This is a genomic window from Bacillus sp. FSL E2-8868, from assembly GCF_038005505.1.
Taxonomy (GTDB): Bacteria; Bacillota; Bacilli; order Bacillales; family Bacillaceae_G; genus Bacillus_A; species Bacillus_A mycoides.
Window position 1 is genome coordinate 1,614,064 of record NZ_JBBOTI010000002.1, and the last position, 57,671, is coordinate 1,671,734.

The 57,671-nt window shown below is 35.6% G+C and carries 49 protein-coding genes, 1 pseudogene and 1 riboswitch (1 of these 51 running past the window's edge); of the genes and pseudogenes, 18 read left to right on the forward strand and 32 right to left on the reverse strand.

The window, feature by feature from the left end; translation table 11 throughout:
- The 4 genes from NSS74_RS19250 to NSS74_RS19265 all read right to left on the reverse strand — a co-directional run.
- A protein-coding gene (locus tag NSS74_RS19250; protein WP_340814106.1) for an S-layer homology domain-containing protein crosses the window boundary here: on the reverse strand, positions 1-756 show its 5' portion. The gene continues 1,833 nt to the left of window position 1, outside the view; only the first 756 of its 2,589 coding nucleotides appear in the window; the start codon lies at positions 754-756; its stop codon lies beyond the left edge, outside the window.
- A 710-nt stretch (positions 757-1,466) separates the two neighbouring features.
- Positions 1,467-3,923, reverse strand: coding sequence for an S-layer homology domain-containing protein (locus NSS74_RS19255; RefSeq protein WP_002140545.1), 2,457 nt, complete (start codon positions 3,921-3,923; stop codon positions 1,467-1,469).
- A gap of 737 nt (positions 3,924-4,660) precedes the next feature.
- Positions 4,661-5,761: a polysaccharide pyruvyl transferase CsaB gene (csaB, locus tag NSS74_RS19260; RefSeq protein ID WP_002125544.1), complete on the reverse strand. Its 1,101-nt coding sequence runs from the start codon at positions 5,759-5,761 to the stop codon at positions 4,661-4,663.
- A 165-nt stretch (positions 5,762-5,926) separates the two neighbouring features.
- The gene (locus NSS74_RS19265) at positions 5,927-7,447 is read right to left on the reverse strand and encodes a putative polysaccharide biosynthesis protein (RefSeq protein WP_340814107.1); all 1,521 of its coding nucleotides are present in this window, start codon (positions 7,445-7,447) and stop codon (positions 5,927-5,929) included.
- Between the two features lie 269 nt (positions 7,448-7,716).
- Here NSS74_RS19265 and secA2 point away from each other — a divergent pair, with 269 nt between their 5' ends.
- Both secA2 and NSS74_RS19275 read left to right on the forward strand, forming a co-directional pair.
- A complete protein-coding gene (secA2, locus tag NSS74_RS19270) occupies positions 7,717-10,086 on the forward strand; it encodes an accessory Sec system translocase SecA2 (protein WP_098636376.1) in 2,370 nt (789 codons plus the stop codon).
- An 11-nt stretch (positions 10,087-10,097) separates the two neighbouring features.
- Entirely contained in the window at positions 10,098-10,979 is an 882-nt protein-coding gene (locus tag NSS74_RS19275; RefSeq protein ID WP_340814109.1) for an accessory Sec system S-layer assembly protein, read from the forward strand.
- Positions 10,980-11,049: 70 nt separating this feature from the next.
- On the opposite strand, the gene NSS74_RS19280 is transcribed toward NSS74_RS19275, so the two are convergent.
- On the reverse strand, positions 11,050-11,421 hold the full coding sequence (locus NSS74_RS19280; RefSeq protein WP_002125538.1) for a hypothetical protein: 372 nt from the start codon (positions 11,419-11,421) through the stop codon (positions 11,050-11,052).
- 234 nt (positions 11,422-11,655) lie between these two features.
- Complete coding sequence (locus tag NSS74_RS19285) at positions 11,656-13,134, reverse strand: SulP family inorganic anion transporter (RefSeq protein WP_002140541.1); 1,479 nt, start codon at positions 13,132-13,134, stop codon at positions 11,656-11,658.
- Between the two features lie 233 nt (positions 13,135-13,367).
- On the opposite strand from NSS74_RS19285, the gene NSS74_RS19290 reads away from it, so the two are divergent.
- Positions 13,368-13,838, forward strand: a complete 471-nt coding sequence (locus tag NSS74_RS19290) for a hypothetical protein (RefSeq protein WP_002140538.1) — start codon at positions 13,368-13,370, stop codon at positions 13,836-13,838.
- A 240-nt stretch (positions 13,839-14,078) separates the two neighbouring features.
- On the opposite strand, the gene NSS74_RS19295 is transcribed toward NSS74_RS19290, so the two are convergent.
- A complete protein-coding gene (locus NSS74_RS19295; RefSeq protein ID WP_002140537.1) occupies positions 14,079-14,927 on the reverse strand; it encodes a MerR family transcriptional regulator in 849 nt (282 codons plus the stop codon).
- Positions 14,928-15,006: 79 nt separating this feature from the next.
- On the opposite strand from NSS74_RS19295, the gene NSS74_RS19300 reads away from it, so the two are divergent.
- Positions 15,007-15,639, forward strand: coding sequence for a GNAT family N-acetyltransferase (locus NSS74_RS19300; protein WP_002140536.1), 633 nt, complete (start codon positions 15,007-15,009; stop codon positions 15,637-15,639).
- 199 nt (positions 15,640-15,838) lie between these two features.
- Positions 15,839-16,444, forward strand: coding sequence for a DedA family protein (locus NSS74_RS19305; protein WP_137076415.1), 606 nt, complete (start codon positions 15,839-15,841; stop codon positions 16,442-16,444).
- A gap of 246 nt (positions 16,445-16,690) precedes the next feature.
- Here NSS74_RS19305 and NSS74_RS19310 read toward each other — a convergent pair whose 3' ends face one another.
- The 5 genes from NSS74_RS19310 to NSS74_RS19330 form a co-directional block, all read right to left on the reverse strand.
- Complete coding sequence (locus NSS74_RS19310; protein ID WP_340814112.1) at positions 16,691-17,365, reverse strand: LPXTG cell wall anchor domain-containing protein; 675 nt, start codon at positions 17,363-17,365, stop codon at positions 16,691-16,693.
- 141 nt (positions 17,366-17,506) lie between these two features.
- Positions 17,507-17,671, reverse strand: a complete 165-nt coding sequence (locus NSS74_RS19315; protein WP_340814113.1) for a hypothetical protein — start codon at positions 17,669-17,671, stop codon at positions 17,507-17,509.
- A complete protein-coding gene (locus tag NSS74_RS19320; RefSeq protein WP_340814115.1) occupies positions 17,668-19,566 on the reverse strand; it encodes a Cna B-type domain-containing protein in 1,899 nt (632 codons plus the stop codon). Before NSS74_RS19320 ends, NSS74_RS19315 begins: the two co-directional genes overlap by 4 nt.
- 599 nt (positions 19,567-20,165) lie before the next feature.
- A complete protein-coding gene (locus tag NSS74_RS19325; RefSeq protein ID WP_340814117.1) occupies positions 20,166-21,722 on the reverse strand; it encodes a fatty acid--CoA ligase in 1,557 nt (518 codons plus the stop codon).
- Positions 21,723-21,993: 271 nt separating this feature from the next.
- Positions 21,994-23,484 carry a coproporphyrinogen III oxidase gene (locus NSS74_RS19330; protein ID WP_002010930.1) on the reverse strand — a complete coding sequence of 497 codons (1,491 nt, stop codon included), beginning with the start codon at positions 23,482-23,484 and terminating at the stop codon, positions 21,994-21,996.
- 257 nt (positions 23,485-23,741) lie between these two features.
- Between NSS74_RS19330 and NSS74_RS19335 the strand changes: the two genes are divergently transcribed.
- Complete coding sequence (locus NSS74_RS19335; RefSeq protein ID WP_340814118.1) at positions 23,742-25,478, forward strand: S-layer homology domain-containing protein; 1,737 nt, start codon at positions 23,742-23,744, stop codon at positions 25,476-25,478.
- Positions 25,479-25,518: 40 nt separating this feature from the next.
- Here the strand turns inward: NSS74_RS19335 and NSS74_RS19340 are convergent, their stop codons facing one another.
- A complete protein-coding gene (locus NSS74_RS19340; protein WP_340814119.1) occupies positions 25,519-26,391 on the reverse strand; it encodes a Cof-type HAD-IIB family hydrolase in 873 nt (290 codons plus the stop codon).
- 134 nt (positions 26,392-26,525) lie between these two features.
- Here NSS74_RS19340 and NSS74_RS19345 point away from each other — a divergent pair, with 134 nt between their 5' ends.
- Positions 26,526-27,140, forward strand: coding sequence for a DNA-3-methyladenine glycosylase (locus NSS74_RS19345; protein WP_033729802.1), 615 nt, complete (start codon positions 26,526-26,528; stop codon positions 27,138-27,140).
- A gap of 179 nt (positions 27,141-27,319) precedes the next feature.
- Here the strand turns inward: NSS74_RS19345 and NSS74_RS19350 are convergent, their stop codons facing one another.
- The 4 genes from NSS74_RS19350 to alsS form a co-directional block, all read right to left on the reverse strand.
- Positions 27,320-28,429 (reverse strand): glycosyltransferase, encoded by a 1,110-nt coding sequence (locus NSS74_RS19350; RefSeq protein ID WP_078176315.1) that lies wholly within the window; start codon positions 28,427-28,429, stop codon positions 27,320-27,322.
- A gap of 50 nt (positions 28,430-28,479) precedes the next feature.
- Entirely contained in the window at positions 28,480-29,559 is a 1,080-nt protein-coding gene (locus NSS74_RS19355) for a glycosyltransferase (RefSeq protein ID WP_002140529.1), read from the reverse strand.
- 218 nt (positions 29,560-29,777) lie between these two features.
- Entirely contained in the window at positions 29,778-30,536 is a 759-nt protein-coding gene (gene alsD / locus NSS74_RS19360; RefSeq protein ID WP_002140528.1) for an alpha-acetolactate decarboxylase, read from the reverse strand.
- A gap of 16 nt (positions 30,537-30,552) precedes the next feature.
- Positions 30,553-32,241, reverse strand: a complete 1,689-nt coding sequence (gene alsS, locus NSS74_RS19365) for an acetolactate synthase AlsS (RefSeq protein ID WP_002125517.1) — start codon at positions 32,239-32,241, stop codon at positions 30,553-30,555.
- 412 nt (positions 32,242-32,653) lie between these two features.
- Between alsS and NSS74_RS19370 the strand changes: the two genes are divergently transcribed.
- Positions 32,654-33,211 (forward strand): HAAS signaling domain-containing protein, encoded by a 558-nt coding sequence (locus tag NSS74_RS19370; RefSeq protein WP_016101739.1) that lies wholly within the window; start codon positions 32,654-32,656, stop codon positions 33,209-33,211.
- Between the two features lie 24 nt (positions 33,212-33,235).
- Entirely contained in the window at positions 33,236-33,832 is a 597-nt protein-coding gene (locus tag NSS74_RS19375) for an NDxxF motif lipoprotein (protein WP_002188460.1), read from the forward strand.
- A 153-nt stretch (positions 33,833-33,985) separates the two neighbouring features.
- On the opposite strand, the gene NSS74_RS19380 is transcribed toward NSS74_RS19375, so the two are convergent.
- Entirely contained in the window at positions 33,986-34,339 is a 354-nt protein-coding gene (locus NSS74_RS19380; protein ID WP_002125511.1) for a YlbF/YmcA family competence regulator, read from the reverse strand.
- Between the two features lie 143 nt (positions 34,340-34,482).
- Positions 34,483-35,628, reverse strand: coding sequence for a DUF445 domain-containing protein (locus tag NSS74_RS19385; protein ID WP_088038591.1), 1,146 nt, complete (start codon positions 35,626-35,628; stop codon positions 34,483-34,485).
- A 125-nt stretch (positions 35,629-35,753) separates the two neighbouring features.
- Between NSS74_RS19385 and NSS74_RS19390 the strand changes: the two genes are divergently transcribed.
- Both NSS74_RS19390 and NSS74_RS19395 read left to right on the forward strand, forming a co-directional pair.
- Positions 35,754-36,806: a YheC/YheD family protein gene (locus NSS74_RS19390; RefSeq protein ID WP_002140521.1), complete on the forward strand. Its 1,053-nt coding sequence runs from the start codon at positions 35,754-35,756 to the stop codon at positions 36,804-36,806.
- Between the two features lie 19 nt (positions 36,807-36,825).
- A complete protein-coding gene (locus NSS74_RS19395; protein ID WP_002030012.1) occupies positions 36,826-38,286 on the forward strand; it encodes a YheC/YheD family endospore coat-associated protein in 1,461 nt (486 codons plus the stop codon).
- 16 nt (positions 38,287-38,302) lie between these two features.
- Here the strand turns inward: NSS74_RS19395 and NSS74_RS19400 are convergent, their stop codons facing one another.
- Positions 38,303-38,548 carry a hypothetical protein gene (locus NSS74_RS19400; RefSeq protein ID WP_002087367.1) on the reverse strand — a complete coding sequence of 82 codons (246 nt, stop codon included), beginning with the start codon at positions 38,546-38,548 and terminating at the stop codon, positions 38,303-38,305.
- A gap of 653 nt (positions 38,549-39,201) precedes the next feature.
- On the opposite strand from NSS74_RS19400, the gene sasP reads away from it, so the two are divergent.
- Positions 39,202-39,405 carry a small acid-soluble spore protein, SasP family gene (gene sasP / locus NSS74_RS19405; protein ID WP_000013349.1) on the forward strand — a complete coding sequence of 68 codons (204 nt, stop codon included), beginning with the start codon at positions 39,202-39,204 and terminating at the stop codon, positions 39,403-39,405.
- 51 nt (positions 39,406-39,456) lie between these two features.
- Here sasP and NSS74_RS19410 read toward each other — a convergent pair whose 3' ends face one another.
- From NSS74_RS19410 to NSS74_RS19430, 5 genes are all read right to left on the reverse strand, one after another.
- On the reverse strand, positions 39,457-40,191 hold the full coding sequence (locus NSS74_RS19410; RefSeq protein ID WP_002010843.1) for an amino acid ABC transporter ATP-binding protein: 735 nt from the start codon (positions 40,189-40,191) through the stop codon (positions 39,457-39,459).
- Between the two features lie 28 nt (positions 40,192-40,219).
- Complete coding sequence (locus tag NSS74_RS19415) at positions 40,220-40,918, reverse strand: amino acid ABC transporter permease (protein WP_012260384.1); 699 nt, start codon at positions 40,916-40,918, stop codon at positions 40,220-40,222.
- Positions 40,905-41,702: an amino acid ABC transporter substrate-binding protein gene (locus NSS74_RS19420; RefSeq protein WP_340814124.1), complete on the reverse strand. Its 798-nt coding sequence runs from the start codon at positions 41,700-41,702 to the stop codon at positions 40,905-40,907. The genes NSS74_RS19415 and NSS74_RS19420 overlap by 14 nt, the downstream gene beginning before the upstream one ends.
- A 303-nt stretch (positions 41,703-42,005) precedes the next feature.
- A complete protein-coding gene (locus NSS74_RS19425) occupies positions 42,006-44,006 on the reverse strand; it encodes an ABC transporter ATP-binding protein (RefSeq protein WP_002140515.1) in 2,001 nt (666 codons plus the stop codon).
- Positions 44,003-45,763, reverse strand: a complete 1,761-nt coding sequence (locus tag NSS74_RS19430; RefSeq protein ID WP_002140514.1) for an ABC transporter ATP-binding protein — start codon at positions 45,761-45,763, stop codon at positions 44,003-44,005. The genes NSS74_RS19425 and NSS74_RS19430 overlap by 4 nt, the downstream gene beginning before the upstream one ends.
- Before the next feature lie 628 nt (positions 45,764-46,391).
- Between NSS74_RS19430 and gapN the strand changes: the two genes are divergently transcribed.
- The 5 genes from gapN (at position 46,392) to NSS74_RS19455 (ending at position 52,273) form a co-directional block, all read left to right on the forward strand.
- A complete protein-coding gene (gene gapN / locus NSS74_RS19435) occupies positions 46,392-47,831 on the forward strand; it encodes an NADP-dependent glyceraldehyde-3-phosphate dehydrogenase (protein WP_002140513.1) in 1,440 nt (479 codons plus the stop codon).
- 177 nt (positions 47,832-48,008) lie between these two features.
- Positions 48,009-48,190, forward strand: a riboswitch (Lysine riboswitch).
- Positions 48,191-48,336: 146 nt separating this feature from the next.
- Positions 48,337-49,761 carry an amino acid permease gene (locus NSS74_RS19440; protein WP_002140512.1) on the forward strand — a complete coding sequence of 475 codons (1,425 nt, stop codon included), beginning with the start codon at positions 48,337-48,339 and terminating at the stop codon, positions 49,759-49,761.
- A gap of 60 nt (positions 49,762-49,821) precedes the next feature.
- Positions 49,822-51,021: an ABC transporter permease gene (locus NSS74_RS19445; protein ID WP_002010831.1), complete on the forward strand. Its 1,200-nt coding sequence runs from the start codon at positions 49,822-49,824 to the stop codon at positions 51,019-51,021.
- A gap of 282 nt (positions 51,022-51,303) precedes the next feature.
- Positions 51,304-51,819 (forward strand): type 1 glutamine amidotransferase domain-containing protein, encoded by a 516-nt coding sequence (locus NSS74_RS19450; protein ID WP_002029999.1) that lies wholly within the window; start codon positions 51,304-51,306, stop codon positions 51,817-51,819.
- Positions 51,820-52,069: 250 nt separating this feature from the next.
- Positions 52,070-52,273, forward strand: coding sequence for a hypothetical protein (locus NSS74_RS19455; RefSeq protein ID WP_002010828.1), 204 nt, complete (start codon positions 52,070-52,072; stop codon positions 52,271-52,273).
- A gap of 51 nt (positions 52,274-52,324) precedes the next feature.
- Here NSS74_RS19455 and NSS74_RS19460 read toward each other — a convergent pair.
- The 3 genes and pseudogenes from NSS74_RS19460 to NSS74_RS19470 form a co-directional block, all read right to left on the reverse strand.
- A pseudogene (locus NSS74_RS19460) lies at positions 52,325-52,690 on the reverse strand (MFS transporter); the annotation flags it as partial.
- A 12-nt stretch (positions 52,691-52,702) separates the two neighbouring features.
- Positions 52,703-53,251 carry an NAD(P)H-dependent oxidoreductase gene (locus NSS74_RS19465; RefSeq protein WP_340814127.1) on the reverse strand — a complete coding sequence of 183 codons (549 nt, stop codon included), beginning with the start codon at positions 53,249-53,251 and terminating at the stop codon, positions 52,703-52,705.
- A 19-nt stretch (positions 53,252-53,270) separates the two neighbouring features.
- Positions 53,271-53,810: an ester cyclase gene (locus NSS74_RS19470; protein WP_340814128.1), complete on the reverse strand. Its 540-nt coding sequence runs from the start codon at positions 53,808-53,810 to the stop codon at positions 53,271-53,273.
- Between the two features lie 169 nt (positions 53,811-53,979).
- Between NSS74_RS19470 and NSS74_RS19475 the strand changes: the two genes are divergently transcribed.
- Positions 53,980-54,318 (forward strand): winged helix-turn-helix transcriptional regulator, encoded by a 339-nt coding sequence (locus NSS74_RS19475; protein ID WP_002188429.1) that lies wholly within the window; start codon positions 53,980-53,982, stop codon positions 54,316-54,318.
- Between the two features lie 53 nt (positions 54,319-54,371).
- Here NSS74_RS19475 and NSS74_RS19480 read toward each other — a convergent pair whose 3' ends face one another.
- The 4 genes from NSS74_RS19480 to NSS74_RS19495 form a co-directional block, all read right to left on the reverse strand.
- The gene (locus NSS74_RS19480) at positions 54,372-55,574 is read right to left on the reverse strand and encodes an MFS transporter (RefSeq protein WP_002140503.1); all 1,203 of its coding nucleotides are present in this window, start codon (positions 55,572-55,574) and stop codon (positions 54,372-54,374) included.
- A gap of 361 nt (positions 55,575-55,935) precedes the next feature.
- A complete protein-coding gene (locus NSS74_RS19485) occupies positions 55,936-56,511 on the reverse strand; it encodes a TetR family transcriptional regulator (RefSeq protein ID WP_002029987.1) in 576 nt (191 codons plus the stop codon).
- Between the two features lie 138 nt (positions 56,512-56,649).
- Complete coding sequence (locus NSS74_RS19490; protein WP_000539672.1) at positions 56,650-56,964, reverse strand: DMT family transporter; 315 nt, start codon at positions 56,962-56,964, stop codon at positions 56,650-56,652.
- A 2-nt stretch (positions 56,965-56,966) separates the two neighbouring features.
- Positions 56,967-57,323, reverse strand: coding sequence for a DMT family transporter (locus NSS74_RS19495; protein WP_002140502.1), 357 nt, complete (start codon positions 57,321-57,323; stop codon positions 56,967-56,969).
- Positions 57,324-57,671: the final 348 nt, after the last annotated feature.

Consider the following 57,671-nt stretch of genomic DNA (forward strand, 5'->3'; position numbering starts at 1 on the left):
AACAGCTTTGTCTCCTTCAAGAGTTACATCATCAGCAGCAAGCTTATCTAAACCAGTTCCTGTTAATGTTAATTTCGCTGGTTCAGAAATTTTCACATCAGTTACATATGCTTGCGCATTATCTTTTTGGCCATATTTTTTATCTGCTACTGCGATAAATTTAGCTGCTTCTGCACGAGATACAGATTTATTTGGCTCCCATTTGTTTCCGCCTGTTCCTTCAGAAAGTCCAAGATTGATTAGGATGTTTGCTTTTTCTTCACCCCAATGATCTAATAAATCTTCAAATTTTGTAACTAACTCGCCGTTAACTTTATCTTTTAAGTTATAAGCACCTACTATCATAGAAGCGAAAGAAGCACGGTCAATCTTTTTATCTGGAGAGAAGTTTTCTTTTCCATCACCTCTAACGACACCCGCTTTTTCAACCGCTGCAATGTATTTTGAAGCCCAATGATTTTTAGCATCTTTGAAAGATGGTTGTGCACCCTCTTCAACTTTTAAATTTAATGTAATTGCCATAATTTTCGCAGCAGAAGCACGGTCAATTTCTTCAGCTGGAGCGTATGTACCATCTGGCTTACCTTCGATTGCACCTTTATCTACTAAGTAATTGATAGAATCTAATGCCCAATGATCAGCTGGAACGTCTGGGAATGATTTTCCTGCTGCTGCTACTGGAGATACAACACCTGCTACCATTGCTGCTGTCATTGTACCTGCGATTACTTTTTTGTAAGAGTTAGTCTTTGCCATTTTATAAATTTCCTCCTTCAGGAATATGCTACTAGTTTCATATCATATTAAATTTGAAACTAGCTAGTTAGAAAAGCCATAAAACAAATAAAAACACAAATACTATAATGAAAAGTAGTTCACATAATAAAATGGTACAAACCGTTAAATGTAAATATAAGGTTTAAATACCATTTTTTGAAACAAGTTCATCATACTATACAAAACTATTCGTTATCAAGAACTTTCTCAAAAGAAGATTCGACACATTCTGATAATTCAGTCTTTTCATTGTATTATTAAGATATTAATAATACTCAAATATAGAAATGAACAAACTTTTTTCCTATAAAACTACTCTCACTGCTCTTCGTATATTTTTCATATCAAATACACAATTGGAATTATAGCACATATTTCCAATTCATCACTTAAATATTTTTTACAATAAATACAATTTTCAGACTACATTCGACTTAAATTATTATGATTCGACATTTTCTTCTTCTTTTCGAATGTATTTTTAACAAAAAAAGATGTTAATTTACAAATATTTTACATATTACTAGGACACCCCTCATTTTTTGAAAGCGTTATCTATTTGTTTCTCAATAAAAATATTCGCTTCAATCTCAAATGTATATAAAATAAAAAGCCTATGATACTCATAGACTTTTGTCTATTTTCTCATAGGCTTATATTAATCATTTCATGTATCAAATGATTTTAAATTATTTTGCTGCAGGTGTTGCTTCTTTAATAGAAACTGTAACTTGTACAGCTTTATCAAATTCTACTTTTTGTACTTTAGCGCCAACTTTTACTGTAATGCTCTTTACATAGATAGATGTTGCACCTTTATCTGTAGTTGTTCCATCTTCTTTCACAACTTTTGTATCAGCAGAAACAAAATCGATGTCAGTAACTGTTGCATTTGCTGTAGTTGCAGGTACGCCATCAACAGATAAGTTATTTAAAAGTGCAGCTTTTAGATCCGCATTTGGAGCTACTTCTTTAAGAGATGTGCTTGTAAATTCTACTGCTAATTCTTTAGCAGCTGGTGCTGTATCAACAACTTTGAATGAGTGAGTTGTGATTAATTTACCATCTTCTAATTTAACAGCAACTTTATAAGTTTCACCAGCTTTTGCTTGTGCACCTACAGTGATTGTTCCAGCTTCCTTATTCACAGATACTTTAGTCGCATCTGCAGCTACTTCTTTACCATCTTTATCTGTTGTAGTTACTTCAATTTTAGCTGCTTCTTTACCAGCTAATACTAATCCATTTGCATCCACAGGAAGAACTGCAACTGTCATTTCATTCTTTTTGTTTTCATCCGTAACATATTTATCTAATTCTTTTTCTAAGCCACGAACTTCATATTTAGAGAATGCACCTGGATCTTTTAATTCTAAAGCTAATGTTGCTTTTGCTTCTTTTTTACCAGTTTTTGCAGTTAATTCTACTGTATATTTACCAGCAGCTTGGCCTTTTGCATTTAAAACTAATTCTTTATTCACATATTTAGCAAAGTTTTCGTTTGCAACTGCTTTGCCATCTTTATCAAGTACTTTAACATCTACAGTTAAAGGAGCGTTTTCAGGAGCTGTGAACTCTTTACCGTATTGATCTAGTACTGGAGCTTTTACTTTTAAGTCAGTTACATCTTTTGTAGAAAGTGCTACGTTAGCATTTTCTAACTTAATTTCTTTCATTGCTTTTTGAGCAAAAGCTTCAATTTCAACTGTTTTTGAAACAAGTTCTTTACCTTTTGAATCTTTTACAGTTACTTTTACAGGTGCTTTTCCTGCAGATAATACAGTTACTTTACCAGTAGCTTTATCTACTACAGCAACTTCTGTGTTTAATGACTCATATTCAACATTTCCAGTTGTTAATACATTAAATTGATCTTTCAATTCTACTTGAACGTAAGCATTGTCGCCTTCGTAAACTTTATCGTTTTGTTTGAAATCTTTAGAAGTAAAGTCAGCTTTATTTTGTTCTGCAACTGTCCAGTTAGAGATTGAAGCTACTGTAGCACCTTCAGCAGAAACTTTTACTTCTTTACTTTCAGCTACTACTTTACCATCTTTTTTATAAACAGCTTTTACAGTAGTTGAAGTACCTTTTGCTAAATTGATTTTACCATCTGTAATTGTAGCTGGAGTTACAAATTCGATACCTGCTGGTGAAACAACTTCAGTACCGTTTTCATCTTTAACTGTGTATTTTAATTCAGTTGGCGTGCCAGCTACAACTGTTTGGTCAGCCATTTCGATTGTTTTTGCTTCTAAAGAACCTACAGCTACTTCTGTTTTACCAACTTTGTTTACATCTACAGTGTAAGTTTGTTTAGCAGCTAAGTTGCTATATAATTCAACTGTAGCAGTTTTTTTATCATCTGATAATTTTACATCTTTAACTAATACTTTATCGTTGTTAGCTTTGTTAGCTACTTTAACGTCTTCTTTAGTTAATTTTTCAACAGCTTTGCTGAATTTAACTTCTACTTTTTGAGTTGTAACTGCTTTAGCAGATTCAACTGTTACTGCTTCTTTACCGAAATCTTTGTCAGTCTTAGCAATGAATTTAGCAGCTTCTGCACGAGTCACAGCTTTTTCTGGCTCCCAACCATTTCCAGTACCATTAGTGATATCTAAAGCAACTAAAATGTTAGCAGCGTCTTTACCCCAGTGAGGGATTAAATCAGGGAATTTAGTTTCTAATTCTCCGCTTACTTTGCTGTCTAATTTGTATGCTTTTACGATCATTGTTGCCATAGAAGCACGATTAATTTGGTTGTTTGGATTAAACTTACCAGTTTCATCCCCTTGAATCACACCAGCTTGTTCAACAGCTGCGATATATTTAGCAGCCCATGAATCTTGAGCATCTTTGAAAGTTGGTTTTGCGCCATCTTTAACTTCTAAACCTAATGTAATTGCCATAATTTTCGCAGCAGAAGCACGGTCAATTGCTTCAGCTGGAGCGAATGTTCCGTCTGGTTTACCTTCGATTGCTTTTTTTGCTACTAAATAATCAATGTACTCTGCACTCCAAGAACCAGGTTCAACGTCTGGGAATGTTTTACCTGCTGCTGCTACTGGAGATACAACGCCTGCTACCATTGCTGCTGTCATTGTACCAGCGATTAATTTTTTGTAAGAGTTAGTCTTTGCCATTTTATATATTTCCTCCTTCAGGAATGTAATACTAGTTCCATAATGTTTTAAATAGATATTCTATTTAATGTTGAAACTAGTAAATATAAATGTAATTAAGATCCTATATATAGAAATGATTCCATAATATAGAACAATAAACATATTACACCGTTTTTACCCGAATTTAAATTCTTAAATTCGACAAAAAAGTTAATTTTCGTAATTCTAACGTTCATTCTTTCGACTTTTAATTCAAATAACTCGATTATAAAATCAGAATATTTTAAATGTACGAAACAATACATCAGAACTACATTTGAGCAATATTTGTATAACCATTTACAACTATAGCAGAAAAACGTTTGCAATTTTAATATCCAATTATGAAGATATTACGACATTAATCGACACGATGTTTCTGTAATTTTCGACATCATTCTTAACTTCATTTTTCTGAACAAAACCTGCCACGTTATCCAAGTGTTTTTGTATAAAACGCTTTATACCGATATTCTTTATATGCTAATGTTAAGATTTTAAGATTAAGAACCACTAAAAACATACATATTCAGGAAAAATAAAACTCGAATCTTTTGTTTTTTTCGACATCATTCTACATTTTTTATATTTTTTGTCGACATTTTATTTTTTCTTCAATACGCTTTTCTTTCAAACTTTTACTTACATAGCAAAAAAGAACAGGTGATCCCTGTTCTTTTTTCTACTCAATTATTGAATAAAAAGAGGAATGGCCTCTATTCCATTCCTCTTTTTATAGACTCTTTTGCATGTAAGTCATTAATAATATATTTGGACGCTATGGAAATTTGCTCTCGCAATTCCTCTACCCTTTGTCCTAACGTTTCCTGTACATATTCTGTCTGCTCTAATTGTTTAATCGCCATACTATGTAATGTTTCTGTCGTCCAGTCTCCATCCACATTCCCAATAATCGGCTGATTTACTTGTTGTAAAAACGAATCGATCTTTGGATCATATGAAATTCCAATCATAGGCGTGTTTGCAACTGCCGATAATATAAGAGCATGCAGTCTCATTCCTATTAAAAGAGAGCATTCTGATAAAATAGAGATTTTCTCATGAATATCCATTTTATAAGGGAGCATGTGCGCTTCTTCTCCCATCAAATTAATGATATCCCTTGATGCATTTTGATCAAATGGTCCATGCATCGGTACAAATAAAATATGGTATCCCTCTTGCTTAAGCTTTTTCAGCGTATCTGCTAACTTCTTCATATAATCTTCTTTTGCATCCCAGTACCTTACACTAACCGCAACGACCTTTCCTTGCAGCGCATGTTTTTGAAGCCAATCGGATTTCTTTTCTTCTGGCTGACAAGCTAATACTGGATCTGGAACAAGTTCGATGTCTTTCTTAATACCAATTTCTTTTAAGTACAAAAAAGAGTCTTCATCACGTACTGATATATATTCAGCCTTTGATACATGCCATTTCACTAATAAACGATTTTGCTTCTTCGTAATAGGTCCGATTCCTTGGGCGTAAATATAATACGGCTTTTTCAAAAAACGGGCAAGCCGCATAATACCCGTATAGTATAAAATACTCTTAATACTCGTCTTATCTTGTAAGAGACTTCCGCCTCCGCTAATTAAACCATTACTTCTCTTTATTTCTCGGTAAATCGCTCTTATATCCCATCGGTTTACTGCTTCTACACCGTACATTTTTCTTGTATAGTCGGGGTCATTTGAAAGTACAACAAGCTCAAGAGTAGGATCCTCTTCATGTAGCGCTTTAATAATTGATTGCAAAATTGCTTCGTCCCCAACATTATAAAAACCATAATATCCTGATAAAACTAACCGCACTCTTAATCTCCTCCAACATTTCGCAATCAACTCTTTTTGTAATTAAACAAATTGTTATCCATTCCTTGCCGAGAAAGGTTTGATAACTTCAAATTGATTTCTTTCACAAACATCTAACAAGTCATACCCATGTATAATATTGTTCATTTTCTATAATCAACGATTTTATTTACGTAAAAATGGAATTTGTTCTTTCGATATCCAGTTTAGTTTCAATGCACATATGCCATATAACACTGAAGCTATACTTAACGCCACAGCACTATATATCATTGCTAAAATCCTGGAATCTGTCACATTGATTAATGTAGACCCAAAGTATAATGCTATACCTAAAATACTAGATACTCCAATCACAGCCAAAAATTTCCCTATAGCTATTGGATAGGAAAGATCTTTTCTAATATAAATATGATTTGCGATACAAATCATTATATAAATAATTAGAGTACTATACGCTGCTCCATTTATACCGAATTGGTTTACTAGCGTTATATTTAATATAATTTTTACAAAACTTACACCGATGACAATCCATGCTGCTTGCATCGAACGATTAATCCCTTGCAAGATTCCTATTGATAATACCATAAGTGATGTGAAATACGAGCTACCAATTAAAATAGCTAACATGCCACTTCCTTTTGTATCTGTAAATAACGCAACATTAAGCGGTACTGCAAGCGCCATAAGCCATATCGTTATCGGCATTGTTAAAACGTGTGCAAACTCATTTGTACGTTTTACTGTCAGTTTAGCTAAAGCTATATCTTTTTTTGTTAAAGCCGCTGTTAATAATGGAATTAATGGAAATACTATCGCACTTGCAAATACAACGATTAATTGCGTAAATGCAAAACCACGGCTATATATACCAAATTGTTCCTGAATCGTTGTAGAAGATTCATGTAATACATGTGGAATTGTTACAGAATCAACTAAATTTAAAACAGGCATCGATAACGCTCCGATTGCAATAGGAACTGAAACACGGAGTATACTTTTCGCGTTTTTCTTAAAGTCTTGTAATGAATATGTTTCACTCTTATAGCGATACGTGCTTTTCACGTATTTCATTCGCAAATATATGAGTGACGTAATAACACCAAAGCAAGAACCGATCATTGCTCCGCCTGTTATGATATCACTACCTTTATTCCAATATACAAATATACAGGCTATTGTTAGCATAAAGAACACGCGAATCAACTGTTCAATTACTTGCGATACACCAGTAGGTATCATATCTCCAAACCCTTGGAAATATCCACGGTACACTGCCATATACGGTGCGATTAATAAAGCAAACGAAGTAACAATTAATGGTAGCCTCGTCTCTTGTCCACCAAGCATATTTGCAATGCTACTCGATCCAATGATAATAATTAAAAATCCGAGCACCCCAAATATAACACCGATAATAGATGCGGACGTAAACAATTTAGCTATTCCGTCACGATCATTCTTTTCATGAAGATCAGCTATTAACTGTGATATTGCTAGCGGGACTCCCGCTACTGATAAAGTTAAGGCTATCATATATACAGGAAAAACAAGGCGAAAAATCCCAAGTACTTCATCCCCTGCTATATTTTGCAATGGGATTTGGAAAAAACTCCCCACTACTTTCGATATAAACGTTGTAACGGTTAAAATCGCAGCGCCTTTTACAAACTTTTTATTCATCTTCTATCTCTTTTCTTTCAATATATAATCTACATAAAATATTAAATCCGTATTATTCATTCATCTTGAGAATCATCACTTTATCTCATTTAGTTATCATACCAAATTTCTTATATATTGAATACTCTCTTTCTTTTTATGTTTTAAATATAATATGTGCAAGATACGCGTATTTTTATCCAGTATTTTCTTCAATTTACTACTTCTACTTGTTCAGGATAAACATGTGCTATAATGTAGCTATTGTCAGTAAGAGGAGTGTTTACAACATGCTGAATTCGGTAAAGAAATTGTTAGGAGATTCTCAAAAGAGAAAGCTAAAAAAATATGAACAACTCGTTCAAGATATTAATGATTTGGAAAAACAAATGTCTGATTTACCTGACGAAGAATTACGTCACAAAACTGTCACATTCAAAAGTATGCTTACGGATGGTAAAACAGTTGATGACATAAAAGTAGAAGCATTCGCTGTTGTACGCGAAGCCGCAAAACGTGTGCTTGGATTACGCCATTACGATGTGCAGTTAATCGGAGGACTTGTATTACTAGAAGGTAATATTGCAGAGATGCCAACTGGTGAAGGAAAAACATTAGTTTCCTCTCTCCCAACATATGTACGTGCCCTTGAAGGAAAAGGCGTTCATGTTATTACTGTAAACGATTACTTAGCGAAGCGTGATAAAGAATTAATTGGCCAAGTCCATGAATTTCTAGGCTTACAAGTTGGATTAAATATTCCTCAAATCGATCCTTCTGAAAAGAAACTTGCGTACAAAGCTGATATTACATACGGTATTGGAACAGAGTTTGGCTTTGACTATCTTCGCGATAATATGGCTGCTTCACAAAATGATCAAGTTCAGCGCCCCTATCACTTTGCTATTATCGATGAGATTGATAGCGTTTTAATTGATGAGGCGAAAACGCCACTTATCATTGCTGGGAAGAAATCAGGTAGCTCTGATTTGCATTATTTATGTGCAAAAGTTATTAAATCATTCCAAGATACCCTTCACTATACATACGATGCAGAATCGAAATCAGCTAGTTTTACAGAAGACGGTATTACAAAAATAGAAGATTTATTTGACATCGATAACTTATATGATTTAGAGCATCAAACTCTATACCATTATATGATTCAATCATTACGTGCCAATGTCGCTTTCCAGCTTGACGTTGACTATATTGTGCATGATGAAAAAATACTACTTGTAGATATTTTCACAGGACGTGTTATGGATGGTCGCTCTTTAAGTGACGGCTTACATCAAGCACTAGAAGCAAAAGAAGGTTTAGAAATTACAGAAGAAAATCAAACACAAGCTTCTATTACAATTCAAAACTTCTTCCGTATGTATCCGGCATTATCAGGTATGACAGGTACCGCAAAAACGGAAGAAAAAGAATTCAACCGTGTATATAATATGGAAGTTATTCCAATTCCAACGAACCGTCCTATTCTTCGTGAAGATAAAAATGACGTAGTATATGTAACAGCTGATGATAAATATAAAGCTGTGCGTGAAGAAGTTCTAAAACAGAATAAGCAAGGACGCCCTATTTTAATTGGGACGATGTCTATCTTGCAATCTGAAACTGTTGCTCGTTATTTAGATGAAGCAAACATAAAGTATCAATTATTAAACGCTAAAAGTGCAGAGCAAGAAGCAGACTTAATTGCAACTGCCGGGCAAAAAGGTCAAATTACAATCGCTACCAATATGGCAGGCCGAGGTACTGATATTTTACTAGGTGAAGGTGTCCACGCCCTTGGTGGATTACATGTAATTGGAACAGAACGTCATGAATCTCGCCGCGTTGATAACCAGCTTAAAGGACGAGCTGGTCGCCAAGGTGATCCGGGAAGCTCTCAATTTTTCCTATCTTTAGAAGATGAGATGCTAAAGCGCTTCGCTCACGAAGAAGTAGAAAAGTTGGAAAAATCACTGAAACCTGACAAAACGGGGCTTATTAATACATCTAAAGTTCATGATTTCATTAACCGTACACAATTAATTTGTGAAGGTGGTCATTTCTCAATGCGTGAATATAATTTAAAATTAGATGACGTAATTAATGATCAACGTAATGTTATATACACACTACGTAACAACCTTCTAAAAGAAGAAACAAATATGATAGAACTTGTTATTCCAATGATTGAACACTCTGTGGATGCAATTGCTAAGCAGCACCTTTTCGAAGGAATGCTTCCTGAAGAATGGGATTTCACTAGTTTAACAGCATCTATTAAAGAAGTTTTAGCGGTTGAAACTTTGCCGCCATTATCTGCGAACGACGTACATTCGCCTGAGGATTTACAAATCGTTTTAAAAGATACAATTTCTAGCTATATCGAACGTGTACAAGAATTAAATGACCATGCGGATTTACAACAATCACTGCGCTACGTTGGTTTACACTTCCTAGATCAAAACTGGGTAAATCACTTAGATGCAATGACTCACTTGAAAGAAGGTATTGGCTTAAGACAATATCAACAAGAAGATCCAACTCGCCTTTACCAAAAAGAAGGTTTGGATATTTTCTTATACACTTACGGTAATTTTGAAAAAGAAATGTGCCGATATATCGCGAGACATTTAGCAGTTCCAGAAAACGTACAATCATGAGGTGAAAATTTATGTTATCATTCCTGAAAAAGGCAAAGAAAAAAGGAAAAGATACTACTGTTTCTAGTAATCAATTATTTGGACAAGAAGAAACTACTTCTCAAAACAAAACGGTAAAGCCAGTTCTTTACTTCCATCCTAGCTGGGGTGACGTAGCACAAGAACAAAAATACATTTATCAATTTTTACATAAAGAATTACCACGTTTACAAGAATATCAAATTTCTTTATCAGGAATTGAAATTGAAAAACGTGATGGCGCATACGATGTAGCTGCATTCATTCGCAGCAGTGTCCCAAAACCAATTTCTTTCGCAGAAGTTACATTACTTCTATTAAACAAAGATAAAAAGCTGTGCGCACGTAAAACATTTAACTTATCTGCACTTGGCGATATTCCTGAAAACGTGAATATGCCTTTCGTATTTACATTTGAGCAAGAAACAATAACGGAAGCTGAACTATCTCAATCAGATTGGGAATTAGCTTTCGAACTTGAAAGTAAGCATCAACTAGATTTAGATCCATCTTGGGAATCTCAGTTACCTGAAGCAAGCAAAGATGCTTTACGTAATTTTGTAGACAATTTAACACCTCCAAATGAAGGTGAAATTAACTTCCTAGGTTTACAAGCCGCACTGAAAGAGAACGGCGATTTACATACAACACTTCTAATTCGTAACGGCTGTAAAGATAACATTCAACTAGAACAACTTCCTCTTCATATTGAAGATGCTTCTGGAGAAGTCGTTGTTAAAGGTGCTTTCACGTTACCGAATCTTGAAATTAAAGCGAATACTACAAAACCGTGGTCATTTGTTTTCCCTGCTTCATCCATCTTGAAACAAAATATGGATTTATCTAGCTGGAAAGCATTTGTACCACAAGACTAATATACAAAAAAGCCTATCCTAAAAGATGGTCATCACACCTTTAGGATAGGCTCTATTTTTTATGTAAAATCTACTTCGTTACTAATAAACGTTCAATATGATACTCAGCTTCTAGTTTACACATTTCATCTACATGCTTTACTTCGCTCTTGTTTAACAGCTCTAATTGTTCTTCGCTCGGCTGCTCACTAATAAGCTCATTAATTTTTTCATTTACTTTCATCGCTAATGCTTGATGGAAATCTGGATGTCCTTTCAACTCGTCATCTACTTTATTAATCCAAGTTGATTTTGTGTATAAATATTGTTTCCACTGTTCAACAAATTGCTGCATATCAAATTTTTCTTCATTCCATTCAATTTCTTTCATATATCTCTCAAAAGAAACAACAATTGATCGTGTAATCCCGATCTTCACTCCATGTGGTAACTGTTTGTACATCAAATATTCCCTCCAGCTTAAAGCTCTTCCTTCTGAATATAAAGGAATCTCAAAATTCATATACCTTCTTATAATAGCACATTGCTAATCTAAGATGTTACTATACTGTGTAGAAAATCAATTGTCAACAAACGTATAACATTTAGATATAATGATTTTATACATAGTAAGCACATATACAAATAATAAGAACCTTCACACTCTATAACGCAATTCATGTGAAGGTTCTTATTGTTATATTGCCTTAACTTTTAAAAACTGCAGTTTCTCTTTTTGCTCATCATTCGCCATCATTACTATCGTCTTTTCAACATGCGGATGTACATGTTCAAGTGTCACACTCGCTCCTGCTTTATCCGATTGCTCAACAAAGTTTAATAACGCCATAGCTCCTGATACATCCATATAATGTACATCTTTCATACGCAAACTAACTGGTGACTTCACATCTTGTAAAGAAGCAAAAATACGATCTACTGATAGAAATGAAAGTGGTCCCTGAATCGTATACGTCGCTTCTTTTTCTTTTATAATAGAAGCTTTACGTTCTTTACACTTCACCATGTATATAATGAAGGAAAGAATAATGCCAAACGCAACAGCAACCATTAAATCGAATTTCACTGTCACAACCATCGTCACGAACATAACAATCACATCACCTCTTGGTGCTACATGTACTTTCTTCATGCTTTCCCAATCAAACATCCCGATGCCAGTTAAAATTAAAATACCTGATAATACAGCAAGCGGAATATATTGTACCACTGAACCGAGTCCCATAATGAAAATAAATAATATGACACTATGCATACAAGCCGACAGTGCCGTCTTCCCCCCGCTTCTTATATTGACGATAGATCTAACAGTTGCACCTGCTCCTGCTAATCCACCGAACAAACCACTCGCAATATTGCCAATACCTTGTCCGATTAACTCTTTATTACTTTTATGACGTGTCCCCGTCACATTATCCATTACGACAGACGTTAATAACGAGTCAATTGATCCTAGTAAAGCAATACTAAGCGCTGGTAATACAAGTGCTAACATGCCATTTGCGTCTAAATTCGGTACGTGAAGAGATGGCATCGCCTCTGGAATTGCACCTATTTTTTCAATCATCTTATTTAAAGAAAGAGTTCCTACAACTGGTAAGTTTACCGTAATTCCTTGTAGCATAGAAGAAAATAACGGCAACGTTACTGTAACACCTACTAATGCTACTAAACTTGATGGAATGGCCTTAATCCATTTTCCAGAAACAATCATTACAATGATCGTTAATAACACAAGCAGAAAGCTATTTTGTACGTGCTTCATTTCACCTAAAATAATAATCAGTGCAATCCCGTTCATAAACCCTGAAACAACAGGATATGGAATGTAACGAACGTAAGAGCCGAGCTTACATACACCAAATAAGATTTGAAATAACCCCGCCATCATAAATGCTATAAAACTTGCTTCTAATCCGTGAGTTGCAATAACACCTGTTGCAATAACTGTAATCGGCCCAGTAGGACCCGTTACTTGCCCCGGTGTACCACCAAATAACGCCGCAAACAAACCTGCAAAAATCGCACCATACAATCCGACTAGCGCTCCCTCAGACGTTCCCGTTGCGGCAATACCAAATGCAATCGCTAGCGGCAAAGCAACAATCGCAACAGTAAACCCTGCTAAACATTCCTTTGCTATTTTTTGAAACATATAAATAACCACCTTCTTATAAAGTCCATGTTCCATTGTACATCTAAAACAAATCATTCGTTAGCGTATTTATAAAAAACTCTTTACAGTCTCGTGAAGTAAACGTCTACATTGATAAATAGCCTTCCCAAGTCAAACTAAAAAACAGCAATATGACGAATCTACTTTGGGAAACAAACTTGACTATGCTATAATAAACAAATTAAATCTTTTACTATATACTTGGAGGCACTATGCTAACTTTTGAAGAAAAATTATCAATTATTGAATCTTTCCCGGAATTAGAAAGAAAGAACGTATCATTAAAACGCGTAAACTTTCACTTTGAAGAAAGTCGTTTAGATAAAAAGAACGTTGTATATCATTTACATCCAAACGGAAACGGATTTGTATATGCATACTTCATTAAAGGTTATAAAACAGATGCTAAAGGTATGATTAACATCCGTGAGTTTTCAGAAGAAGAACTGCGTTCATTAATTGAAAAAGTAATTGAACGTCTATCACAGGAGCCAGAGGAAGTTGTAGCACCAATGGAACCTGCTGCAGAAGAAGAATGGAAGAACGAAGACGGTCATATCCTAACTCTTATTCAAGAGGATGACATGTGGAACGTTTACGCTGGCGTAAACTTAGACGGTACATTCAACTCTTATCCAGAAGCTGCGGAATACCTTGATGAAGAAGGTTTCTCACGTAAATAATACGTTCCTTACTACTAAAGAGGGCCGTCCCAGTTTTTTTTGGGATGGCCCTCTTTTTATTAATAGGTAGGCTATCATTGTCTTATTTTGTAGTTAAGCCGATATCCTTTGTCGAAACGTCGATATATGTAGAGTTGCGTTCGATATAATTTCATGCACTGTTGCAATTTAACCCAATAAGAACATAAATCCATTTCGAAATTAGGCTTTTTGGGCAGTCCCATCCATTAAATTATGGCATCAAAACTTCTTATTCTCACTATCCCCTATAAAAATTTGAATTTGACAACTATACGTCTCCGTATTAAAAATATCACTAACTAACTCCACTTCAATAAAACTCTCCACTTCTATATTATTTTCTTTTATGTATTTAATTATGGTATTTCGACGTTCTTCCTCATTTTCTTTACTATACGCTAATGTTATATATTTCCCGCCCGGTAATACTTTTATATTTTGCATCTTTTCCATATGTACATCATCTCGTACTTTATTAAAAACATACTTCGGCTCTACATCCCATTTTTCATTGACATTGTATAGAATCCCCATTTCCATTGCCATTTTCTCTTCATAATCTTGCACGATCTTCTCTAAATCGGAATAATACAGTAACTCCTGTAAACTTCCTACTTCTTTACAAGGCGCAACAACGACATAACGCTGTTCAAAAAATTCAATAGAGATTTCATCACTCTTTAATATTTCCTGTGAACTCCCTACTTTCTCATTTAACCCATCAATCGTTTCAATTACCTCTTTCATTTTCTTTATATGCTCTTCCGCTTCCTCTCTCTTTAATTGTAAAAATTGCAGCAATTTATCCATATCACATTCCTTAAAAATCTCTTGAAGTTCTACTATACTGGTATTCAACTCTCTACAGCTTTTTATAATATCAATGTGAATGAATTGATCTATAGAATAATATCTATATCCTGTTGATTCATCAACATGTTTTGGAATAAGAATCCCCATCTTATGATAGTACCTTAACGCTTTTATCGTAATATCCTTTATTTTTGCAACTTCTCCAATAGAAAATAATGTTTTCACCTGAATCTCTTCCTTTTTATTTTTTCGCATGCAACTATTGACTCTCCCCTTAGAGGAGACATTACTATTTATAATAAGTCATTTACATTAATAAAGGGAGTATACAATTATGAACACAGTAAAATATAGAAATCTTGTCAAAGAAGACTATGAGCCTATAAAACATTTAATTGGTGAGGCATTTGGATTTAATGAATTCATTACAGATAAAAAATTTTTAAATTCAATATTAAACTTCTACCTACACAGTTGCATTTTAGGAAGCTCCTTTAGTAAGGTAGCTGAAAAAGATAATAAAATTATCGGTGTCATTTTAGGCGATTCCAAAAAAGATAAAAACCGTTTAAAGAGATTCCATAATACTGTTAGCTTTTCCTTTAACACGCTGAAACTATTCATGACGAATAAAGAGAATAGAGAGTTTTTAAAAGCATTTATAAAGGTTCAAAAAACATATAAAGAACTAATTCAAGGAAAAGAAGATCATTTTCAAGGCTGTATACAATTATTCATCGTATCCAAAGAATCTAGAGGTCTTGGAGTTGGGAAATCTTTATTAAATCATTTATTCCAATACATGACAAAAGAAGAAGTGACATCTTTATATTTATATACAGATAATGAATGCAACTATGAATTTTATGACAGACAAAACTTCCAACGTATACAAGAAAAAGCAGTTAATTTTGGACCAAAAGAAGAAGATTTCAACGTATTTTTGTACCGCTATAACTTTAACTAATAGTAACATTTACACTTCAATGCTCTTTGCTAATTAGCAAAGAGCTATATTAAGTATGATATCACTCACGAGTGGTTGTCAAAAAATCATACTAGCTTAAATCCTCCAGCCAAACTCTTCTACTACTATTGTTTCAGTTCGATTAGCGTGAAAAAGAGGAAGATGTGTAACAACTTCAATTTAAAAAGGAGCGCACAACATGGAATGGATTCACGAATTATTTCAGCAATATGGGTATTATGTAGTACTTATTGGATTACTTTTAGAATATATTGCTCTTCCGTTTCCAGGAGAGCCAACATTAGCCTATGCAGGATTTTTATCACATCAAGGTGATTTAAGTTTACCAATTTTAATTATTTTATCCTTTATTGGGACAAGTGTAGGTATGACATTCCAATACTTTTTAGGAAATAAACTTGGCATGCCTTTCATTCAGAAATACGGGAAATATGTATTTTTAACAGAACGAAAAATTAATTTAACGAAAATGTGGTTTGATAAATACGGATATTTTCTAATCTTTATCGCCTTTTTCATTCCAGGCGTCCGCCACTTTACAGGATACTTTGCAGGAATTATCAACTTACCGTTTCGCCGCTTTGCGATGACAATTTATTCAGGTGCCCTATTTTGGGTATCCTTCTTCCTAATCGGTGGTTACTGGTTAGGGGAAAACTTAGAAGATATATTCATCGTACTTGAACAACACATTTGGAAAATTATCTTCGGTATTATTATCATTACGCTAATCACCCGATTTCGCAAAAAAATAAAGCATGTGTTTATAAAAAATCTAAATTAAACGTGCAGTATGTTATTAAAATCGTTCATCCATAAACATTATCCAGCTTAGCTGATTACGCAAATAATAAAGTAAAACTTTAATCAGTGGGGGTTTACGGGCAGTTATCTCCCACCTAACTTCCTCACATTCGCCGAATTTCGAGGTGGGAGTCTTACTGCCCGTTAATGCGGGATAAAAAAAGCGGAGACCCATAGTCTCCGCTTTTTTACATACATATTGTTTCCGAACTAACTCTCAGGCTCATTAATTTTTTTTACGTCTAAACAACATCGCTCCAAAAATTAATGAGAACATACCTGCAATAATAGAAGTAGATTCAGTTGATGCTCCCCCTGTTTGAGGAAGTAATTTTGATTGCTTATTATTTTCTTTACTAGTTGTTACTTCAGATTTATTTTGTACATCTTGTTTACTTTGTACTTCTACTTTATCTTGTACATCTTGTACCTTTGGTGTTTCCGGTTTGTCTGTTACCTCTGGTTTCTCTAATACATTTGGTTCCTCTGTCACCTTTGGTGTTTCCGGTTTTAATGACTCTTCTATTTCTTCTGTTGTTTCTTCTTTATTTTCTTCTTCCTCTGGTGTTACTAAGATCTCCGGTTTGTCTGTTACCTCTGGCTTCTCTAATACATTTGGTTCCTCTGTCACCTTTGGTGTTTCCGGTTTTAATGACTCTTCTATTTCTTCTGTTGTTTCTTCTTTATTTTCTTCTTCTGGTGTTACTAAGATTTCCGGTTTGTCTGTTACCTCTGGTTTCTCTAATACATTTGGCTCCTCTGTCACCTTTGGTGTTTCCGGTTTTAATGACTCTTCTATTTCTTCTGTTGTTTCTTCTTTATTTTCTTCTTCTGGTGTTACTAAGATCTCCGGTTTGTCTGTTACCTCTGGTTTCTCTAATACATTTGGCTCCTCTGTCACCTTTGGTGTTTCCGGTTTTAATGACTCTTCTATTTCTTCTGTTGTTTCTTCTTTATTTTCTTCTTCTGGTGTTACTAAGATCTCCGGTTTGTCTGTTACCTTTCTGGCTTTTCACCTTTGGTTCTTCTGGCTTTTCTTCTTTCAAGTCTTCTGTTGTTTCAACTTGCTTCCTTCTGTCACTTTTCTTTTTGGTTCTTCTGGCTTTTCTTCTTTCAAGTCTTCTGTTGTTTCAACTTGTTCTTGCTCTTCTGTTGGTTTCACCGACACTTCCGGCTTTTCTTTCACCTCTGGCTTTTCAAGTTTCACATTCGGCTCCTCTGCTCCTCTGTCACCTTTGGTTCTTCCGGTTTTTCTTCTTTCAAGTCTTCTGTTGTTTCAACTTGTTCTTGCTCTTCTGTTGGTTTCACCGACACTTCCGGCTTTTCTTTCACCTCTGGCTTTTCAAGCACATTCGGCTCCTCTGTCACCTTTGGTTCTTCCGGTTTTTCTTCTTTCAAGTCTTCTGTTGTTTCAACTTGTTCTTGCTCTTCTGTTGGTTTTATCGACACTTCCGGCTTTTCTTTCACCTCTGGCTTTTCAAGCACATTTGGCTCCTCTGTCACCTTTGGTTCTTCCGGTTTTTCTTCTTTCAAGTCTTCTGTTGTTTCCAACTTACCTTCTTCTTCTACTTCTGTTGCTTCCTGTATCTTTATATTCGTAATATCATATCCATTAACTTTCGATTGATATCCCGCTACTGGATGCTCGTTTACTGTGTACGTATAGACATTACCGTCATTATCATATGCAGGTATATTTGCAAATGTATAATTCCAACCTTTTGCTGCTGTCACGTCTTGTGTCTGGATTACGTCACCATTTTTCAGTAAGTCTACTTGAATCGTGCTCGGACGATCTGTTGCATTGTTATCATTCCAAGTCTTCGTTCCTGAAATGGATGTCGTTTTCACCTTATTTGGAATCATCAACTTTACACCTTTTTGAGCAGTTGCATCAACTGTAAAGTCGAATTTTTTTTGAGGATCAAAATCCACATATTTTGGAGCTTTAATCTCTGTTACATAGTAATTTCCTGGTTCTAAATTAGAAATTTCAACAATACCTTCTGCACCCGTTGTATACGTATCGCCAATTTGTTCACCCGATTCCTTATACAACTTAAACGTAACATCTGGGATGAATTTTGTATTATCTCCTTCAATGTGCTTCACAATTCTTAGCGTACCTTTAGGTGGTAAATCACCTTGTGCACCGCCACCTGCGTTTATATTTTTAACCCATGCATTCTTTGAAACAGTTACTGGCGGCTGATTTAAAATCTGGTAATCAATTGTATAATCATTATAAAACTCATCTTGATTCATTCCGCTATCAGTTATAATCGAGCTATATCGAATACTGATATCCTTACCATTTACCTGATCCTTATAACCTCTAAGGGAAAAAGAGTTACCGTTAAGCGTAATCGTACCATAACCTTGATCGATAAATTGTTGCGGAGTTACACCCGTATTTCCGACTATTATAATAAATCCTTCCTGCTTCAGCGTTTGACCTGATTGTAAAGTATCAGTCAAAACAATATCAGCACCTAACTGTTCCTTGTTACTACTAGTGTTTACATTCAACTCCCATTTCACCTCATTGGGAGCGTCTGGGTAAATTTCACCTGTTTTGTAGATAAATGATGACGGACCCGTCGATTCTGTGGGTCCTTTAATTGTTACCCTTTGAGTTGCTAAACTTGTGCCTAAATTTGTATCAACTGGTATGGTTTGATTCATTCCTACATTACTAGTTGCTTTAAATTCAAAATACAAATAACCTCTAATATTTTGAAGTTTCTCAACCATATCATTAAATGCACATACCACATTCTTTGATGTTACTTGGCAAGTACCAAAGCTAACACCTGTATCATTCTGTAAATCAATCTTTTTACTATATCCTGCTAATTCTGCCGGTAGCGTTAATGTTACTGTGTCTCCAGCCTTCATTTGATTTCCAGATTTATCACTAAAATCTACTCTTATTCCCGATCGTTCTCCATAATTTAATTCCGTTTTGTTGAATGTAAAACTATCAACAAATCCTGTTGTGTTTAATTCTTGTGCATGCCCTATGATAGGTGTAAAAACTTGTCCAATAATAACAGTAAAAATAAAACAGATTACAGATATTCTTTTTAAATATGTACTCATAAAGCCTCCAATTCTAATTCTCACATTTTTCTGTTGTGGAATCTTTCCCACCTTAAAAAAGGTTACAACTAAAGAATATTTGCAGCATCAAACTATCTTTAATCATGCAAAACAAAGCAGTAAACAACACGATTCATTAACCATATTGTTCCTTTCTACTTCTTGTTTTCCGCAGCCAACAATAAATATTAGTACTAATAAAAACACATTACAAGACTGTTCATTTACATATTAATTTGTTACTATATTCATGCTACCAAAATATACTAAATGACCACTTCATTCATACGGTCATCTGATGACTGACTTTCTTTATCTTTCAGCGATAATTCTCCTCTAATAAATTTATTCCACTCTTACTAAATTTATTATTTTAACATCTATAAAATCCACCTAAAAAGTTCACAAAACCCTTATTTAAAGCGGATTACATACATTTATAAGCAAAATGCAATCTCCTAAAAGATATTTTTATATAAGAATAAAGGAGAGTTTAAATAGAAGATACACACCATTTTTTCAATCATTTCCAAAAAAATAAAGCTATCTTTTCTTATTAAAAAAGATAGCTTTATTCGTATAGACAACTGCTCTACTCTCTATTGTTTTGCGCCTTTTAACGACTCTCTCAGGACAAATTTTTGTAATTTCCCGCTCGCATTACGAGGAAGTTCATCTACAAATAAGTAATGACGTGGACGTTTATAGTCTGCTAATTCATCACTTTCTTTACAATATATTTCTAAATCTTCTTCTGTAATCGCTTCATCTTTCTTTACAACAACCGCAACGACACGCTCTCCCCATAGTTCATCGGGCTCACCAAGTACCGCAACATCTAATACACCAGGGTGACTATGAAGGAAATCTTCAATTTCGCGAGGATAAATATTAACGCCGCCACTAATTACCATATCATCAACGCGGTCTGCAACGAATAAATAACCGTCTTTATCGAAGTATCCTAAATCACCAGAATGATACCAGCCTTTATACATCGATTTTGCATTTGCTTCTTCTCGATTATGATAACCAGCCATCATAGTTGGACCGCGCAAAATAATTTCCCCTACTTCATAAGGGGGCAACGTATCATCTGGCTCTGCTGGTCCATCTTCCTTCGGTTTCACAATTCGAATTTCATGGCTAAAGCACGGTGTTCCTGCTGAACCAGCTTTCGTAATTTGATCCTCTTCTACGAGAAACGCAACAACCGGTCCCATTTCTGTCATTCCGTAAATTTGGACAAGATCAATATAAAGGCGCTCTTTACATTCCTTCACTAGCGCTGGAGCCATTGCAGCCCCGCCGTATACACCGATTTTCATTGAAGTTAAATCATACTTAGTTAGATCTTTTTGCAGTAACATATTCCACATCGTTGGTGCTGCAAAAAACGTCGTAATCTTCTCTTCTTGAATTGTATGTAATACTCTATCCGTATCAAAATGATGTAAAATAACATTCTTTCCGCCAACTTGAATGCGCGGTATGATTCCAGCATTTAACTCACCGCAATGATATAAAGGTGCTACCACAAGCCCGGCGCTATCCCTGTTATATTTTATGAAATAAGTACAAATCATACTATGCTCAGCCATATCACGATGGCGATGTAGTACGCCTTTCGGATGACCAGTCGTTCCGCTCGTATAAAGCATAGAACAAAAATCCATTTCATCGACTACAATATCTACTTTCTCAGCTGATGCTTCATTTACTTTTTCATGGTAAGAACTAGCATAGGAAGGTGCATCGTCTTCCACGTACCAAAAAGACGAATTTGGAAAATCTCGTTCAATCATAGTAACTGTTGATTCGACTGCTTTTTCAAAGACAACTACTTTCGAGGCTGCATCTTGGAGGATATACGATAATTCTTTTGCTTTTAAGCGGAAATTAATTGGATTGAAGATCGCGCCAATTTTCGCACAAGCTAAGTAAACGTTTACAAATTCACGACAGTTATATAGGTAAACAGATACACAATCTCCCTTTCTTACTCCTTCTTTCAATAGAGCTTGCGCCGTTTTATTTATTTGCTCATCCCACTGTTTATATGTCCAACGAATATTTTTTTCTGGTTCTACTAACGCCTCTTTATTCGGATATTTGCCAACTGCCAAATCAAAAATTCTCCCTATCGTCATGTACATGCCAACAATTTCCCCCTTTTCTCTTTCATAAATCTATCATTTCGTCTATAAGTAGACATTGTCCTCTAATAATCTGACTAATTTTTCTGATTATTATCGACATAGTTTTACATATGGACCGTTTGATGATAAATGAAATTATATCGGCGATTTTTTGAATATATCGAACGCAACTCAATTTATATCAGCTATTTTTCGAATATATCGACTTACCGACAAAAACTGACAATATAAAAAGGGGTTGTTCCAAATCGGAACAACCCCCTTCTTCTTACACGAATAGCTCTTCTAAAATTTTCAGTTTATCTTCTGTATATTTCACGAAGCCATCGTTATATGATTTTGGATCTTTCGGATTCGCAAAGTGTGTAATTGCTCCTGTTTGTGGGTGAACAAATTTACTTGATGCCCCGCAACCAAGTCCGATAATCGATTGTACTTCTTCCATAATAACAATATTGTAGATACTTTCTTGCGTCGGTATTGCATACCCAACGTTTTCTAAGTTACCTAAAATATTTTTTTGACGATATAAATAGTATGGCACGTAATTATGATTCTTCGTCCACTCTTCCGCCTCATGCATCATCGCAGTAATTTCTTCGCGACCTGCTACTTTATATTTACGTTTGTTTTGCGTCATTTCAGAAGCACGTTTAAATGATAACGTATGAACTGTTAACGATTCTGGCATTAACTTTTCTGTTTCATCTAACGTATGCTTAAAGATGTCTAATCCTTCACCAGGAAGACCAATAATTAAATCCATATTAATATTGTTCATTCCCATTTCACGTGCTAAATGATACTTCTCAATCGTTTCTTCTACAGTGTGATGACGTCCAATTGCTTTTAGTGTTTCTTGGTGGTATGACTGCGGATTAATACTAATACGGTCAATATTCCATTTATTTAACACTTCTAGCTTTGCTGGTGTGATCGTATCTGGACGACCTGCCTCAACTGTTACTTCACGTACATCTTTCACATCAGGGAAAGCTTGGTACATTTCTTCATACAACATATCCATCTCTTCTGCTGTAATACTCGTCGGTGTACCGCCGCCGTAATAAATCGTCGTAACTGTAACACCTTTTTCTTTTAAAAACTTACCAATTTCACGAACTTCATAATGTAACCCGCCTAAGAACGAATCAACTGATCCTTGGCGTCCGTTAATTGCATAAGCCGGGAACGTACAGTACGCACATTTTGTAGGACAAAACGGAATACCGATGTAAATACTTACTTCTTCTTTCAAACGGTATAAATCTGGAACAACCGCTAATTGGCAATCAACAATACGCTGAAGAAGTTCAATTTTCTCTTCATGAATTAAATAACTTTCACGAAGTTCTTTATGCGCTTCTTCTTTTGACATACCATTTTGAAGCAGTTTGTGAAGAAGCTTCGTTGGGCGTACCCCAGTTAATATTCCCCAGCTCTGTTCAAGTCCAGTTAGCTGTTGAAGTACAGAAAGATATACGTAAGAAACAACATGTTTCACTTGCTTCATACGTTCTTTTTCTTCTGTGAAAGCAGATAAATCTTTTGCGAATGTTTCTTCATATACATTTCCGGTTGCAACATCTGTTAAACGAGCCGATGCTGTCACATTACCTTCTATCTGTATATCAACGATAAGATTTGCTTCTTCTTTCTCAAACCCTATCGTGCTCTCTTCAAAAAATAAACCGCCAATATTTTGTAGCGGACGTAAAAAACGATCATCTTGTAACGTTTTAATTGAAATTAACAACATTATCACCTTTTCATTTGCAAACTCTCTTTAGTTTACTTGAAGGGCGTTTGAAGGTCAATACAGAAGGTTTTACCTTATTTCCATATTACATTTACAACATACTGAATATTGATTTTTCGTAAACATCTCCTAGTTGTATAGACATTATAATATGTCCTTGTTACAATCTAAAACGTATTAGTACTAACTACTAGTTTAAATACATATAAAGGAGGCCTGTTAACACGAGATTAAAAACCTAACGTGTTAAAACAACTATGAAAAAAAAGTTTTACAACATTTTAGCACTCTCTCTTGCACTACAAACTTTTGTAGCACCTACTTATTCATTCGCAGAAAATGTAGAGAAAACCACGGAATTATCTACTGATGAACAAGCTTTAAAAAGCATTGAAGAACATGCAAAAAAACATCGACATGATGAAGAGAGTCACCTTGAAATAAATGGTGAATATCTTCTCCATTTATCAAAAAAACTTCCACTATATGACTCGAATAATTTACAGAACAAAACAAATATTGACGTTACCGAACAAGTCGTAAAGGCGACAAAGAAAAAAGATAATGCATATTATGTACAAACTGCATCTAGTTCTGGCTGGATCAATAATGATGATAATAGTTTAGAAGTACAAGAGATTCATAAACTCTCTAACAAAAAATTAATTATAAAGGAAGAGAGTTTTACATATTCACTTCCTTTCGAATCATTTAAAGAAGAGAACAAAGTACAACCACAAACACTCACTCCTATCGAACAGTCTGGGAATTGGTTTAAAATTCAATTAAACGAAACATCAAAATGGATTTACGCACCTTCAGCTAAATTTGAAGGTACGAAAGCATCATTATTCGAAAATCAGGATTCAACGGAAAATAAAAATCTATATAGAACTCCCGCAAATTTATATACAAGTGATATTTATGGTGTGACATTTAAAGAAATGATTGTCCCAAAAGGTAATGAAAACATTCGACCTGGATACGCAATGGATCCAAAATACATTACAATTCATGAAACTGCTAATACGAGCAAAGGTGCTAACGCTTTAAATCACGCAAAGTACTTAGATAGTCAAGCACGTGGAAACACTGATCGTTCAGCATCTTGGCATTTTACTGTCGATGATAAAGAAATTTATCAACACCTTCCATTAAATGAAGTTGGATGGCATGCTGGAGATAAAACTGGAAATTATGAATCTATTGGAATTGAAATTGCTGTAAACAGCGATGGCGATTATGCTAAAGCAGTAGAAAACGCCCGGAAATTAGCTGCTTATTTAATGAATGAACTAAATATCTCACTAGATCACGTTCAAAAGCACCAATTTTGGAGCGGAAAAAACTGTCCTGCATTTATGATTCAACGCGGACAATGGGATGCTTTCTTAAAGGGAACAAACGCTTACTATAATGAACATCATACAAATAAAGAAGATATCCCTGGAGAAGTTACGCATGAAAAAGACGACATTACAGGTGGCTGGTATGAACAAGACATTCGCCAACTAGCAGCTAAAAACATTATGTTCGGTGACGGTAATGGTTCTTATTGGCCAAATCGCCTTGTAACACGTGCGGAGTTTGCAAATTTAATGTCGCGCTCTTTAAAATTACCTGGTGGAAATTCTAAATTTACGGACTTAAACGAAGCACATCCGTCTTTAGTAGATGGCATTAACCGTGCCGCTAGCGCAGGTATAATTAATGGTCGTGGGAATAATAAATTTGATCCAAATGCTACAATAACACGTGATGAAGCTGTTATTATGATTGACCGTGCACTAGATTACTACTGGATTTATACAAAAGAAGTGAAATTACCATTCACTGACCAGGACTTAGCATACGATAAAAAAGCATTACAAAACGTTTATGCATATGGAATTGTAAAAGGTAACGAGCGAAACGAGTTTGTACCAAAAGGCACAGCAACACGTGGTGAAGCTGCTGCATTTTTAAATAGAATGCTGAAAGTAATCGAAGCATAAAAAAAGAAAAGAAACGTAGCCAAAAAGCTACGTTTTTCTTTCATCGTTTCGGTGTATGTTTATGATTCTTTAAAAAAGGAAGCGGGAATTGCTTACGAAAATGCTCTTTAATCATGTACTCTACGCCGTTCTCAGTATTAGAACGTGTAATCCAGTCCGCCGCTTGCTTTAATTCTACAGGAGCGTTCCCCATCGCTACCCCAAGCCCAACATTTTCAATTACCTCTAAGTCTTCTATGCTATCTCCAATCGCAACCATTTCACTAAGGTTAATATTTAAATGCTCCCCAAGTAATTGTAAACCACGTAGTTTTGATACATTTTGAGGGAGAATTTCTATACGTCTTTCATCACACTCAACGTACTCTACATCTTGAAATGCCTTTCTTAACGTATTCATCCCTCTTTCTTTTTCACCTTTCGTATGGAAAACAATATCAATTTTTGGCGCAGCTAATGGATGATCACGCAGTGCATCCCCTAGCGAATCTACAAATTGAACCGGATAAAATAATGGATCTGCGCTTGATAATACAGTACGCGCAATTAAGTTTGGTGTATTTCTCTCACGATTCCCAATTGAATATCGTTCATGAGAAATGCGAACATTACAATCAAAATGCTCTAACACTTGCACGATATTAAAGGTTTTCTCTTCAGATAATCTCCTTTGAGCGAACGGCTTATCTAACGATGCTGAAACGAAAGCACCGCCATGCGTAACTAATATAGAATCTAATTTTAACGCCTTCGCTATTTTATGAGCAGATTGAAAATTACGATTCGTAAATAATGTAACGTATACATCTTTTCTTTTCACAAAGTCAATTGTTTCTCGTATCCCTTTTGCGATTTTTCCGTTGTTGTATAGTAGTGTCCCATCTATATTAAGAGCTAGTAAGCGATAAATCATGTCGCACTCCCCCTCTTCGCTGTTGTACTCTATCCATAATTTATGAAATAAATGTAGTAAATAGAACGAGTTAGAATTACTACTGAAAATTTGGTTTACTATATACATATACAACTGGCAAAGGAGATAGTACAATGCAGGCACCACCTTCTTTTTATGAAGGCGATACATTAGTGGTCGCAAAGAAGTTACTCGGACATAAACTCGTTCATATTGTAGACGGCATAAAGCGGAGCGGAATTATTGTAGAAGTAGAAGCATACAAAGGTCCAGATGATAAGGCCGCTCATAGTTACGGCGGCAGACGGACTGATCGAACAGAAGTAATGTTCGGTGCACCCGGACATGCTTACGTATATTTGATTTACGGCATGTATCATTGCTTTAACGTAATTACAGCACCAATCGGCACCCCGCAAGGAGTTCTCATTCGTGCTCTTGAACCTGTAGATGGAATCGAAGACATGAAACTAGCGCGCTACAACAAAACCGACATTACGAAAGCTCAGTATAAAAACTTAACAAATGGCCCCGGAAAACTATGCCGCGCGCTCGGAATCACTTTAGAAGAGCGCGGCGTATCATTACAAAGTGATACGTTACATATTGAATTAGTTCCTGAAGAAGACCATTTATCATCCACACATAACATAATAGCTGGCCCTCGTATTAATATTGATTATGCAGAAGAAGCCGTTCACTATCCATGGCGGTTTTATTATGAAAAGCATCCGTTTGTTTCAAAATAAAGAAGCTATCCTATAAGTAAGTGAAACCAACTTATAGGATAGCTCTTTTTTCGTAATTCATCACACGTCGAAAAGCCGAAATCCGGGCTCGGATTTCGGTTTTGTTTCTATAAAAGAAACCGTTGTTCCTCCAACATTGCCAAATACAGCTCATCTCCAAAGAGAAAATCTTAAAAGCATTATTTTTTTAATGCATAATAATTATCCAAATTGAATTTCGACATAATGAAAGTTCCTGTTGGCGTTAAAAGTTGTGACATAGATTGTATGACCTGCGGTAATTTCGCTGGCTCAATAGGATGTGATAACAAAATGTACTGGAATTTTTCATCTGTAAATACCTCATGTAACTTGTCATACTCAGCAGAAGTTGTAGGAGCTACCCTATTTGCAAGAGCTGCTGCTTTTTCATTAATTTCTGCTCCAAATATGGGAACTGCCGGATAACGCCTTTTCATTTCTAATAAAGTTGCACCACATCCAGCTCCTATATGAAGAATATTCACTTGATCAGGCGCAAATCGATCTACAATTGCTAGTAAATCATAATGAATGTATAAACTTTCACCATAAAATCCCCATTTTTCATACAATTTTATATTATTTGCATGTAAAACTACAGAAAATTTCATACTATCTTCTTTCCATGAGACACTTCCGTAGTGATGAATAAATGTATCTTTACATAAATACAGTTTATATCCTTTTTCAAACATTCTTAGTGACAAATCATCATCTTCATAATTCCCCGGTGTAAATCGTTCATCTAATAATCCAACTTCATCTAACACTGATTTTTTTATAAGCATACAGAATCCGATTAATTTCATACGTTCTTCCCATTTATCTTTATCACTTTGATTATATAAAGTTGCAAACTTCTGCATTCCTTCAATATCTTTATAAAAGGTTGGTATAGCAGTATAGTAAGCGGCATTATTAGTTATGGGCCCTACCGCTCCAGTATCCTTACTTTCATATAAACACCGAATTAAGTTGCTTAGCCAATTTTCAGTTACGACCACATCATTATTCAATAATAGAATATTGTCACCTTTTGCCTCTTTAATTCCCTGATTGCATCCCTTTGGAAAACCCATATTCTCCGCATTTTCCACTAGCATAATATCCGATTGTTTTTGTAACCATTCTACAGTACCATCTGTTGACGCGTTGTCCACAACTATTAACTCATACTCTTGTTCCACTGTATAAGTTCTAATACTTTGGATGCATTCTTTTGTATACTGTAATTGATTATGAGTCAATATAATTATACTTGTGAGCATGAATCAAACTCCTCTCAGCAGCCAAAATGATTATCTAGTATTATTAAATATTATTTTTCCGATAAACTATCAAAATATTTTCTATTATATTCAATGCTCGGATTATTAGGTATGAACAGTGCAGCTTGTTCGTTATGATAAATTGCCTTTTCATATTCTTTTATTCGATCATAACAAATACATAGTTGAATATGCGGCAACCATGTATGACACTCTTCTCGGACAAACGGCGAATCCTTTGGTCGTGGCCCGTCAATTGCTGCATGGTACCAATATATCGCTTTAGAATATTCCCCTTGTTGCAAAAATACACGTCCTAAGTGGCAACAAAGTTCTCCTCTAGGCGTGTCATACGTAAATGATTGTAAACAAGACTGTATAGATTTTTTTAAGTCCCCCAATTCTAAATAACATTCGGCTCTTTTTAAACAAGCTTGAATGTTATCTTCAACCCAACCCTTTTCTTCATCCAAAAACCTAGAATACCCCTTAACAGCCTTATCAAATAATCTGTGATCCTTACATTCATTTGCATAATAGTACACATCGCGGGGGCTAAACTCTTTTCCACTCTCAAGATGTTTTTCATATATTTTCAAATTACGATTAGTATATGCTTTTTCTTTTTTATGACTTACCCCTACGTCACTATTTATAAGATTTCCATACACCTCTAAATATTCATGAACAAATCCATACCATTGAAAATTTTTACTTCTGTTGACTAATCGATATCTCCTTAAAGAATGTGTTGGATTTCCTTCTATATCAAAAGTTAAATAATATTTCATAGATACTGCATCCGTACTACGATCTAACGTATGTTTTAACTGCAACAATTTCTTTATATCTTCCGTATCTATTATGTCATCTGCGTCTAGCCAAAGAATATATTCTTTTGTAGCTTTAGAAAACGCAAAATTTCGTGCCGCTGAAAAATCTTCAATCCATTGAAAATCATAAACTTTCGCGTCGTACTTCTTCACAATTTCTTTTGTACCATCTGTTGAACCTGTATCTACAATAATAATTTCATCCACAACACTTTTAACCGATTCTAAGCATTTTGATATAGTTTGTTCTTCATCTTTTACAATCATGCATAAACTAATAGTAATGGAGTTTTCCATCATATCCCCCCTATCCTTTTGATGTATATGTTTGGAGAGAAATTTATATTTCTTTTGCTTCAAAATTGAGTTTTCATTTTACAAAAGAAACATAATGAGGCGGTGCAGTGAAATTGGATAGGGGAATTTCACTCGAAGATTGCAAATCAATGAAAAAAACCGAAGCCTGAACAAGACTTCGGTTCTTTATATAGAGAATACATAATTTCGATTCCTTTTTACTCCGCACCTTCCGCGGTCGCAATATCATTCTCTAAGTTTTCTCTTGATAATTCAGCTGCCATAAAATCAGCTGTTTCAGGAAGTGCTAAATGCATATGAGCTTTTTGACAAATTTGGATCGTACAGTTTTCTACAACATAGTCGAAAACATGTCCGCCACCGCTTCTTTCATCATCAATGTAATGTAAGTGGAAACCAGCTACACCAATACCTTGCGCGTAATCTGGTGTCCAAAATCCAGCTAGCGTACCTTCTGTATCTTTAAATGAAAAGATCGGTTGTGATTTCGTCACTTCAACGAGCGGCGTATACGGTTTTTCTTGTCTTGGAACAGTTCTCGTTCTTACTTCACGGAACGTTCCATCCATTCGAATACCGTAAAATAAGTTTTTACTTGGCATTAACTCATGTAATAATGCTTCCACTTCTTCACGATTCATCGGACGCTCTACCTTATAACTCATTTCTTTTTCAAAAAACGTTACAGTCGCAAACGGTGTTGTTTCTTCCGGTTCTACTTTTTCCGCTGAACCGTCTGAACGTAAATGGTAAAATTCATTATCAAACGCAATCATTTCACCATCTAATTGATCAAATGTACCGATGCCAAAATCACCACGTTCTTTCAATTCCTCAAAGTTAATAACACCATCGTATATACCATCTAATAGCGCAAGCATGGTAGATGTTTGATATACTTCATTACTCATTTTCGTTCTTTTTGCATCAATATCAATTAATTGCGCAACAGTCATCTCACTCATGCCCCCATCAGTTTAATTGGTTTGGTAATAATTTTTCGCTTAATTTAATGTTGTCACGGTAGTCAATTGGAATATCAATAATGACAGGACCTTCTGCTTCTAACGCTTCTCTCAATACACCTTCTAATTCGTCTGGTGTATTGACACGAAGACCTATTGCTCCGAAACTTTCTGCATATTTCACAAGATCAACATCGCCAAACTCTGTAGCTGATGTTCTACCGTATTTCATCATTTGTTGGAACGCAACCATATCATATGTACCGTCTCTCCAAACGAGATGTACAACAGGCGCATTTAAACGTACCGCTGTTTCTAACTCCATCGAAGAGAATAAGAAACCACCATCACCTGACACTGAAACAACTTTTTTACCCGGCTCAACTAAAGTAGCAGCAATTGCCCAAGGAAGTGCAACACCTAACGTTTGCATACCGTTACTAAATAATAGTCTACGTGGTTCATAAGAACGGAAACATCTCGCCATCCAAATAGAATGGGAACCGATGTCACATGTAACGGTTGTATCGTCACTAATTAAAGAACGAAGTGTACGAATGACTTGAAGTGGATGCGTAACACCTTCTGAAGCACGATTTGGAACTTCTGCTTGCTCTGATAATTTCGAGCGTAATCGTTCTAAAACTGCTTCTGATTTCGTATTTAATACAAGCTTCGGTAATTTCTCCGCAATGCTATTTACAGTTAAAGCGATATCGCCAATTAATTCACGCTCTGGTTGGTAATCATGGTCGATATCTGCTTGGTGATCATCAAGGTGAATAATTGTTCTATCGCCAAGTTTATTCCAGAATTTCGGATCATACTCAATTGGGTCATAGCCGATAGATAAAACAAAATCCGCTTCTTCTAGTAAAATATCACCTGGTTGGTTACGGAATAATCCAACGCGGCCGAAGAAATGATCTTCTAACTCACGTGAAATTGCACCAGCTGCTTGATATGTTTCAACAACAGGAAGTTCTGTACCAGCAATTAACTCACGAACTGCTTTCGTTACTTCATTGGTGCTTGCTCTCATACCGAGTAAAATAACTGGTAATTTTGCTGATTTTATTTTTTCTACTACGTATTCAATATGATTTGTGGGAGCGATTCCAAGCTGTGGCTTAGAAAGCGCACCGATAGATTCTACTGTCGTTTCCGCAGTCATAACGTCTTGCGGAAGACTTACAAGTGTTGCTCCTGGATTTGTAGAAGTAGCACTTCGAAATGCATTAGTAAGTGCTTCTGGTACATTATCAGGATGCTCGACTTCTACGCTATATTTAGTGATTGGTTCGAATAATGCAGCATTATCCATAGATTGATGCGTACGTTTTAATCGATCTGTACGCGGAACTGCACCAGCTAAAGCAACAACGGGATCACTCTCCGCATTCGCAGTAACAAGACCTGTCGCTAAATTTGATGTCCCTGGTCCTGAAGTTACAAGACATACGCCCGGTTTCCCTGTTAATCTACCAATAGCAGCTGCCATAAAAGCTGCATTTTGTTCATGACGACAAACAATTAACTCTGGTCCTCTTTCTTGCAGTACATCAAATACAGAGTCAATCTTCGCTCCTGGAATACCGAAAACATGTGTAACACCTTGTTTAATTAAACAATCAACAACAAGATCTGCTCCTTTTGTTTTTGTTTTCACGTCGTTTGCTTTTACACCTGTACTCAAACTAATCATCCCTTTATTTCATAATGTGTGTAATAAAGATTTTAATTTTATATACTTCACCACATTAATTAACATAGTGTAATATATCTCGTTTATCATTATAGTACAAATGCATTATTTTTCCAACGATATGAATTTGACAGTTTTTTGACAACCTCTAAGGAATACGCTTACAACCCTTTGTTTATCCTAAAATAATATTTTTATATCTCCTCTAAAAATGCACGAAAAAATCCCATCTAATCACAGTATTAATAAGATTATAGTACCTTGCAAAGAACACTACTAAATGATATATTTGTAAATATTGGAATGCCCAATAATTGGAACGAACTTTGTAATTCGTATCCCCCTTTTCAAAAGATAGGATTCTCAGCTGTAATTCATCATTTTATAAAGGAAAGTGATTGTTATGAACAAAAGTGAATTTTTGGAACAACTTAGTTCTTCCCTGCGGAATATGCCTAGTTTAGAAAAGAAAGATATTATTTCAGAGTATGAAACTCATTTTATCAGTGCTAAACAGGATGGGAAATGTGAAGAAGAAATTGCTAGAAAACTAGGAGACCCTAAAACTATTGCTAAAGAACTTAATGTTTCCTATGCAATACAAAACGCGGACAATAAACGAAGCTTCAAAAATATGATAACCGCACTATTTTCTGTTATGAGCTTAAGTGTTTTAAACTTTGCCTTTATCATTATCGCCTTTTTCGTACTACTCTTTTTATTACCGATTCTTCTAGCCCTTATCATTGCCACTCCATTATTAATCATTTCACCTATTTTATTAATAGGGTTAGGCTTTTTTAAAGGATTTCATCAAATTAGTTATTCCGATGTTTATAATGTGTTCATCGCTTTTTGCAGCGGTTTACTCATATCCGTCATATCTTACCAAATGGTAAAACATCTATACGCAACTTTAGTAAAGTATTTGAAATGGAATATAGCTATTTTACAAAGATAATAATGAATATAAAAGGAGATTAAAATGAAGAAGTATACTTTATATCTACTCATGTTACTTACAATTTTATTTCTATCAGCTTGTTCAAACAGTGCACAACCTAAGGAAGAAAACGATGTGCAATCTATTAAAGATGTAACGATAAAAATTCCAGAAACTATATTCACTTCCTCAAAAAAGAATGAAACGATTAACGAAAACGAAATGAAACAAAATATAAAAACTTATTTAGATTATAGCGGAGAGTTAGACGAAAACATCGTTCCACTTTCATCATCTATGTCTGACGAGAATGTCACGGAATCCGACCGAGAGAAATTAAAGCAACTAGTAGATTTAGCGCAACAAAATGATGCGAATTTCCATGATTTTATTAGTAACAATACGATCCCTGATGATTACAAAAAACCTTCGAAAGAAATGTATGAATTCATTTCAGCATCTACGGCACTTTCAGTAGAACTAGAGCACGAATTAGACAAAATCGCGCAAGATGGTAACTTATTCAAAACTGATTTTTCTTTTACAAAACGCTTTGAGAAAGTTAATGGTAGGAAGCAAAAAGAAATTGAAAAGTTTTTGAAAGAAAAAAATATTAGAACTGAGTATTTCAACAAGTAATTATATATGTAAAAGAGAAATTGAAAGATACATCATATATCCCCTTCAAAACAGTCACTAACACATGGCTATTTTGAAGGGGATTTTTTTGTGGAAGGACTATCAAATTTCCTACACAAAAAAACGCCCCCATACTAGGAGCGTCTTCTATCATTACGCTTGTTGCGCGCTATATAATTCTTCAAGTGGCTTCATGATAATTTTGTTAACGTCAGTGATAACGATGTTTAAACGTTGCTCAGTTTCCATTAACTTTGTGATTTTTGCATCTTGTTGAATGCGAGCTACAACTTCTTGTGCTTTTTGGTTGTCTTCTTCAGTGATTTCTTGGCCTTGCATCATTTTTTGTTGTAAGCCAAGTTGCATCGCGCGGAACTCTTCGAATAAGTTCTTTGACTCTGCATCTCCTTGTACTGCTGCGTAGCTTGCTTTTAATGTTTGGAAATCTTCGTTTTCAGCGATTGTTTTTTGTAATTCATATGCAACATCATGAATGTTTTTTGTCATTTTATTTTTCCTCCTTTAGAAGGCTAGCGCTTTTCGCTCGCACTGCCTTTTAAGTGCATTTACATACGCACCTCTTCCTACCATATCAAACTATGCAAGAGATGGGAAGAAATTTCACTTTTATTTCTATGCACCCATCTTTATTACTTAAGGAACAAGAGTAACAACCCTTGAATAAATCCAATTGTTCCTCCTAATAACGCCCCTAAATATGTAATCATTTTTAACTCATTTTTTGTAATGGACAATACGAGATCTTCTAGTCTCTCTGTTGAAAATGTAGATACTTCTTGCTGGACAATTTCCGCAAGCTGTAGATTTCCCAATATACTTCCCACATTTTCTGTCCCCCACTTCAAGCCTTTCTCTACTGCGCTAGGGACCACTTTTCCAACGATTGTTTCTCGCACTGGCTCACATACTTGCTGAACAGACTGATTTAAAAATCTACTCACTGTTTCCTCTACTTTAACCGCTGACAATATGGAGTTCACAATCATTTCTTTCTCTACGAACGTTTCTAATTCTTTTACGTCTCTTCCTTTTAACTTTTCCCACTCTTTTTGCAGTACATCAGTTAACAGACGCTCTGTTCCATCTTGTCCTAAAAACTTAATGACTTCCGGCTGCACGCGATCAACTAAACTTACATTCCCTAAAAACATACCAACTAAGTTAAGCAGCGTTCCCCTGGAAGCGAAAAAGTCATCAATCATTTTTGAAAGGCGTTCCTTTCCTTCTTCACTTTCCAAAAAGCTAATTCCTCTTTTTAAAATAAAAGATGCTACATTCGGAATCGCATTCTCTACTTTTTCATGAACAGAATGAGGTAACGCCTGTTCCCATGTATATGTATAGTACTCTGCTAAAAATGCATGAATTTTTTCTGTAATAACATGTTCGATTTTCCCGATCGCCTCTTCTTCTACATGTTCTAAATTCCATTTTTCTAACATATCCCGTAACGACTGTTCATTTGTAATTACTTTATCAACTTCCACTTGTGTCCAGCGAATTAAACTGGTTTGAAAATCTTTATTTGTTAGTTTTTTTCCGATTCCTTCTGGTGTTAACAAATGGTCTACAACCATTTTACCTAATTGAACAGCAAGCTCATCGCGGCGCTTCGGAATTAACCCTGGCGTAAATGGAACCTGAAACTTCCCAATATAAATAGGACGATGAGGACGAAATAACATTTTTATCGCTAAATGATTTGTGTATCCTCCAATAATTGCCCCGAGCCCTGTCGTTATTAACATATTTAACCATATATTCATCACAATCAACCTTTCACTTCTCCAAAACTATAGCATATCATCATACGGACAAAAGTATAATGGTATAAAAACGTATTTGCAATATATAGCTTCGCCTATAATGCAAACATCTTATTACTAAAGGAGTGATTTCGTTGGTTCTTGGTCTTTTAACTTCCGGGCTCCATCACGAGCAAACGTATTACACCGAAATCGCTAAGCGAGCTCGTCTTTATCATAACGTCGTTGCCCAATTCACACCGTTTAGCATTGATTCAAAGACAGATCTTGTTTCTGGTCTTATTTACGATACAGATACAGGAAATTGGATAGATCAAACCTTTCCCATTCCTTCATATATATATGATCGTTGTCATTTCAAAGAGGATGAGGAATTCCAACAAGCAAATGCGATTATTCATTCATTACACAAACGTTCTTCCACTACTTTTTTAAACAACACACTTATTAACCCAAGCGATTTACACAATCTTTTTCTTACTAATAAACGTCTTTCCCCTTACGTACCAAAAATAATAAAAGGAACAGTACAAGGAATTTTTAAATTACTACTAGAAACAAGAGATATTATTATAAGACCAATCAATATACACTCCAATGAAAATTTATATCGGGCCACTTACAAAAATAAAACATTTCATATCGATACAATAAATGAACAACATCATACTTCTACTCAATTCAAACGAACAGATAAATTTATATCATGGTGCAAATCGAACATACACTCATTCCGTTATATGATTCATCCAATGTTACAACCTCCAAATCAACTATCATATCCGATTCATATTCGAACCATTATGCAAAAAAATAAAGAACAGAATTGGCAAGTGCTCGGTCAATTTATACAAAAATCTTCATTCCCAGCACAATTTTTACTTTCAGCAACAGAACGTTCTATGTTACATCCATTTTCTAAAATTAAATATTTACTTTCTCCAACTGGCGTTCAATTATTAAAAGATGCTTTACATGATGTTGTAAATGAAGTGTTTAAAACACTCGATCAGTCCTATTCTTCATTATTTGAACTAGAGCTTTCTACCATTATGGATCAAAAAGGTGCCATTTGGCTTATGTACGTCAATACGATGCCTTCTTACGATGTTTATACTAGGTACAACGACGAACTGGCTGAACAAATTTTTCATGGTCCATTAAAGTTTAGCCGATTTACACCATAACGAAAGGAGGAAATCCCCGTTGAAAGAGCACATATATACATTAAGTATTTCAGATGAGCATCCAAATAGTATTACTTTACCTTACGTTTTTTCTATTACACCACCAATTACATCCTTTTTCTTTGGCTTACGTTATATTACATGTGAGAATATTAAAATTCATTATTCATTCACGCGAGAAATTATTATTGGCGAACAGATTGCAGCCGATCTTTTACTACCGCATTCAGCAACAATCCATGCCTTCTTACACAATCAAACCATTGTTTTCGGCCCATTAATCGGGATTTTCACAACTGGCTTTAACGATGATTCTAATTCTCCTTTAGGAAGTCGTTCCATCTCTCTCAGTGAGTTATTAACACCACCATTCACATTGCAGCCATTTGTATTTGTCTTTGGCATTCAACATATAAACTGGGAAGAGGAAACAATTGAAGGGTACTTCTTTCAAGAAGGAAAATGGGTAAAAAACAAAGTCCCTTTACCAAATGTCATTTACGACCGATTACCAAATCGGCAAGCAGAAAATTACAAACCTATCGTAAGAGCAAAAAAACGTTTAGAAAGCGACTATGCGATTCCGTGGTTTAATCCGGGATTTTTCAATAAATGGGAAGTGCATCAACTTTTAATGAAAGAAGATTCAATTAAACCATTCTTACCAAATACAGAAGTATTTCAACATTTTGAACAAGTAGAACGACTTCTCGGTACGTATAAGTACATTTATATGAAACCAATACACGGTAGCTTCGGAAGAAATATTCATCAAATACTCTATTCTCAAACTGATAATTGCTACTATTGTCGTTATCGTGAAAATGAACAAAACAAACTAAGAAAGTATCAATCATTAGAAGCCCTTCTTAACCATGTGTTAAAAGGACATGATTTAAAAAAGTTTATCGTACAACAAGGTATCTCACTGCTCCGCTTCGAAGGGCAACCCGTCGATTTTCGCATTCATACAAATAAAAACCATTTTGGTAATTGGGTAGTCAGTGCAATCGTCGCAAAAATCGCCGGCAAAGGTAGCTTAACAACTCACGTAAATAGCGGCGGTGATACGAAATTACTTCAGGAACTATTTCCTGATTCAACAAAGCAAGTTCAAATTGAAAATAAACTAAAACAAACAGCCTTACAAATCAGTTATGCACTTGATGGGCAAGTAACCGGGAACATTGGAGAAATTGGTTTTGACATTGGTTTAGACACCACGGAAAACCCGTGGCTATTTGAAGCAAATTCTAAACCGGGGCGAACTGTATTCCAAGATGAAAAGTTAAAAGAACAAAGTGAACTTACGCGCCAATTATTTTATGAATATGCCATCTATTTAACTGAACACTCTTTGCGCGACAAGAAAGAAAAAATGTCACAAATAAAATCAGATCCTTCGTCACATACCGAAAACATCCCTTCCCCTATGATTAACTCACAAATACAAAAACAAAAACTTCCACCTCCTTCATAAGGTGGAAGTTTTTTATTTAAACGAGCTTCACTACAACTTCTGTTTCCACATTACATACTCCGCAATAAAAAACATGATTGCAATACTCCTGTGAATTATTATGTGTTAAACCGTCTACTGCACTTAATAATTCTTGATCCATATATGCGCTGTAATCGTCTATGTAATCTACAGTTTTCCCATAATCTTGGAGTATACCTTGGCAATTTTGACAAGAATATGTTTGTGATTCTAGCGCGTTGCAAAGCGGGCAAATTCCCATCATGATTCCTCCATACGTTATCGTTTAAAAACAATTAAAAAGCCTTTTTTTAGATTGAAGAGAGCATCTAGCCGTGCATAGACGCGGTCAGTTCCTTTTTCTGCCCCATCCTGGGTTAAAACAGAACTATGTAGTTGCTCCCGATTTAATTTTCATTTTACTAAGCTTTAATTTTTCTCACTTTAATTACATTTTCGTTTAAAAGCCTCTTTTTTAGATTAAAGAGAGCATCTAGCCGTGCATAGACGCGGTCAGTTCCTTTTTCTGCCCCATCCTGGGTTAAAACAGAACTATGTAGTTGCTCCCAATTTAAATTTCATTTTACTAAACTGGAATTTGTCTCACTTTAACAAATCATAAGTTAAGTAAGCCAAGCTGGTTATACAAAGAAAAAAACGCATATGATTTCGCTCTTAGTTTAGCCTTCTTTCTTAAAAATACAACGATTACTCTTATTTCATAATTTACGAAATGATGAAATATTTTTTACAAAATTTACAAATTATTTTTTTGTATATCTTTCTAGGTAACATCCATACTATGAGTACAAACTTAATTACCGATGGATTAGCGCCAAACGGGGCGATAATCTGGTTCAAATCCAGCTAGTCCAACCAAAAAAATTTTTATAACTCTAAGGAGGATATATTCCTATGGCAAACCAAAGTTCTTACAATCAATTAGTAGTACCAGGTGCAACAGCAGCAATCGATCAAATGAAGTACGAAATCGCTCAAGAATTTGGTGTACAATTAGGAGCAGATTCTACGGCTCGCGCTAACGGTTCTGTTGGTGGAGAAATTACAAAACGTCTAGTTGCAATGGCTGAGCAAAGCCTTGGCGGATTCCAAAAATAAATATATATGGCAAAAAGGTCTCAAGGCATATGCCTTGAGACCTTCCTTAATTTATTGCAACATTTGTAAAAACTTCTTCGTTCGTTCTTCTTTTGGATTTGTAAATACATCTTCCGGTGTACCTTGTTCGACAACGACACCGCCATCCATGAAAATAACACGGTTCGCAATTTGATGAGCAAAGCGCATTTCATGCGTTACAATGACCATCGTCATTCCTTCTTTAGCAAGTTCTTTCATAACCTTTAAAACTTCTTGAACTAGCTCAGGATCCAGTGCTGACGTTGGTTCATCAAATAGTAAAACTTCCGGCTCCATCGCAAGCGCACGAGCGATTCCAACGCGCTGTTGTTGTCCACCTGATAATTGGAACGGATATAAGTCTACTTTATCCGCAAGACCAACTTTTTCAAGGAAATAGTTTGCTTTTTTCTTCGCTTCTTCTTTCCCCATCTTTTTCACTGTAACGAGCCCTTCCATTACATTGTGAATTGCTGTTAAATGAGGAAATAGATTATGGTGCTGGAATACCATACCTGTTTGCGTACGAAGATTTACAATATCTTTCTTCGATACTTTTTGAGAGAAATCGAGCTCTTTATTGCCGATGCGAATGTTACCAGCGTTCGGCGTTTCTAACACGTTGAGACAACGCAAGAATGTCGTTTTACCAGATCCAGATGGCCCGATAATAACAACCACTTCGCCCTTCTCAACTGATAGGTCTATATGTTTTAATACGGTATTATCTCCGAAACTTTTTTGTAAATGTTGAATTGAAATCATAAAAACAAAAACTCCTTTTATGAAAGGGTTATTTTAGAGTATAACGTTCTGAACGTTTTTCTAATATTTGTTGCACGATAGATAATAAGAAGCAAATTACCCAATAAATTAGACCTGCTTCAAAATAAACAATTAAAAACTCATAGTTCATTGCCGCAATTTCCTGCGCTTTTCGGAACATTTCTGTTACTAAAATTAACGACGCTAATGACGTATCCTTCACTAAACTAATAAATGTATTCGAAAGCGGCGGAATTGATACGCGTGTTGCTTGTGGTAAAATAACACGTTTTAATGCTTGCGGGTATGTCATCCCAATTGTGTAAGCTGCTTCCCACTGTCCTTTCGGGATTGAAAGGATAGAAGCACGAATAATTTCAGATGCATATGCACCTACATTTAATGAAAATCCAATAACTGCTGCTGTATATGGCTCAACTTCAATATTAAGAGTTGGAAGACCATAGAAAATAATAAATAACTGTACAAGAAGTGGCGTTCCGCGAATGATAGATACATAGATACGAGCAATCCATTGTAAAATACGACTACCTGAAATACGTGCGAGCGCTGTTAACGTCGCAAGTATAATACCGATAACAAATGTAATAAGCGTTAACGGAATTGTCGTAAAGACAGCTTCCTTCAGCATAGGCGCGAAGGAAGTCTGCATAATATCTATCCAAGTAGACAATCGATCTGACATCAATGCGCTACTTAGATACATTTTCACCGAACCATTTTTTCGTTATTTTATCGTACGTACCATCTTTTTTCATATCTTCTAACGCATTATTTACTTCTTGTACAAGTTTGTCGCTACCTTTACGGAATAAGAATCCACTTTGTGACGCTTCTTTTTCTGTATCTACAATTTTAATTTTTGCATCTTTTTTCGTTTCTAAATAGTTTAACACTGATAATTTATCATTGATTGTGAAATCAACGCGGCCAGAACTTAATAATTCTGCTGCTTGGCTAAATCCTTCTACACCTGTGATTTCCGCACCATTTTTCTTAGCAATATCTGCGTAGTTACTTGTTAAAGATTGTGCTGCTTTTAATCCTTTTGCGTCAGCAAATGTAGCAGGTTTATCTTTATCTTTCGCAACAACTAATGCTGCTGAAGAAGAAATATATGGACTAGAGAAGTCATATTTCTTTTGGCGATCTTCACGAATACCAACTTCGTTCGCAACCATGTCGAAACGTTTTGCATCTATTCCTGCAAGTAAGCTATCCCATTGTGTTTCTTTAAATACAGGCTTTACACCTAAACGTTTTGCAACTTCTTCTGCTAATTCAACGTCAAACCCAGTTAATTTATCGTTTGTATCGTGGAACGTAAATGGTGGATATGTACCTTCTGTACCAATTACAAGCTCACCGCTTTGTTTTATCTTCTGTAATGCATCTTGATTAGCTGTATCTTTTTTCTCTTCTTTACCGCAGCCCGCTACAATCCCAATCGCTAATGTAGTTACTGCAAGCACTGAAAATAATTTTTTCATGATAGTAGTCCTCCAAGTATTCTGATAGGAATTTAAAAACTATATTGATTGTATGCAATTTCGAACAATTTTTCAATGAAAATGTTCTTATTTAGTTTAACCTTTTTCTTCATAATCAAACAAAATGGAAAAATAGCGCTACATACAAAAAATAAGTAACATTTTTTAATATAGCATTTATAAAGAAAAAGGTAAAACAATACCTACTTATTTATAAGTTTTTCAGCCGGTGAAATATATTAACTTCTAAGCGGACAATCCTATCAAAAAAGAACTTGCGAAAATCGCAAGTTCTTCTAAAAATTAAGCACTCTGGTTTCCTTCCATTTGCGTTTTATACATATCGTAATAACGCCCGCGCTTTTTCATTAATTCATCATGGGAACCTTTTTCCAAAATCGTTCCTCTATCAAGCACAATAATTTGATCAGCGCTCTTAATTGTTGAAAGACGATGAGCGATAATAAACGTCGTTCGTCCTTTCTTCACAACTTCTAGCGCTTGTTGAATCATCGCTTCTGTTTCTGTATCAATACTGGAAGTCGCTTCATCTAAAATTAAAATAGCAGGATCAAAAGCAAGTGCCCTAGCAAACGATATAAGCTGACGTTCTCCGGTTGAAAGTGTACTTCCTTTCTCCGTAATTTTTTCATCTATATTGTTCGCAAACCTTTCCGCACCAACATCACGTAACGCCTTTACGATGCGATCTTTTGAAATTTTTTCATTTTCTAAGCTTACATTGGATGCCACTGTCCCGCTAAATAAAAACGGATCTTGCAATACAATTCCCATATGTTCACGTGTTGCTTGTTTCGGCATCTCTGTTACATCATGACCATCAATCGTAAGCTTCCCTTTTTGAAATTCATAAAACTGAAAGAGCACATTCATAATGGAACTTTTTCCTGATCCAGTATGACCGACAAGTGCCACTGTCTCCCCTTGTTTCGCTTCAAAAGAAATATTTTTTAATACTTCATCTTTTCCATTGTAAGAAAACGAAACATTATCGAATTTCACATTTCCGGTTAAGCGAGGCATACGTTCTTCTTCTACTGCCTCTCCCTTTTCCTCTAGCAATTCAAAGACGCGCTCTGATGCAACACGCGATTGCTCTAAGTTAGCAAGTTGGTTCACCATGTTCGTAATTGGCGAGAACAATCTCGTTAAATAATCGACGAAAGCATACAGTATCCCTAGAGAAAGGAGGCCAGAAGCACTTAATGAAGCACCACCGAAATACCAAATTACACCTGTAAAAGCGATGTTTCTTAATACAGACACTAAATTATGCGAAGTTGCTGCATTTAAATTTAAAATTTTATTTTGATATTTAAAATAATCACCATTTAACTCTTCAAATTCCTTCTTCGTTTCATGTTCTTGACGAAATGCTTGAATAATTGGCATCCCTTGAATTGATTCATTCACTGTTCCGTTAATATCCGATAAACGCGAACGCATTTTATGATTGTATACAGACGCATACTTTCTATACATAATCGCCCAAACAATTAAAATTGGGATGATGAGTAAGCATAGTGCCGCCAGTTTTACATCAAGTAAAAATAGCGCAGCGAAAATCCCGATAATATAGATGATACTAGAGACGAATGTCGCAAGCACTGTTACATATAAATCACGAATCGCTTCTGTATCATTCGTTACACGCGATACAATTTTCCCTGCTGGTAAATGGTCAAAATAACGAATTGGCAACGTTTGAATATGGGAAAAGACGTCTTCCCTCATAATTTGAATAATTTTGTTTGCCGCCTTCTGTAAGAAGAACTGCTTTCCGTATGCAAATAATGATACGACTACTAATAAAGCGAAATATCCACCGCCAAGTAGTAATAACCTATTTATTTCTGGTTTATAAAACGCAAATACTTCTTCTTTCGTTAAGGCTTTCGATTTATACACTTGCACTGCCTTACCACTTTGTACTGTAAGCACATCACCCTTAACAGAACGAGTTCCTTCAAGCGTTATTTTATTCGGTACAAAATAGTACTGAAAACCAACTTGAATCACTCGGACTTCTTTCCCTTTTTGCTCACCTTGTTCAAAGCGATCACTTCGCTTATAAAAGGCGCCATTATATGAAACAGCATCCTCACTCTTTTCTGTTTCATACCAGGGTCTCTCTATTCCAACGATATGCTCATCGATCATCGTTTTTGCGACGAAAGGACCCGCGAGTTCTGCAATAACGAAAACAAATAGCATCGCCATCGCTGCAAAAATCGGCCCTTTTACTTTCATCGCGTATTGAAACAATCGTTTTGAAACACTCATATTTTCACCCCACTATCCGTACTTTCACTTTCACCTTGTTGTCTTTCGAACTGCTCTGCATACCAGCCCCCATTTCGAACGAGCGCTTCATGCGAGCCTTCTTCAATAACCTCACCGTTATCCATAACGAGAATCCAATCAGCATGCTGCACTGCTGACAAACGATGCGTCGTTATAATCGTCGTCTTCCCGCTTCTTTCTGTTCGTATGTTTTCAATAATTGCCGCTTCAGTACGAGCATCAACAGCTGATAAAGAATCGTCCAAAATTAAAATTTCCGGATTTTGAATAACAGCCCTCGCAATCGAAATCCTTTGCTTTTGCCCACCTGATAAAGAAACTCCTTTCTCTCCAACAAGCGTTTCTAAACCTTCCGGTAAAAACTCTAAATCCTTTTTAAACGCAGCTATTTCAATCGCTTTTTCAAGTTCTTCTTCAGTCGCTTCTCTGTTTCCGAATAAAATATTTTCCTTCGCTGTTTTTGAGAACAAAATGTGTTCCTGAGGTACATACCCAATCCAGCCAAGTACGTTATCATTCGTAATTTTATCTAGCTTCACATCAGAAACCGCAATATCCCCTTCCCCAAGTGGATATTGACGAAGAAACTGACGAACGAGCGTCGTTTTCCCGCTTCCTGTTTTCCCAACAACGCCAAGTGTCTCTCCTTGTTTTAATGAGAACGAAACATTTTTTAAATTTGTTTCAATTGATGAAGGATATGAAAAAGTAACATTATCAAATTCAATGTAATCTGGCTCTTGTACAACCTTTGGATCTTTCGGATTCTTTACATCCGGTTCATAAGCTAACGTTTCATTTACACGGTCGAGCGACGCATTTCCTCTTTGCATAACATTAATCAATTCACCAATTGCAAACATCGGCCAAATCATCATCCCTAAATAGACGTTAAAAGAAACGAGCTCACCAAGTGTCACCTTTGATTGGAATACGAGATATGCACCGTACACTAAACCAATTAAATAACTAAGACCGACGAGCATTTTTACAGTTGGCTGGAATAATGCATCGATTCTTGCTACTCTCATATTTTTCTCGTATACGTCATCTCCTAAATGATGAAACCTTTCTTGATCAGCATTCTCCTGTACATACGCACGAATAACGCGTACACCCGCAATTGATTCAAGTACTTTATCGTTCATATCCCCGAACGCATCTTGCGCGACTGTAAATCTTTCATGCAACTTCTTTCCGTATCTATTCATCGCATACGCCATAATCGGAAGCGGTATAAGCGCAGCAAATGTTAACTGCCAACTAATTGAAAAGCCCATCATACAAACGATTGTAAGCATATATAGACTAGAATCAACGAGCGTTAATATACCAAAACCAGCTGTCATGGAGATTGCTTTTAAATCATTTGTCGCTCTCGCCATTAAATCGCCAGTACGATTTTTTTGATAAAACGTCGGTGTCATCTTAAGTAAATGCCCCATAAATTTTGAACGCATCGTTTTCTCAAGTACGAACGCACCGCCAAATAGTTGGTGCTGCCAAATGAAAGTAAGTACATACCCAACAATCGTTACCCCAAGTAAAATAAGAATATATTGCATAATCGCCTCATTCGTTAAGGCTCCCGTTTTAATATTATCAATTGTAATTCCTAACACTTTCGGTGGAATTACCTCTATCACGTTTACAATTAAAAGTACCCCAATTGCAATACTATACCTTTTCCAATGCTCTCTAAAAAACCAGCTTAACTTTAGTAATACTGAAAACAATATAACCTCTCCTTTCTCGTTCCCGTTTGATTCACATTTCTTTATCCGCTATCCAAACCCATCACATTTACATTTCGTAAGCCATACAATTTCATCACATTTTTCCACCTTCCAAATTCTAATTTTTTATAGTAACAAGGAAAACAAACAAAAAAAAGCATACCGCCGCTTGACGATATGCAATAGAATGCATAAAAGCGTACGTTACGATATACGCAACGTACGCTTCTCATAAGACAAAAAGGTCCTATATATCCGCACGGGTTGCGTAATGATATGAATGTTTTCCGCCATTTAACAGAGCTAAGCCCATTACATTTACGATTACAATCATTACGCACACCCCCTTCATTTATTTTCCATTTATAATCTTACAACTTCATTGAGTATTCTGTCAATTATTTTTTTCGCTTTAGAATAAAATAATCTTTTATCACAAAAAATAAAAGTGATGCATTCTGCTTATAATTCAGTTTGAAATAAGAGAATCTTCTGTAAGAAAGGGCATACAAAATAAAAAAATAGTAAGAAATCGTTTTCACAAACATTTCATTTGAAAAATATTATCAAACCACCTACAATCACCTTATACTCACTCTTACAAGTTGCTATTTTAGGAGGACTAATCATGACAACTAGCAATACGTACAAATTTTATTTAAACGGAGAATGGAGAGAAAGCTCTTCAGGTCAAACAATCGACATTCCATCTCCATACTTACACGAAGTAATTGGGCAAGTACAAGCAATTACTCAAGGAGAAGTAGATGAAGCAATTGCATCTGCAAAAGAAGCTCAAAAATCATGGGCTGAAGCTTCTCTACAAGATCGCGCAAAATATTTATATAAATGGGCTGATGAGCTCGTAAATATGCAAGATGAAATTGCCGATATCATTATGAAAGAAGTCGGTAAAGGCTATAAAGATGCGCAAAAAGAAGTCGTTCGTACAGCTGACTTAATTCGTTACACAGTTGACGAAGCACTTCACATGCACGGTGAAAGCATGATGGGTGATAGCTTCCCTGGTGGATCTAAATCTAAACTTGCGATTATTCAGCGCGCACCACTTGGTGTTGTATTAGCAATTGCACCATTTAACTACCCAGTAAACTTATCTGCTGCAAAACTTGCACCAGCACTTATTATGGGTAACGCTGTTATCTTCAAACCAGCAACTCAAGGTGCAATTAGCGGTGTTAAAATGGTTGAAGCACTTCATAAAGCTGGCCTTCCAAAAGGTCTTGTAAACGTAGCTACAGGACGCGGTTCTGTAATTGGTGACTACTTAGTAGAACATCCTGGCGTAAATATGGTATCGTTCACAGGTGGTACAAATACAGGTAAACATTTAGCGAAAAAAGCTGCGATGATTCCACTTGTATTAGAACTTGGTGGTAAAGATCCTGGTATCGTTTGTGAAGATGCAGACTTACAAGAAGCTGCAAAGCATATCGTAAGCGGTGCATTCTCTTACTCAGGTCAACGTTGTACAGCTATTAAGCGTGTACTTGTACATGAAAATGTAGCAGACGAACTAGCTGGCTTATTAAAAGAGCAAGTAGCTGCACTATCAGTTGGATCTCCAGAACAAAACAGCACAATCGTTCCATTAATCGACGACAAATCTGCTGACTTCGTTCAAGGTTTAATTGACGATGCTGCTGAAAAAGGTGCAACAATCGTTATCGGTAACAAACGTGAGCGCAACCTAATTTACCCAACATTAATCGACAACGTAACAGAAGAAATGAAAGTTGCTTGGGAAGAGCCATTTGGCCCCATCCTTCCAATCATCCGTGTTTCTTCTGACGAACAAGCGATTGAAATTGCTAACAAATCAGAGTTCGGTCTGCAAGCAAGTGTCTTCACAAAAGACATTAACAAAGCATTTGCAATTGCTAACAAAATCGACACTGGTTCTGTTCAAATTAACGGACGCACAGAGCGCGGCCCTGACCACTTCCCATTCATCGGTGTAAAAGGTTCAGGTATGGGCGCACAAGGTATTCGTAAGAGCCTTGAGTCTATGACTCGTCAAAAAGTAACTGTATTAAACTTAGTTTAATCTTATATGTAGCAGCTGATCTAATATTTAGGTCAGCTGCTTTTTAGTTAAAACCCTCCGGGACCTAATAACAAATTCTTCTCTATAATCTGATTATTACTATATCCATTGACGTATAAAAATACATTTGTTACTCTTAAACATGTTAATTTAATACATAAATCCTCATTCGTATCTCGGTGAGGTAGAGGTTGCAGTCATTAAGAGTATCATTTCAGGAGATGTAGTGGCATTGATGAAGAAATGAGAAAGGAATGATTGCCGAAGTAAGTCGTGTCCACCATGCACGCTTGCTGGGTCTGCATTTAATAAGTGCAGAACTGTCACAAACGTTTCGTTTGTGGAGAGCTATCGAGAGGTATGTCGTGGGTTTCTTATAAGATAGAAAGCATGTAGCGGCAAATTACGTGCTTTTTTTGTTTTGTTTGGACCTTCTCTTCCTTATCAGGAAGACATACATATCTCCTCGCTTGACTTGGTTATACTAACTTTGGAGGTATTTTCTATGCAACAAAAAAAATGGGGCTTTTGGGTACTAACAGCTTTCGTTGTCGGTAACATGGTTGGCGCTGGTATTTTCATGGTGCCAAGTACGTTAGCACAAACAGCAAGCCCACTCGGTGTCACTTTAGCTTGGTTAACAACAGGGTTTGGTGTTTTAATGCTAGCTCTTGTTTTCGGTAATTTAGCAATTCGTCGTCCTGATTTAACGACAGGACCACAAAGTCATGCATATGCTTTATTCTCAACACCAAAAAGAAAGAAAATGGCTGGTTTCAGCATGGTATGGGGATATTGGGTTGCAAACTGGGCAAGTAACGTTGCCATCATTACATCTTTCGCGGGATATTTATCACTCTTCTTCCCGATTATGAAAGATACACGACTACTATTTTCAATCGGCTCGTTCGATATAGAAGTTGGAAAACTAATTACATTTACTATTTGTTCCATCTTACTTTGGGGAACACATTTAATTTTAACAAACGGTGTAAGTGGAGCTGGGAAGCTCAACTTCCTAGCAACAACAACGAAAGTAACTGGATTCCTTCTATTCATCATTGTTACGTTATTTGCGTTCGAAGCTTCAAAATTTGGACAATGGTACACACCAATGATCGATAAAGAAGGCGTATCACACGGTCTACTTTCACAAGTAAACTTAGCTGCTCTTACAACACTTTGGGCATTTATCGGGATTGAATCAGCCGTTCTTTTATCAAACCGAGCTACCTCTCCAAAAACGGTAAAACGCGCAACTGTTGCAGGATTACTTATCACAGTTGCAATTTACTTAGGAATTACAATTTTAACAATGGGTGTACTTCACGTTGATAAATTACAAGCTTCTGAACGTCCATTAGCAGATGCATTAAACGCTGCAATGGGTCACGGCGGCGGGAAACTTATGGCATTACTTGCTCTTACTTCCCTATTCGGTTCAATATTAGGCTGGATTTTATTAAGCTCAGAAGTACCTTATCAAGCTGCAAAAGAAGGTTTCTTCCCTTCCTTCTTCGCAAAAACGAATAAAAAAGGAAGTCCAATTCATTCACTACGATTAACAAACATTATGTCGCAAGTGTTCTTATTCTCAACATTATCAGGAACAATTGCGGAAGCTTATACATTCGTTATTACCGTATCAACACTGGCCTACCTCATTCCATATCTCGTTTCACCAATCTTCCAGTTAAAACTAGTCGCAACTGGTGAAACATATAAAAATGAAATGGGTTCAAGAATTATGGATGGTGTAGTTGCAGTTATCGCACTTTGCTATGCACTATGGGTTATTAAAACAGGGGCATCCGATATAAAAACATTTCTTCTCGGAATTGGTTTATTCGGAATTGGCTTTGCCTTCTATCCATTAATGAATCGTGATCAGAAAAAAAATAAAGAAAAGAAAAACGAGCAAGTTGCGTAACGCAATTTGCTCGTTTTTTACTTTATAAAACATATATAATAGAAAAAAGAGGTGAAAAACATGTCAATCGAATCACTATGGAGCTCTCGCTTTCAACAACATATTCAAAATGCCATCACATACTTTGCACGTATGATTAACGGTTTACTATATAGCTTCATCTTCGTCTCATGTGTAGGTGCATATTATTACGCTAAGTTTCTTAAAACGGATCCTTCTAAAGGAATATCTTTATTACTCATCACGATCGTACTTACACTCATTATAACGAGATGCCAAGTTCGCACATTTATTCAAAAACCGGACGCTGTCTATTTACTTGCATTAGAAGAGAAATTAACATCTTATTTTAAAAAATCTCTTCTATATAATTACATCATTCAGCTTTTCCCGCTTATATTTACGTTCCTTGTTATCGTACCGCTTGCCATGCAATCATTACAACTAACCGTACCTTTCTTATGTACAATCTTTATAATTTTAATGATTCTAAAGGGCTGGAACATATACATACATTGGATGTGGCGTGATAGTTATGAAAAAAGCATATGGTTTATCATTCGCATTGCTTGTAACGCCCTGATCATTTACATGCTGTTTTATACTGCAAATGTGATCGTGTTAGGCGGACTACTCTTACTTCTTGCTTTCCTACTTCTATACACGAAGAAACAACCTACAAAACGAATACCGTGGGATTACATAATCGAACAAGAAGAAAAAATGGACGTTCGTTTCTATCAATTTGCTAGCATTTTCACCGATGTTCCGCAACTGAATAAGCAAGTAAATAAAAGAAAATGGCTTACAAATTGGATTGAACCTTTATTACATAAAAAACGAGCAACTTTCTTCTATTTACATACACTAGCATTTTTACGCGGTAATGATTATTTCGGTATATATATTCGCTTAGGGTTGATCGGTGCTTTCGCTCTATATTTTATTCCGAATATATATGTAAAAGGTGCTTTCGCTTATATCGTCCTATATATGATTTCTATGCAGCTCCGTTCCCTGTGGAAATATTTTTCGGGAAATATTATTGTAGCATTATATCCAATTGATACTGAAAAACGAATGAATCAATTTCTCCGCTTAATCTTTATATTGCTAAGCATTCAACTCATTGTATTTTCAAGTATTATACTCATTGCTACAGGGCAATTTTCACATAGTCTTATCATTATGATTATCGGGTTAATCTGGATCAAATTTATTATTGTACCAAAAACGAAGCAACGCGTTTCTTCGTTTTAACGAAAAGAATTATCTTAAAAGCCAAGGGAAAAATAAATTACCTCCTTGGCTTTTTTATTTTTCTTCCTCAAACAAGAATCACTGAAACAACCGATATTTTATGATTTTTACATACAAAAACGATAATACATGTTTACGTCCTAATAAAAAGGGTAGTTATTAAATTAACAGGGCAAAGGAACTGGAGGGAATGAAAAAATATGAATTAAGGTTTCACTTTATAAAAGGCGTTGCTCAAGGACGATTCTGGAACCGATTATATAATATAAGGAGCTGATTGCAATGAGTAAAAAAATTGCTATTTTAATAACGGATTATTTCGAGGACACAGAATACACAGAGCCAGTAGAAGCTTTTAATCAAAAGGGATACGAATTAACAACTATTGAAATGGAAAAAGGTAAAACGGTACACGGTAAACAAGGAAAAAGTGAAGTCGTAATTGATAAAAGTATTGATGATGTTTCTCCAGAGAACTTTGATGCCCTCTTTATACCAGGGGGATTTTCCCCAGATATACTTCGTGCAGATGAACGTTTTGTTCGCTTTAGCAAAGCATTTATGGATGCGAAAAAACCTGTTTTTGCTATTTGTCACGGCCCCCAATTACTCATCACTGCACAAACACTTGAAGGACGCGATGTGACTGGATATAAATCCATTGCGGTCGATTTGAAAAATGCCGGTGGAAATTTTCATGATAAAGAAGTGGTTGTATGCCAAAATCAGCTAGTAACAAGTAGACAACCAGAGGACATCCCAGTGTTTATTGAAGAATCATTGCGTATATTAGGATAGTTATTATAGGTTAACCAAAGTAGCTAAATAACTACTTTGGTTAACCTTTTTATTTGTAAAAAACAAAATTAACACCATATGAAACATTTCTTCATCTTTAATGATTTTTTGAGACAGCCTCTTTTCTCGTCCCAAAATTTCTAATCACTTTTCATAGGCAGTTCTCATATAGTGAAAATGACTATACGATTCCTATCCATAAGTTAATAATGATTTCGCACATATAAATAAAAAAGATAGGAGCTCTATTATGAACAACAATCCACCTGCAACGCCCCAAAACAACTCAGAAGAAAATAGCCGTGACATTAAATTGCAAACATTACGAGTCATCGGACTCATCGTCCTTATTAGTGGTTATATCCTCGTCGCTCTCTCAGAAGTAGGTGAGCTGAAAACCTTATTAACAAACCCTAACGCCAATCCTGATTTAGCTGAAGTTGATCCGTTTTAAAAATTATATAAAAAGCGAGTCCCAGTATAACTGGTTCGCTTTTATATAGTTTCATCCAATCTGAGAAACATTTCCTTCATTCTGATACTTCTCTTTCCCTATCGCCTTCATAAATAATAAAATACTGCTCATACCAACGATGAAATATAGAGCGCTCATGCCCCAAGATGCAATAAATGACCCTAGCATAACACCTAATGCACCATTCATTTTCGCAACTTGAAAGACCATTCCGTTAATCGCCATATAAGAGCCTCTTGCCTCATTCGGCACCATATCTGCCATAATAGATTGACGAACTGGCACATACATCATCTCTCCTACAGTTTGGAAAAGCCCTGCGATTAATAAGATCCATAAACTATAGCTCACTCCGAGTATTGTAAATCCAATTGTATAAATGAATAAGCCTACATATTATGACTGTAATTATTGAATGACTTCTTCTAAATGGTTCTTCAAGTTCTCTAAATACTTCTCAACAGTAGGATTTTTCACCACATCATAACAAGCAAAGCTCTTTAACGGACTCATACCAATAAACTTCTGCACACGATGTAAATGACTAAGTGCTGATTCTAAACTTTCTCCTTCAAAGAACTTCGTCTTATCTCCGAATGCTTTTTCAGGTGCATTCCAAGTTGTAGAAAACATATACTGCTTCTCTTTTAATAAACCACCTGTTCCATATTCATCTGCACCTTTAAAGAACAAACCGTATTCATACACTTCATCCATATATGTTTTAAATAATCCCGGTACACTAAACCAGTAAATAGGTGTTTGATAAATTACAACATCAGCCCATAGAAATTTATCTTGTTCTTCTTTCATACTATATCCATCTTGAATCGTTGTTGTTTTCACATAATGATTCTCACTTAATACAGTTACCATATAATCAACTAACGTTCTATTTAATCGTCCTTCTTTCGTACCGTATTTTTCATGCCCATTTATAATGAATATATTTTTCATCACTTTTCTCTCCCTTATTTTACTCTTCAGCTATTAAGCCGAGTTGCTGCTTCAGCGTAAGATTATCTTCTAAATGCCAATCTTCCGTTATCTTTCCGTCTTTCACATGCAAAATATCAATTGCAAAAAAATTGATTTTCTTATCATTATGAGTTCCTGTAAAAGAAAGACGAGCTGTTACTTTATCACCAACCACTAATAAATCTTCAATCTCGCAATGTATATCAGGAACGACTTTGCGAAAATTTTGCGCCGCAAGCTTTAATCCTTCAGTGCCTTGTGGTCGACCTTTCGGCAGTGTGTTATCGAAAAAATTTTTAGTAACCGTCTGCGGAATAAGCTCCTCTTTACCTGTATCCCAAAATGCATAAAAACGCTGAGCTGCATGCACGATTTCTGTCGCTTCCTTTTTACTTAATGAAGAATCAATTGTCATTGCTTTTGGCTTCGGCATTTCCTTTAATAACTGAATTTCATTTTTTTGCTCACCACTACATGCTACAAGCACAATACAAATGACAAAAAAACTAAGAAACATAAACAACTTTTTCATACCCATGGAAATCACCTCCTCCTCATACAAACCCTTTGTATTTCGTATTGCTATTGTATATGCACTAACTTCCTTTATGGAAGTAGTGATATTTTTTTCATATAGTTACCAAAAGTATAGTTTTGTGATACGATAAGGAAAATTCATTCAAAAAATTTTTATGGAGGCTATTTCCATGAGCAATATAGATCCAGTTGTATTAACGAAAGGTTTACCTGGTATACCTTGTCCTATCGCTAAAACGCTTGACGTAATTAGTACAAAATGGACGTTTTTAATCATTCGCGATCTTCTTATCGAAGGAACATTAAGATTTAGCGATTTACAAAAATCAATGGATGGGATTAGTCCGAAAACTTTATCGCTTCGCCTAAAAGAATTGGAAACGCAAGGGATTATAACGAGAAAAGTATACCCAGAAGTCCCGCCTCGCGTAGAGTACACGTTAACGGATAAAGGAAAGCAATTAGAGGGGATATTTATTGAATTAAAGCGGTTTGGATTAAGTTTATAAACGAAAAGCCCCTTACCATAAAAATAGTAAGAGGCTTTTCGTTATTCACTACATTACTTCGCAAAACTTTGAGCTAGTTGTTTCTCTCTCCACATAAATGTAATGCCGAGACCAACGATTAAAACAACACCTGAAAATGCATATGGATAATTAATGTTTATATCAAATAATATTCCGCCCATCGCTGGTCCTGCGATATTTCCTAAACTCGTATACGTTGAGTTCATACCAGCAACGAATCCTTGCTCTTTTCCAGCTGCTTTTGATAAAAACGTCGTTAAAGCTGGACGAAGCAAATCAAATGCTAGGAAAATAAAGCAAGTAACGAGAAGTACAATCCAATAATTAAAGACTACAGTTGAGACGAATGCTAATACTGCACCTACAATTAAACATATTTGAATTAATACTTTCTCACCGAACATGTCAACCAATTTGCCAAACATAAATACTTGCACAACTACCCCAAAGATGGAGCTAATCGTAATAATTGCAGCAATATCTTTCGGTGTGAAACCAAACTTATGATCAGAGAACAGGCTAAACACAGTTTCATATGCTGATAATCCAAATGCGAGTACAAATACAATAATAAATGCGATTGCATACATTGGATTTAATGATTTCTTTAAATCTCCGATAAAGCTGGATTCTTTCGTATTAGCTGCAATCTCTGCAAGTTCTTCTTTCGTTAACGGCTCTTTCAAAATAAATATAGAAATCACGCATGCAACAAAGGCAATCACTGCTGCCACAAAGAACGGCACACGTATACCGTATTCTGCAATAAACCCGCCGATTCCAGGCCCTATAATAAATCCGGTACTAATAGCCGCTGAAAGATATCCCATCGCCTTTGGACGTTCTTGAATAGAAGTAATATCAGCAACATATGCCGTAACACCCGGCATAATAAACGCGGCACTAATTCCGCCTAACACCCTAGCTGCATAAAGCATCCACACATCTGTACCTAATCCAAAAAGAAGCTCTGAAACACCAAAAATAAATAATCCAATGATTATCATTTTCTTCCTACCGTAAATGTCGACCCAACGACCCGTAATAGGTGAAGTAATAAGCTGCGCCATTGCAAACACTGCAACGAGATAACCCATCGTCTTTCCTGTTAAATTCATATCATTCATAAAGGATGGCATAACCGGAATGATTAATCCAATCCCTAAAAAAGCGATAAATATATTACTCAAAAGAATGATCAATACCATCTTTTGTTCTTTTATCGGTTTTTTCAATTTTTAACACCTCTTCCCGTAGTTCCTCTCAAAAATAATGCCCAAGAAGCTTTTTCTTTATCCTGCTATTTGTGGGCTCATACTGAGTAAAGATGTCCCCACTCATTAGAATTTCACTCTATCCTTCCACACATACATAAACACAGGGTGAATGACTATCATTCAGTTTCCCGCAGAAATGAACCTACCTTTTCAGACAGGTTCATCTTACTACTTCTTTATCCCGCATTAACGGGCAGTAAGACTCCCACCTCAAAATTCAGCGAATGCGAGGAAGTTAGGTGGGAGATAACTGCCCTTAAATGCCCGATTGGTGAAGGCTAATAAACAGTGGGGATGAACCCTCCCACTGTTTAAAGTTTCACTTTATATGTAGTGCATGTGTTAAAAAATCTAGTACTTCTGCCTTTTGTAGCTCGACTTGCTCATCATCTTTATGATCATATAAATAAACTTGTTCCGCTGCTGATTCAACAAGAGCGATAAATAACTTCGCTGTTCGCTCAGCGTGAACCGAATCACGAATTTCACCTGATTCTTTTGCCTCACTTAAAAAGTCACTTAGCCATATATAAAGAGGCTCATATACAGCTTCCCATTCTTTTATATGTTCAGTTGATGCAAGGCCCGCATACATTAATGCTTGTATTTCACGATATTCAGCTATAAAGGTAAATACTGCATCTATTACTTGCTCAACTTTACTTGAAAAAGGTGAATCGTTCTGTACTTTTTCTTTCACTGCAAGTATCATCTTCTCAACCATCACTTCTGCTATTGCAGGCATAACAGATAACTTAGAAGGAAAATATAAATAGAAAGTTCCTTGTGCTATGCCAGCCAATTTCACGATATCAGAAATCTTCGTTTTTTCAACGCCCTTTTCCTGAAACACTTCAATAGCTGCATAGACAATTTTTTCTTTTTTATTCATCATCTAAACCCTTTCACACGCGTATTGAATGACTGTCACTCATTTTATAAAATAATTAGCTGTACTGTCAATCATCGTGCACTTTTCATAATAAAAATCTCCCAACAAATCGTTAGGAGATTTAACTTTAATATCCTTTTCTTATGAAAGAGCCTTTAATCCAGTAACTCCACATACGATAAGAGCTACACTAATCAAACGTGCCTTACTTTTTGATTCACCAAACAGAAACATATTTAATAAAACAGCTCCTGCTGTTCCAATGCCAATCCAAACCGCATAAGCTACACTTACTTGTAAGAACAAGAAAGATGTGTATAAGAATGCGAAGGAAGTTGCAAATCCACCTATATAAATCGCTCCATTTGCTAACGTCTTATCTTTACTATACATTTTAAGGCCTATCACACCGACTATTTCACTAATTGCAGCACAAAATACGAAAAACCAACCCATTTTTAAGCAGCTCCTTCCATAGTTTCTTCCGCGGTTTCTTCTTTATTATCAGCCAATTTTAAACCGATAACGCCCGCTACGACCATCACGATAAAGAATAGTTTTCCTACACTGAAACTGCCGCCGAAAAGGAATACATCCATTAGGAAAGTACCTACCGTACCAGCTCCGGCAAACACAGCATATACAGTCCCTGTTGCAAGATGTTCGCATGCTTTAGAAAGAAAATAAAAATCAACAGCGATAACTCCTACAATAATGACCCAATGCCACCAAGTATGAGCTGTATTAAAACCAAACACCCAAAAAATTTCAAAGATACATGTTAATATGACATATAACCAAGCTTTATTTTTCATATCTCTCACCTTCTATTATTTACTGACTGACCGTCAGTCATTTTTAATTAAAAAATATAATCTCACGCTAACTACTATTTAAAAAACCAATATCATCCTCATTTATCCTTATATTTGTTCCGTTATTAAGCTAACTACATATAAAAGTTGCTTATCTACACCCTTTCACAGAAAAAATGACTGAATGTCATTCATAAATATTCTACATGACCAATTGATAAAGTGTCAACACCCGGATTCTATTAACCAAAAAATATTTTAAATTTCTTAAATCCACATGAATATTTCTTAATAATCTGTCAATAATGGTAGTAACATAATATTTTCTCCATTCCCCCCTTGGAGATC

Coding starts and splice junctions, on each gene's coding strand:
- NSS74_RS19255 (WP_002140545.1), bottom strand. CDS start 3,923: ATGGCAAAGACTAACTCTTACAAAAAATTAATCGCTGGTACAATGACA.
- NSS74_RS19265 (WP_340814107.1), bottom strand. CDS start 7,447: ATGAATAAAAAGTTTGTAAAAGGCGCTGCGATTTTAACCGTTACAACG.
- secA2 (WP_098636376.1), top strand. CDS start 7,717: ATGCTGAATTCGGTAAAGAAATTGTTAGGAGATTCTCAAAAGAGAAAG.
- NSS74_RS19275 (WP_340814109.1), top strand. CDS start 10,098: ATGTTATCATTCCTGAAAAAGGCAAAGAAAAAAGGAAAAGATACTACT.
- NSS74_RS19280 (WP_002125538.1), bottom strand. CDS start 11,421: ATGTACAAACAGTTACCACATGGAGTGAAGATCGGGATTACACGATCA.
- NSS74_RS19285 (WP_002140541.1), bottom strand. CDS start 13,134: ATGTTTCAAAAAATAGCAAAGGAATGTTTAGCAGGGTTTACTGTTGCG.
- NSS74_RS19290 (WP_002140538.1), top strand. CDS start 13,368: ATGCTAACTTTTGAAGAAAAATTATCAATTATTGAATCTTTCCCGGAA.
- NSS74_RS19295 (WP_002140537.1), bottom strand. CDS start 14,927: ATGCGAAAAAATAAAAAGGAAGAGATTCAGGTGAAAACATTATTTTCT.
- NSS74_RS19300 (WP_002140536.1), top strand. CDS start 15,007: ATGAACACAGTAAAATATAGAAATCTTGTCAAAGAAGACTATGAGCCT.
- NSS74_RS19305 (WP_137076415.1), top strand. CDS start 15,839: ATGGAATGGATTCACGAATTATTTCAGCAATATGGGTATTATGTAGTA.
- NSS74_RS19320 (WP_340814115.1), bottom strand. CDS start 19,566: ATGAGTACATATTTAAAAAGAATATCTGTAATCTGTTTTATTTTTACT.
- NSS74_RS19325 (WP_340814117.1), bottom strand. CDS start 21,722: ATGTACATGACGATAGGGAGAATTTTTGATTTGGCAGTTGGCAAATAT.
- NSS74_RS19330 (WP_002010930.1), bottom strand. CDS start 23,484: ATGTTGTTAATTTCAATTAAAACGTTACAAGATGATCGTTTTTTACGT.
- NSS74_RS19335 (WP_340814118.1), top strand. CDS start 23,742: ATGAAAAAAAAGTTTTACAACATTTTAGCACTCTCTCTTGCACTACAA.
- NSS74_RS19340 (WP_340814119.1), bottom strand. CDS start 26,391: ATGATTTATCGCTTACTAGCTCTTAATATAGATGGGACACTACTATAC.
- NSS74_RS19345 (WP_033729802.1), top strand. CDS start 26,526: ATGCAGGCACCACCTTCTTTTTATGAAGGCGATACATTAGTGGTCGCA.
- NSS74_RS19350 (WP_078176315.1), bottom strand. CDS start 28,429: ATGCTCACAAGTATAATTATATTGACTCATAATCAATTACAGTATACA.
- NSS74_RS19355 (WP_002140529.1), bottom strand. CDS start 29,559: ATGGAAAACTCCATTACTATTAGTTTATGCATGATTGTAAAAGATGAA.
- alsD (WP_002140528.1), bottom strand. CDS start 30,536: ATGACTGTTGCGCAATTAATTGATATTGATGCAAAAAGAACGAAAATG.
- NSS74_RS19370 (WP_016101739.1), top strand. CDS start 32,654: ATGAACAAAAGTGAATTTTTGGAACAACTTAGTTCTTCCCTGCGGAAT.
- NSS74_RS19375 (WP_002188460.1), top strand. CDS start 33,236: ATGAAGAAGTATACTTTATATCTACTCATGTTACTTACAATTTTATTT.
- NSS74_RS19380 (WP_002125511.1), bottom strand. CDS start 34,339: ATGACAAAAAACATTCATGATGTTGCATATGAATTACAAAAAACAATC.
- NSS74_RS19400 (WP_002087367.1), bottom strand. CDS start 38,548: ATGGGAATTTGCCCGCTTTGCAACGCGCTAGAATCACAAACATATTCT.
- sasP (WP_000013349.1), top strand. CDS start 39,202: ATGGCAAACCAAAGTTCTTACAATCAATTAGTAGTACCAGGTGCAACA.
- NSS74_RS19410 (WP_002010843.1), bottom strand. CDS start 40,191: ATGATTTCAATTCAACATTTACAAAAAAGTTTCGGAGATAATACCGTA.
- NSS74_RS19415 (WP_012260384.1), bottom strand. CDS start 40,918: ATGTATCTAAGTAGCGCATTGATGTCAGATCGATTGTCTACTTGGATA.
- NSS74_RS19420 (WP_340814124.1), bottom strand. CDS start 41,702: ATGAAAAAATTATTTTCAGTGCTTGCAGTAACTACATTAGCGATTGGG.
- NSS74_RS19425 (WP_002140515.1), bottom strand. CDS start 44,006: ATGAGTGTTTCAAAACGATTGTTTCAATACGCGATGAAAGTAAAAGGG.
- gapN (WP_002140513.1), top strand. CDS start 46,392: ATGACAACTAGCAATACGTACAAATTTTATTTAAACGGAGAATGGAGA.
- NSS74_RS19440 (WP_002140512.1), top strand. CDS start 48,337: ATGCAACAAAAAAAATGGGGCTTTTGGGTACTAACAGCTTTCGTTGTC.
- NSS74_RS19445 (WP_002010831.1), top strand. CDS start 49,822: ATGTCAATCGAATCACTATGGAGCTCTCGCTTTCAACAACATATTCAA.
- NSS74_RS19450 (WP_002029999.1), top strand. CDS start 51,304: ATGAGTAAAAAAATTGCTATTTTAATAACGGATTATTTCGAGGACACA.
- NSS74_RS19455 (WP_002010828.1), top strand. CDS start 52,070: ATGAACAACAATCCACCTGCAACGCCCCAAAACAACTCAGAAGAAAAT.
- NSS74_RS19465 (WP_340814127.1), bottom strand. CDS start 53,251: ATGAAAAATATATTCATTATAAATGGGCATGAAAAATACGGTACGAAA.
- NSS74_RS19470 (WP_340814128.1), bottom strand. CDS start 53,810: ATGGGTATGAAAAAGTTGTTTATGTTTCTTAGTTTTTTTGTCATTTGT.
- NSS74_RS19475 (WP_002188429.1), top strand. CDS start 53,980: ATGAGCAATATAGATCCAGTTGTATTAACGAAAGGTTTACCTGGTATA.
- NSS74_RS19485 (WP_002029987.1), bottom strand. CDS start 56,511: ATGATGAATAAAAAAGAAAAAATTGTCTATGCAGCTATTGAAGTGTTT.
- NSS74_RS19490 (WP_000539672.1), bottom strand. CDS start 56,964: ATGGGTTGGTTTTTCGTATTTTGTGCTGCAATTAGTGAAATAGTCGGT.
- NSS74_RS19495 (WP_002140502.1), bottom strand. CDS start 57,323: ATGAAAAATAAAGCTTGGTTATATGTCATATTAACATGTATCTTTGAA.